Source organism: Paenibacillus nanchangensis, assembly GCF_046543445.1.
Taxonomy (GTDB): Bacteria; Bacillota; Bacilli; order Paenibacillales; family Paenibacillaceae; genus Paenibacillus_AQ; species Paenibacillus_AQ nanchangensis.
Genome location: NZ_JBHOFD010000006.1, coordinates 115,343 through 173,013, shown reverse-complemented (window position 1 = coordinate 173,013; position 57,671 = coordinate 115,343). Strand labels below are relative to the sequence as shown.

Annotated in this window: 47 protein-coding genes (2 of these 47 running past the window's edge); 8 read left to right on the top strand and 39 right to left on the bottom strand. The window is 56.4% G+C overall.

The window, feature by feature from the left end; translation table 11 throughout:
• The 17 genes from ACE6ED_RS06530 to ACE6ED_RS06450 form a co-directional block, all read right to left on the bottom strand.
• Nucleotides 1-1,226, bottom strand: the 5' portion of a protein-coding gene (locus ACE6ED_RS06530; RefSeq protein ID WP_410826295.1) for a phosphoribosyltransferase family protein. 244 nt of this gene lie to the left of the window's left edge; the window shows 1,226 of its 1,470 coding nt (coding positions 1-1,226); its start codon is at nucleotides 1,224-1,226; its stop codon lies off the left edge, out of view.
• On the bottom strand, nucleotides 1,171-2,379 hold the full coding sequence (locus ACE6ED_RS06525; protein ID WP_410826294.1) for an HpcH/HpaI aldolase/citrate lyase family protein: 1,209 nt from the start codon (nucleotides 2,377-2,379) through the stop codon (nucleotides 1,171-1,173). Before ACE6ED_RS06525 ends, ACE6ED_RS06530 begins: the two co-directional genes overlap by 56 nt.
• Before the next feature lie 289 nt (nucleotides 2,380-2,668).
• On the bottom strand, nucleotides 2,669-3,415 hold the full coding sequence (locus tag ACE6ED_RS06520; protein ID WP_410826293.1) for a TerC family protein: 747 nt from the start codon (nucleotides 3,413-3,415) through the stop codon (nucleotides 2,669-2,671).
• A 31-nt stretch (nucleotides 3,416-3,446) separates the two neighbouring features.
• The gene (locus ACE6ED_RS06515; RefSeq protein WP_410826292.1) at nucleotides 3,447-5,249 is read right to left on the bottom strand and encodes a TerD family protein; all 1,803 of its coding nucleotides are present in this window, start codon (nucleotides 5,247-5,249) and stop codon (nucleotides 3,447-3,449) included.
• Nucleotides 5,250-5,354: 105 nt separating this feature from the next.
• Nucleotides 5,355-5,930 carry a TerD family protein gene (locus ACE6ED_RS06510; RefSeq protein ID WP_410826291.1) on the bottom strand — a complete coding sequence of 192 codons (576 nt, stop codon included), beginning with the start codon at nucleotides 5,928-5,930 and terminating at the stop codon, nucleotides 5,355-5,357.
• 45 nt (nucleotides 5,931-5,975) lie between these two features.
• Nucleotides 5,976-6,572 (bottom strand): TerD family protein, encoded by a 597-nt coding sequence (locus ACE6ED_RS06505; protein WP_410826290.1) that lies wholly within the window; start codon nucleotides 6,570-6,572, stop codon nucleotides 5,976-5,978.
• Nucleotides 6,573-7,013: 441 nt separating this feature from the next.
• Nucleotides 7,014-7,664 carry an amino acid ABC transporter permease gene (locus ACE6ED_RS06500; RefSeq protein WP_410826289.1) on the bottom strand — a complete coding sequence of 217 codons (651 nt, stop codon included), beginning with the start codon at nucleotides 7,662-7,664 and terminating at the stop codon, nucleotides 7,014-7,016.
• An 88-nt stretch (nucleotides 7,665-7,752) separates the two neighbouring features.
• Entirely contained in the window at nucleotides 7,753-8,589 is an 837-nt protein-coding gene (locus tag ACE6ED_RS06495; RefSeq protein ID WP_410826333.1) for a basic amino acid ABC transporter substrate-binding protein, read from the bottom strand.
• 254 nt (nucleotides 8,590-8,843) lie between these two features.
• The gene (gene aguB / locus ACE6ED_RS06490; RefSeq protein ID WP_410826288.1) at nucleotides 8,844-9,719 is read right to left on the bottom strand and encodes an N-carbamoylputrescine amidase; all 876 of its coding nucleotides are present in this window, start codon (nucleotides 9,717-9,719) and stop codon (nucleotides 8,844-8,846) included.
• Nucleotides 9,720-9,761: 42 nt separating this feature from the next.
• A complete protein-coding gene (locus ACE6ED_RS06485; RefSeq protein ID WP_410826287.1) occupies nucleotides 9,762-10,799 on the bottom strand; it encodes an agmatine deiminase family protein in 1,038 nt (345 codons plus the stop codon).
• A gap of 422 nt (nucleotides 10,800-11,221) precedes the next feature.
• Nucleotides 11,222-11,770 carry a phosphodiesterase gene (gene yfcE, locus ACE6ED_RS06480; protein ID WP_410826286.1) on the bottom strand — a complete coding sequence of 183 codons (549 nt, stop codon included), beginning with the start codon at nucleotides 11,768-11,770 and terminating at the stop codon, nucleotides 11,222-11,224.
• A 269-nt stretch (nucleotides 11,771-12,039) separates the two neighbouring features.
• Complete coding sequence (locus ACE6ED_RS06475; RefSeq protein WP_410826285.1) at nucleotides 12,040-13,521, bottom strand: glutamate synthase subunit beta; 1,482 nt, start codon at nucleotides 13,519-13,521, stop codon at nucleotides 12,040-12,042.
• A gap of 537 nt (nucleotides 13,522-14,058) precedes the next feature.
• On the bottom strand, nucleotides 14,059-16,014 hold the full coding sequence (gene pulA, locus ACE6ED_RS06470; RefSeq protein ID WP_410826284.1) for a type I pullulanase: 1,956 nt from the start codon (nucleotides 16,012-16,014) through the stop codon (nucleotides 14,059-14,061).
• Between the two features lie 94 nt (nucleotides 16,015-16,108).
• Nucleotides 16,109-17,794 (bottom strand): glycoside hydrolase family 13 protein, encoded by a 1,686-nt coding sequence (locus tag ACE6ED_RS06465; RefSeq protein ID WP_410826283.1) that lies wholly within the window; start codon nucleotides 17,792-17,794, stop codon nucleotides 16,109-16,111.
• A gap of 316 nt (nucleotides 17,795-18,110) precedes the next feature.
• The gene (locus ACE6ED_RS06460) at nucleotides 18,111-18,704 is read right to left on the bottom strand and encodes a C39 family peptidase (protein WP_410826282.1); all 594 of its coding nucleotides are present in this window, start codon (nucleotides 18,702-18,704) and stop codon (nucleotides 18,111-18,113) included.
• Nucleotides 18,701-22,168, bottom strand: a complete 3,468-nt coding sequence (locus tag ACE6ED_RS06455) for a PAS domain S-box protein (protein WP_410826281.1) — start codon at nucleotides 22,166-22,168, stop codon at nucleotides 18,701-18,703. The genes ACE6ED_RS06460 and ACE6ED_RS06455 overlap by 4 nt, the downstream gene beginning before the upstream one ends.
• 385 nt (nucleotides 22,169-22,553) lie before the next feature.
• Nucleotides 22,554-23,348: a YheC/YheD family protein gene (locus ACE6ED_RS06450; RefSeq protein WP_410826280.1), complete on the bottom strand. Its 795-nt coding sequence runs from the start codon at nucleotides 23,346-23,348 to the stop codon at nucleotides 22,554-22,556.
• A gap of 191 nt (nucleotides 23,349-23,539) precedes the next feature.
• Here ACE6ED_RS06450 and ACE6ED_RS06445 point away from each other — a divergent pair, with 191 nt between their 5' ends.
• A complete protein-coding gene (locus tag ACE6ED_RS06445; protein WP_410826279.1) occupies nucleotides 23,540-24,721 on the top strand; it encodes a glycosyltransferase family 4 protein in 1,182 nt (393 codons plus the stop codon).
• A 181-nt stretch (nucleotides 24,722-24,902) separates the two neighbouring features.
• Here the strand turns inward: ACE6ED_RS06445 and ACE6ED_RS06440 are convergent, their stop codons facing one another.
• The 6 genes from ACE6ED_RS06440 to ACE6ED_RS06415 all read right to left on the bottom strand — a co-directional run bounded on the left by ACE6ED_RS06440 (nucleotide 24,903) and on the right by ACE6ED_RS06415 (nucleotide 30,820).
• The gene (locus ACE6ED_RS06440; RefSeq protein ID WP_410826278.1) at nucleotides 24,903-25,055 is read right to left on the bottom strand and encodes a hypothetical protein; all 153 of its coding nucleotides are present in this window, start codon (nucleotides 25,053-25,055) and stop codon (nucleotides 24,903-24,905) included.
• A 410-nt stretch (nucleotides 25,056-25,465) separates the two neighbouring features.
• Nucleotides 25,466-26,707 carry a DUF445 domain-containing protein gene (locus tag ACE6ED_RS06435; RefSeq protein ID WP_410826277.1) on the bottom strand — a complete coding sequence of 414 codons (1,242 nt, stop codon included), beginning with the start codon at nucleotides 26,705-26,707 and terminating at the stop codon, nucleotides 25,466-25,468.
• Nucleotides 26,708-26,849: 142 nt separating this feature from the next.
• On the bottom strand, nucleotides 26,850-28,226 hold the full coding sequence (locus ACE6ED_RS06430) for a sugar phosphate nucleotidyltransferase (protein ID WP_410826276.1): 1,377 nt from the start codon (nucleotides 28,224-28,226) through the stop codon (nucleotides 26,850-26,852).
• Nucleotides 28,223-29,047 carry a DUF6492 family protein gene (locus ACE6ED_RS06425; protein WP_410826275.1) on the bottom strand — a complete coding sequence of 275 codons (825 nt, stop codon included), beginning with the start codon at nucleotides 29,045-29,047 and terminating at the stop codon, nucleotides 28,223-28,225. The genes ACE6ED_RS06430 and ACE6ED_RS06425 overlap by 4 nt, the downstream gene beginning before the upstream one ends.
• 106 nt (nucleotides 29,048-29,153) lie before the next feature.
• Nucleotides 29,154-30,275, bottom strand: coding sequence for a DUF4850 domain-containing protein (locus tag ACE6ED_RS06420; RefSeq protein WP_410826274.1), 1,122 nt, complete (start codon nucleotides 30,273-30,275; stop codon nucleotides 29,154-29,156).
• Nucleotides 30,276-30,280: 5 nt separating this feature from the next.
• Entirely contained in the window at nucleotides 30,281-30,820 is a 540-nt protein-coding gene (locus tag ACE6ED_RS06415) for an RNA polymerase sigma factor (RefSeq protein ID WP_410826273.1), read from the bottom strand.
• Nucleotides 30,821-31,060: 240 nt separating this feature from the next.
• Here ACE6ED_RS06415 and ACE6ED_RS06410 point away from each other — a divergent pair, with 240 nt between their 5' ends.
• On the top strand, nucleotides 31,061-31,954 hold the full coding sequence (locus tag ACE6ED_RS06410) for an HAD family hydrolase (protein WP_410826272.1): 894 nt from the start codon (nucleotides 31,061-31,063) through the stop codon (nucleotides 31,952-31,954).
• Here ACE6ED_RS06410 and ACE6ED_RS06405 read toward each other — a convergent pair.
• The 4 genes from ACE6ED_RS06405 to ACE6ED_RS06390 all read right to left on the bottom strand — a co-directional run bounded on the left by ACE6ED_RS06405 (nucleotide 31,910) and on the right by ACE6ED_RS06390 (nucleotide 34,999).
• Complete coding sequence (locus tag ACE6ED_RS06405) at nucleotides 31,910-32,635, bottom strand: YhfC family glutamic-type intramembrane protease (protein ID WP_410826271.1); 726 nt, start codon at nucleotides 32,633-32,635, stop codon at nucleotides 31,910-31,912. The genes ACE6ED_RS06410 and ACE6ED_RS06405 overlap by 45 nt on opposite strands.
• Nucleotides 32,632-33,201: a helix-turn-helix domain-containing protein gene (locus ACE6ED_RS06400; RefSeq protein WP_410826270.1), complete on the bottom strand. Its 570-nt coding sequence runs from the start codon at nucleotides 33,199-33,201 to the stop codon at nucleotides 32,632-32,634. Before ACE6ED_RS06400 ends, ACE6ED_RS06405 begins: the two co-directional genes overlap by 4 nt.
• Before the next feature lie 237 nt (nucleotides 33,202-33,438).
• The gene (locus ACE6ED_RS06395) at nucleotides 33,439-34,407 is read right to left on the bottom strand and encodes an NAD-dependent epimerase/dehydratase family protein (protein WP_410826269.1); all 969 of its coding nucleotides are present in this window, start codon (nucleotides 34,405-34,407) and stop codon (nucleotides 33,439-33,441) included.
• Nucleotides 34,408-34,477: 70 nt separating this feature from the next.
• The gene (locus ACE6ED_RS06390) at nucleotides 34,478-34,999 is read right to left on the bottom strand and encodes a TetR/AcrR family transcriptional regulator (RefSeq protein ID WP_410826268.1); all 522 of its coding nucleotides are present in this window, start codon (nucleotides 34,997-34,999) and stop codon (nucleotides 34,478-34,480) included.
• 303 nt (nucleotides 35,000-35,302) lie between these two features.
• Between ACE6ED_RS06390 and ACE6ED_RS06385 the strand changes: the two genes are divergently transcribed.
• Entirely contained in the window at nucleotides 35,303-35,695 is a 393-nt protein-coding gene (locus ACE6ED_RS06385; RefSeq protein ID WP_410826267.1) for a hypothetical protein, read from the top strand.
• Nucleotides 35,696-35,818: 123 nt separating this feature from the next.
• Here the strand turns inward: ACE6ED_RS06385 and ACE6ED_RS06380 are convergent, their stop codons facing one another.
• Together ACE6ED_RS06380 and ACE6ED_RS06375 are read right to left on the bottom strand one after the other, a co-directional pair.
• Entirely contained in the window at nucleotides 35,819-36,868 is a 1,050-nt protein-coding gene (locus ACE6ED_RS06380) for an AI-2E family transporter (RefSeq protein WP_410826266.1), read from the bottom strand.
• 350 nt (nucleotides 36,869-37,218) lie between these two features.
• Nucleotides 37,219-37,662 (bottom strand): Hsp20/alpha crystallin family protein, encoded by a 444-nt coding sequence (locus ACE6ED_RS06375; RefSeq protein WP_410826265.1) that lies wholly within the window; start codon nucleotides 37,660-37,662, stop codon nucleotides 37,219-37,221.
• Between the two features lie 388 nt (nucleotides 37,663-38,050).
• Between ACE6ED_RS06375 and ACE6ED_RS06370 the strand changes: the two genes are divergently transcribed.
• Nucleotides 38,051-40,072, top strand: a complete 2,022-nt coding sequence (locus ACE6ED_RS06370) for a serine hydrolase domain-containing protein (RefSeq protein WP_410826264.1) — start codon at nucleotides 38,051-38,053, stop codon at nucleotides 40,070-40,072.
• Here the strand turns inward: ACE6ED_RS06370 and ACE6ED_RS06365 are convergent.
• The 9 genes from ACE6ED_RS06365 to ACE6ED_RS06325 form a co-directional block, all read right to left on the bottom strand.
• On the bottom strand, nucleotides 40,034-41,128 hold the full coding sequence (locus ACE6ED_RS06365) for a HAMP domain-containing sensor histidine kinase (protein ID WP_410826263.1): 1,095 nt from the start codon (nucleotides 41,126-41,128) through the stop codon (nucleotides 40,034-40,036). The genes ACE6ED_RS06370 and ACE6ED_RS06365 overlap by 39 nt on opposite strands.
• Nucleotides 41,125-41,841, bottom strand: coding sequence for a response regulator transcription factor (locus ACE6ED_RS06360; RefSeq protein WP_410826262.1), 717 nt, complete (start codon nucleotides 41,839-41,841; stop codon nucleotides 41,125-41,127). Before ACE6ED_RS06360 ends, ACE6ED_RS06365 begins: the two co-directional genes overlap by 4 nt.
• A gap of 193 nt (nucleotides 41,842-42,034) precedes the next feature.
• Complete coding sequence (locus ACE6ED_RS06355) at nucleotides 42,035-42,931, bottom strand: DNA-3-methyladenine glycosylase family protein (RefSeq protein ID WP_410826261.1); 897 nt, start codon at nucleotides 42,929-42,931, stop codon at nucleotides 42,035-42,037.
• Entirely contained in the window at nucleotides 42,912-43,574 is a 663-nt protein-coding gene (locus ACE6ED_RS06350; RefSeq protein WP_410826260.1) for a methylated-DNA--[protein]-cysteine S-methyltransferase, read from the bottom strand. Before ACE6ED_RS06350 ends, ACE6ED_RS06355 begins: the two co-directional genes overlap by 20 nt.
• Nucleotides 43,575-43,577: 3 nt before the next feature.
• Nucleotides 43,578-44,141, bottom strand: coding sequence for a bifunctional transcriptional activator/DNA repair enzyme AdaA (locus ACE6ED_RS06345; RefSeq protein ID WP_410826259.1), 564 nt, complete (start codon nucleotides 44,139-44,141; stop codon nucleotides 43,578-43,580).
• Nucleotides 44,142-44,333: 192 nt separating this feature from the next.
• Nucleotides 44,334-45,323, bottom strand: a complete 990-nt coding sequence (gene kdgT / locus ACE6ED_RS06340) for a 2-keto-3-deoxygluconate transporter (protein ID WP_410826258.1) — start codon at nucleotides 45,321-45,323, stop codon at nucleotides 44,334-44,336.
• 223 nt (nucleotides 45,324-45,546) lie between these two features.
• Nucleotides 45,547-46,563, bottom strand: a complete 1,017-nt coding sequence (locus ACE6ED_RS06335) for a tripartite tricarboxylate transporter substrate binding protein (RefSeq protein ID WP_410826257.1) — start codon at nucleotides 46,561-46,563, stop codon at nucleotides 45,547-45,549.
• Between the two features lie 185 nt (nucleotides 46,564-46,748).
• Nucleotides 46,749-49,064, bottom strand: a complete 2,316-nt coding sequence (locus tag ACE6ED_RS06330; protein WP_410826256.1) for a helix-turn-helix domain-containing protein — start codon at nucleotides 49,062-49,064, stop codon at nucleotides 46,749-46,751.
• A gap of 217 nt (nucleotides 49,065-49,281) precedes the next feature.
• The gene (locus ACE6ED_RS06325) at nucleotides 49,282-49,908 is read right to left on the bottom strand and encodes a nucleotidyltransferase family protein (protein ID WP_410826255.1); all 627 of its coding nucleotides are present in this window, start codon (nucleotides 49,906-49,908) and stop codon (nucleotides 49,282-49,284) included.
• A gap of 641 nt (nucleotides 49,909-50,549) precedes the next feature.
• Here ACE6ED_RS06325 and hflX point away from each other — a divergent pair.
• Nucleotides 50,550-51,812 (top strand): GTPase HflX, encoded by a 1,263-nt coding sequence (gene hflX, locus ACE6ED_RS06320; protein ID WP_410826254.1) that lies wholly within the window; start codon nucleotides 50,550-50,552, stop codon nucleotides 51,810-51,812.
• Nucleotides 51,813-52,043: 231 nt separating this feature from the next.
• On the top strand, nucleotides 52,044-52,841 hold the full coding sequence (locus tag ACE6ED_RS06315; protein ID WP_410826253.1) for an aminoglycoside adenylyltransferase domain-containing protein: 798 nt from the start codon (nucleotides 52,044-52,046) through the stop codon (nucleotides 52,839-52,841).
• Between the two features lie 170 nt (nucleotides 52,842-53,011).
• Here ACE6ED_RS06315 and ACE6ED_RS06310 read toward each other — a convergent pair whose 3' ends face one another.
• Complete coding sequence (locus ACE6ED_RS06310) at nucleotides 53,012-54,535, bottom strand: methyl-accepting chemotaxis protein (protein ID WP_410826252.1); 1,524 nt, start codon at nucleotides 54,533-54,535, stop codon at nucleotides 53,012-53,014.
• A gap of 342 nt (nucleotides 54,536-54,877) precedes the next feature.
• Between ACE6ED_RS06310 and ACE6ED_RS06305 the strand changes: the two genes are divergently transcribed.
• Together ACE6ED_RS06305 and ACE6ED_RS06300 are read left to right on the top strand one after the other, a co-directional pair.
• On the top strand, nucleotides 54,878-56,491 hold the full coding sequence (locus ACE6ED_RS06305; RefSeq protein ID WP_410826251.1) for an SWIM zinc finger family protein: 1,614 nt from the start codon (nucleotides 54,878-54,880) through the stop codon (nucleotides 56,489-56,491).
• Nucleotides 56,488-57,671: the 5' end (the start) of an SNF2-related protein gene (locus tag ACE6ED_RS06300; RefSeq protein WP_410826250.1), read on the top strand. Its footprint extends 2,191 nt past the window's final position; the window shows 1,184 of its 3,375 coding nt (coding positions 1-1,184); the start codon lies at nucleotides 56,488-56,490; its stop codon lies beyond the right edge, outside the window. Before ACE6ED_RS06305 ends, ACE6ED_RS06300 begins: the two co-directional genes overlap by 4 nt.

Here is a 57,671-nt window from a genome sequence, read left to right as displayed (position 1 = left end):
ATCGGACTGCGGGTAGTGGACTGGTAGTACACCTCCGGCCCAAGCTCCGCGGCGATGCGCATTGGCAGGTACATGAACTCGCCAACGCCCAGCACGAGCGCCGGTCCGCCTCCCCTTCGGGCACGCAGCTGACGGGCCAGAAACGCGGCGCATCGGTCCAGCTCCGCATTCTCCGCCGCGTTCAGACCAAAACGGCCGGTGTAACGCAGGTAAGGAGCGTGTTGGACGACGCCAAGCGTGTCCACCGATGGCACGCGTACCCGCTGCATCCCGTCCGCGACCGCCACCGGCTCTACCGGTGTTACCGGATGCCCCTCTGCTGCAGGCCCGGCTTCCGCCGGCTGCGGAGCGCCGGCAGACAGCGGAGCACCAGCAGGCAGCGGAGCACCAGCAGGCAGCGGAGCGCCGGCCGCTTCCATCACGCCTCTAAACAGGCATAGCGGCCGGATGGCGATACCGAGCTCCCGTTCCAGCTCCGCATACTGCACAGCGTCAGGCCCGGTGCGCCAGTCGAGAATCGAAGCGACGTAATAGACGGGACGTGGATACTTGGCGTGCATATCGCGGATGATATTAAGCACCGTCCTGCCGGTCGTAATTTCATCGTCAACCAGCACTACCGGTTCGCCTCCAGCGAACAGATCCGGATTCAGCGCATAACAGCGATGATCCACCGCGTGGGAGTGTTCCTCTTCAAAAGAGATCACGGATCTCAGTTCGGGAATATCCTCTCTTGTTGTATGGATATAGGACGCATTCCCGCCGAAAACGCCGTACATGCTGTGTCCAAGGGCGGTTGCCGTCTCGGCAAAGCCGATAAACAGCAGCGGCTCGGGCGGGACAAGGGCTGCTTCCGTCACACGCGTATAGGCCTGTTCCGCATATTCCGGATCGTCCAGCCCGCGCGCGGCTTCGCGCAGCAGCTCTTCCACCGCCGAACGGTCCGGCAGAGCAGCGCCGTACAGCTCCCGGTACAGCAGAAGGGCGAGTGCAGCGCCGCACAGCAGCGGTGTATGCGGCCGGACCGGGATGTGTTTGCCGAGCACTTTGCTCACAAAAAGAAACGAACGCTTGGGATTCATACGGGCGGCCATGGCGAACCAGCGGTCCATCGGAATCGAGAGAGGATTCGCCAGTTCTTCGACCTTAACCCGAAGGCTGCCGGCGATTTCAAACGTATGTGTAGCCGTGCTCAGGGAGTAGTCCGACAAAATGCTGTTCTTCATGCAACACCCCATATACTTGTGATCGCAGTAAAATGCGGTTAGCCCAATTTAAGTGCGGCTTGATTTCATTCATTTTGTTGTAATATTCACTCTTAAAAACACCGCGGCTGCCGTCGCTTGCGGCGACAATGCCCATCGCATCCATGTATTCTTCATGCATGACCGTATACATCGCCTGGACAGGTTTGATATGCGTAGGATGAATAATTGTTTTGCCGACAATTCCGTTCTCCTTGTCCAGCAGCACTTCGCGGATCAGCCCGTCCATAGCCCGGGAAATGTACTCCATACGCAAGCTGCGCCCAGACTTCCCGAAGGTTTCCTCGAACGGCGTTTCCCGAAGTTGGGGCCGCAGGATCCGGTGACTGCCGCTGTTGAAGTACTCCCAGACCGGTCCCGAAATCACGTAACCCGAATCGGCCCGCCCGAACACATTGATGATGTCCGCGATGCAGTCGCGGATCGGCGCCAAATCGTAAATGCTGATGTCGGGACTGCGCCGTAATCCGAACAAGCTGGAAAAATCGGTTGCGCCAATCCGGACATTCAGCACATAGTCCCGGTACCGGTCAATCAGTTCACGCAGCATCAGCAGCGATTCGATCCGGCTCTCCCGGTAAATGATCGGGGCGCTCTCCAAGATGGGCATGCCGTAGAGGACAGGGGCAGTGCTGCTTTTTGTCCGGTTATAGTCCGCGATCGCTTCCAGGTACATCGCCCCGTTATCCGGTGAAAACTTCGGCAGCGAAAATCCGGTCAGCAGACGAACCGCCGGACCGAGCCGGAGAATCAGCCGCTGCAGCTGCTCCGGGTGCCGGACCCGGATAAAAATCAGCGGAATGTCGTCCTGCGGCAGCATACCGGCATCCGCGAGACGCAGCAGATAAGACAGCTGGCTGACGACCGCTTGTTCGCCAGCGGACACTTCCAGATCTCCAATGGCGTCCTCCAAATCAATAATGGCGGATACCAGCCCTCTATCCCGCAGCTTCAGCAGGCTGTCAGCCAGCTTCGGCCGTGTCGCGGGGATATAGAGGACCGCGCCGACGGCGTACGCGAGCAGTTCTTTGTCGCTGGCATTGGTAAACGGGACCGGGGGCGAGTAAAACAGGGATGAGCGCTGATCCGCGGTCAAATCGCTGAAGTACTTCATGTGATTTCCTCCTAAAAAATGTACAATACCAATGGCCGGCCCGGAACGCCTTGGCCTGCTCCGGCTGCTGCGCCGCAAGTGGAAACGGGGAGCGGAATTTTCCCCCTGTTCGTTCATTCGGGAGAACAGAAGCAGAACAGCGATTTCTTTTTCGGTATATCTTCGGTACATCTTCGGTACATCTTCGCTTCGGTACATGCTTGGTACACCCTCGGTAAATCTTCGGTACATCCTAGGTACACTCTCGGTACATCTTCACTGCAACCTCAAGAGGACCGGCGGATAAGTGTCATGCCTTTTTGTTCATTCGCTCATGCTTGCGCCGGCGTGTAATGCTGAACGCAATCGTACCCGCGAACACTCCGATGATGACCGCAAAGAAAATCGTGTGGTCCATCTCATAGCCAAAAGCGCCAGCCAGCATTTTACCGGCAATAATGGCAATCAGCAGGAAAGCGGCCCGCTCAAGCTCGGGGAACTTGTCAATCAGCTTCAGGAACACCTGCGCGACGCCGCGCATCATCAGAACGCCCAGAATACCGCCCATAAACAGCACCCAAACCTCGTCGCTCACCCCAAAAGCAGCAACTACGCTGTCGATACTAAAGGCGATGTCCATCAGCTCGACCATCAGCACCGTACCCCAAAACGAGGTCTGGCGGGTTTTCGTTTCCTCATGCTCTTCTTTTTTGAACAAACCCTTAAATGCTATATAGAAGAGGTAAGCGGCCCCCAATATTTTGACAGCCGTAAATTTGATAATAAACGTCCCAAGGCCGATGGCCAGAAACCGGAAAATATAGGCGCCCACGATTCCGTAAAACAGCGCCTTTTTTTGCTGCTCTTTCGGCAGATGCTTGACCATGACGGCCAGCACCAGCGCGTTGTCTGCGGATAACAGGCCCTCCAGCAAGACGAGACTGGCAATAATCCCCCAGCTTACCGGGTCGCTAAGCGTCGCAACCACATCGCTCCATGAAAAAAAATGTCCGTAATTTTCGCTTATACTTTGAAAAAAGTCACTAAACCAGCTCATTCCTGCTTGCGCCTCCGGTTATTTCAAATAATCAGCGGTCGGCTACCCAACGCAGCCCCCACTGATAGGCCTGATCCATTTCCCGGTGGCCGGCGTAATACTGCACCAGCCGTTCCACCCGGAACGTCTCGGGACTTGTACTGCTAAGCATGGCGACGGCGCACATGCCTTTCCGGTCGTCATGCGTATCCAGACGGATTGCAGCTTCGGAACCGTCTCCCGCCCGAAGCGTGAGAACAGCGCCCGCACTCGACCACTGCGTCGCTCCTTCGTAAATGTAGGCGAACACAAGCACCCGGCGTACCCGCGCCGCTTGGCCGCCATTGATCCGGAGTTCTTCGCCCCCGTTACGCCCGCTGCGCTCCAGTTGAATATAGGGCGGGGAAGCGTAATTGCCAAAAGCGCTGCCGATCGCCTGCACGACGCTTTTGCTGCCGTCGCGCAGCTCATACAGGCAGCCCAGCTCAATCTCCAGCTTGCGGGATCTGCCGAACAGCCCCCCGCCCGCGTTGCGGTCATAGTCCAGCCCGATGCGGATTTCTCCGCCCGGGCCGTCGCTCACCTGGAGCTCCAGCGCGTCACCGCGTCTGAGCTCCATCCGGGCCGGACGGATGAATCCGCCGTCCGGCTCCCTGCCCGCCGGCGGCGCGGGCGGCGGCACAGGCGGCCCGCCCGCAAAGCGCGACGCCGCTTGGGGCTGGCCCCACGCCGAGCCCTGCGGCGGCGCGGACGGCTGGCCCCACGCCGGGCTCTGCGGCGGCGCGGGCGGTTGGCCCCACGCCGGGCTCTGCGGCGGTGCGGGCGGTTGGCCCCACGCCGGGCTCTGCGGCGGTGCGGGCGGCTGGCCCCACGCCGAGCTCTGCGGCGGCGCGGACGGCTGGCCCCACGCTGGCCCCTGCGGCGTGCCCCCTCTCCTCTCCGGCCGCTCATAGGCCGGATAAGCCTCCGGAATCTTCCACTTCGATTCCGGACGCTGCCGCCCTTCGGGCCGAGGCTCACGCACATCCGGCCGGTACGACTCCGCCGGACGCCATTTCGACTCAGCCTGCCGGGTTGGCTCCGGCGTGTATACCCGCCGGGACGGTGCCCCGTAATCCGCCGAGGCAGTCGACGGCGGTCCCGGGGCTGGTTCCGGCGGCCGTTCCCGCGCGGCGCGGGGCGGCGGTGAAGCCGGAGCAGACTGCGGCGCGGGGAACTCAGGCGCCCCGCCGTAAGAAGCCGGCGCAGGAGGTGCAGGAGGTACGGGAGGTGTGAATGATGCGGGAGGAGTCACCGGCTCGGGATCGCCGCCTACCTCCAGTCCATAATGCCGGCACATCCGTTCCAAGCCCCCGGAAAAACCCGCCCCGACAACGTGAAACTTCCACTCCCCGTTGTATCTATATAACTCTCCTAGAACAATTGCCGTTTCTATAGAGAACTGATTGTCCAGATCGCAGCGGAGAATCTCTCCGTTTGTCGCTCGGTCAAAAATGCGAAAATACACTTTACCCGCCTGCCCGAAGTTATGCCTCCGTTCCTCGCCTTCGTGAATCGTGAGCGTAAACGCGATTTTGTCGGCATGCGGGGGAATACGATGCAGATTAATTTCAAATGCTTTTTGATAATACGATGCCGTTAATTCGATGTACTTGATAAATTCGCTGGACGGATTGTTGTAGAAAATCAGATCTTCGTCACGCGCCGTCTTGCCGCTTGCGCCCAGTACAAATGCAGATGTATCCAGTTCCATGGCCGGCGGGGCGTTCCAGCCGATTTCAACAGTTATCTTCCCAAGCCCCGGGTGGGTTTTCGTCAGGTCGGCTTTTTGCCCTTTGACCGCCTCAATGCCCATACGCTCTCACCCTCGGTCCCCTCTGATAATATGGAAAAAACGGGGTCTTCCGACCCCGCTTGACGGACCCCGCCTGTAGCGGTCATCCGGATAAGATTCTGCGGCCTATTGCAGGCCGTAATCGCGCGTCAGCCCTTCCAGGCCGTCTCTGTAGCCGCTTCCGATTGCGTTGAACTTCCACTCGGAGCCATGGCGGTACAGTTCTCCGACTACAACGCCAGTCTCGATGGAGAAATCTTCGCCAAGGTCGAAACGGATCAGTTCTTCTTGGTTCGCGTCATTGATAATACGGACATACGAACGGGAGACTTGTCCAAAATTCTGGTTCCGGGAAGCCGCGTCATAAATGGTGATCGTAAAAGCGATTTTGTCCACGTCGCCCGGCACATTCTGAAGATCGACCTGGATTTGCTCGTCGTCCCCTTCGCCTTCGCCGGTACGGTTATCGCCCGTATGTACGACCGAGCCGTTTTCATTCTGACGGTTGTTGAAGAAAATAAAGTTCTTTTCGTTCGTCACTTTGCCGTTCGCATTGGCAAGAAACACCGATACGTCGAGGTCAAAGTCTTTCCCGCCGTCATATTTGTTTGTATCCCAGCCCAGACCTACCGTGATTTTGGACAGTCCCGGATTGGTTTTCGTCAAATCGATTTTTTGGCCTTTGGATAAGTTGATTGCCATAATAAAATCCCTCCCAAGTATATTGGATTCCAGATAGAAAGCAGATTACATATACCGTTCAGCCAGCTCGTTGATATGGGAAGCATGGCTGCCTTCACCAATCGCGGCGAACTTCCATTCCCCGCCTTGGCGGTACAGCTCTCCGCAGATCAGCGCCGTAAATCCGTTATAGTTGTCCGACAGGTTGAATTTTACAAGTTCATTATTATTGGATGCGTCCATCACCCGAATATAAGCCGACTGGATCATGCCGAAGTCCTGTTTCCGTCCCACAGCGTCATAAATGTTCACCACAACAAGCACCCGGTGTACGTCGGACGGAACGGCGTTCAGATTTACCGCAATTTGTTCATCGTCCCCAGCCCCGTCTCCGGTGAGATTATCACCCGAATGAAGCACGGAACCGCACTGGCTCTCTTTGTTATGAAAGCAAACCAGGTTGCCTTTCTTGACAAGTTTGCCGCTTTCGTTCAGCAGCAGGGCCGACGCGTCGCAGTCTATGTTTGCCGCCTTCTTGACGCCAAACAGGCCGCGCGATTGTTTGACCGGGTCCCAGCCCAGCCCGACCACCACTTTGGTTAAACCGGCGTTGCCCTTGGTTAAATCGATCTTCTGACCTTTGACGAGATTAATTCCTGCCAAGCTACGCAACCTCCAATTCTAAAAAAGGATATACCACTGATACGGCGCCAAAAGGAAGACGTTTCACCCGAAGTCCGCAATTTGTCCCGCGAAGAACACTGCAGCGCTTGGCGCGCACGGGCACAGTGCCCGAATTTAGACGGATTCTCTTAAATTACGGCCTTCTCTTCTACTATACTTGATAAAAAAACAAGATTCTACTTTGGCCCTTTCCGGCGTATACCCAGGGCATGCTGCGGCGGCTTACCCCGATAGCGGTCATTTGGAAACGCTGTGGAGACTCGCTGCAAAAAGCTCGCGGCCCGCACTGTACAGCTATACACTCAGGCGCTGCCAGGCGCTGCGAAAATTAGCTGCATACGCTCACACTTGAATTCGACGCAGCTGCGTTACAAGGGTGCAAAGATCCGAAATCCCCCCTCCGCGTTACGCTCCGCCGCTTTACTTCATTTTGCGCTCCAAGTAAACAAGAAGTTTGCTGAGTGAATACGTTAGGACAAAATAAATGAGTGCCGCCGTCAAATACGGCTCCCAAATCCGCAAATACTGCCCTTTCATAGTGTTGCTCCAGTACATAATTTCCGGCGCCGCAAGCAGCGCCATGAGCGAGGAATCCTTGATCAGCACGATAAACTCATTGCCAAAGGCGGGAAGCATCCGCTTGATTGCCTGCGGTAAAATCACGGACCGCATCGCCTGTCCGCCCGTCATCCCCAGTGACAGCGCGGCCTCGCGCTGCCCAATGTCAATCGACTGAATGCCTGCGCGAAAAATTTCCGCCGAATACGCCGCCGAATTGAGCGACATCGCCACAATCGCCGATACGATCGGATTTGTTCCGCCCATTACCAGCGGAACCAGGCCGAAGTGCACAATCAGAATTTGTACATAAAACGGCGTGCCGCGAAAAAAGTTAATGTAGCAGTGAAAGGGCCAGCGAAAATACCAGCGGGGAGCCATTTTCCCGAATCCGATCAGCAGTCCGAGCACCGATCCGGCCAAAATGGAGGCAATGGACAGCCCGATGGTCAGCAGCGTCCCTTTCATAAACATAGGCAAATAATCTATGATAATCTCATATTTGATATCCATTGGTCCTCTACCCTTCCCCCATAAGTCCGGTTAACAAAAAAGCATGCGCAACAGTTTCCATTACGCATGCTTCTTTGCGGGACGCGCTCTATTCCGCCTTGAGCAAGCTGTCCATGTCCGGTGCTTCTCCGAACCACTTTTTGTAGATCTCCTCGTACTTCCCGTTCTCCAGCACCGTCCGGATAGCCGGATCAAGCTTCGCTTTCAGCGCGCTCCCCTTCGGGTATAGGATACCGTAGTACTCCGCGCCAAAATTCTCCGTGTCCGTAATGCCAACCACTTTCTGATCCGGATTGTTTTTGATGTATTCGCCGACGATTGCGTTATCCGCGACCACGGCATCGGCCCCGCCTCCCTGCAGCTCCATCAGGGCCACCGCGTTGCTGTCGTAGCGCTTCAGCTTCGGATTATCGAGCCCCATAATTTCGCTCATCAGCGAATCCGCCGTCGTCGCCGTCTGAACAGCCACCGTTTTGTCTTTCAGATCAAGCGCGCTTTTAATCTCGCTTCCTTCCTTGACCATAATCATATTGGTGGATTCAAAATAGGGAATCGAATAATCGTAGGTCTGCTTGCGTTCCTCCGTTATCGATACCGAGGAGAGTCCCGCATGATATTCCGTTCCCTGCTGTACGCTGGTCAGCATGGTATCCCAGCCGGTGTTGACCACTTCATATTCCATTCCGGCCTCCTCCATTACCTCCGCAATAAAATCGATGTCAAAACCTACGATTTTGTCCTTGTCCATGTACTCCATTGGAGCGTAACTCGCATCGCTGGCAAACTTCACTTTCTCGGGCAGCCCTTCCCCGGACGCCGCCGGCGCACTGCTCGAAGCCGCGCCGCCCCCCGTTGCCGCATTCCCGCTCCCAGCCGAGTCCGTACCCGAATTTCCGTTTCCGCATGCCGCCAAAGACAACGCCATTAATGGTAGTAAAACTGACATAAAAATTCTGTTCTTCACCTTTCTCACTTCAAACACCCCCGATTTCAAAAAATACTTACAGCGATTTTAGCAGATTAGGTTGGTCATAACAATTAATATTATTGTTTTATGTAATGTTATTTAACATAAGGTTGGATTATGCAGTACAGCACAACAATTGCATAAAAAAAGAGCGCCTGCAGAGCCGCTCATCAAGCGGCTCCTAGGCACTCTTTTACTTGAAACAGTGTTATTTAGATTGTTACATCGCCATCGTAAGAGGCAATCATCCGGTACAGATCAGGTCTGCGGTCCCGGAAAATCCCCCATTCAATCCGTCCGACCTCCAGCGCGTCCAAATCAAATTCACTAACCAGCACAGCCTGCTCATCCCGGCCGGCTTCCGCAACCTTGTTGCCCTGCGGCCCGGCGATAAACGAAGATCCGTAGAAGTTGATGCTGGATTCTTCGTCTTCCTCCACGCCGATCCGGTTGGAGGCAACAACAGGGATAAGGTTCGCTGCCGCATGACCCAGCATGCACGCCTGCCAGTGATCTTTGGAATCAATCGTATGATCCTGAGGCTCCGAACCGATGGCTGTAGGATAAAACAGCACTTCCGCCCCCATCAGCGTCATGATGCGAGCCGCCTCGGGGTACCATTGATCCCAGCAAATTCCCACACCGATCTTGGCGTAGCGGGTGTTCCACACTTTGAATCCCGTGTCTCCAGGATTGAAGTAGAACTTCTCTTCATAACCCGGACCATCCGGGATATGGCTTTTGCGGTATTTGCCGAGAACCGAGCCGTCGGCGTCGATAACCGCTAGCGAATTGTAACGGGCGTAGTTCTTTTTCTCATAAAAGCTGATCGGCAGAACAACCTGCAGTTCCTTGGCGATCGATTTAAAATGGTTAACCGCCTTATTATGCTCCAGCTCCGTGGCATACGCATAATAATCGGACTTCTCTTTTTGGCAGAAATACGGAGTTTCAAACAGCTCCTGAAGCAAAATAATCTGCGCGCCGGAGGCCGCAGCCTGCCGGACGAGCGTCTCCGCTTTGCTGATGTTCTCGTCGATGTTGCAGGAGCAGCTCATTTGCGTGGCGGCTACTGTTACGTTTCTCAAACGTATCTTCCTCCTTCGATAATTGAATGTAAGCTCTAAAACTTAACGCAGCGCCGTACGTGCCGGCATCTGCTGTGTCGTACAATGCACATTGCCGCCTTCACGGATGACAGCCATGCCGTTAACAGGGCGGATGGTCCGGTCCGGGAACACTTCCTGCAGCACGCGCTGAGCAAGCTGATCCGTCTCGGCAGCCGTACCGCCAAATACCGGCAGAATAATGCCTCCGTTGACAAAATAAAAATTCAAATAGCTCAGCGTCAGCCGTCCGTCCTCATAATCCGTACGCGGCGGCTGCTGAATTGTGATCACCTCAAGCCGGCGTCCCTTGGCGTCAACCGCTTCTTCAAGAATACGCAGGTTCTCTTGCGTAATTTCGTAGTTCTCGTCATTTGGGTCGTCGCATACCTGAAGCAGCACCTTGCCCGGCGCCGCAAAACAAGCGATGTTGTCGACATGGCCGTCCGTCTCGTCGCCGCTGAGACCGCGTTTCAGCCAGATTACTTTCTCCGCTCCGGTGAACTGGTGCAGATAAGCTTCGATGTCTCCGCGGCCAAGTCCCGGATTCCGGTTCGGGTTCAGCAGGCATTCTTCCGTTGTGAGCAGCGTACCTTCACCGTCGGTGTGAATAGAACCGCCCTCCATGATTAGCGGAGCGTCAAATTGGCGGACGCCGAAGTGTTCCAGCACCTGCGGAGCAACCTTGTCATCCAGATCCCAGGGAGAATATTTGCCGCCCCAAGCGTTGAATTTCCAATTCACTCCCGCAAGTTGGCCTTGAGAATTCACCAAAAAGGTAGGACCATTATCCCGCAGCCAGGCATCGCTGTGCGGAATCGGCAGCAGCTCCACCCGCGGCCCGCCGACCAGCTCACGAACCGTCTCCAGTTCTTCAGGATTTACAACCACCGTGACCGGCTCAAACTCGGCGATGGCCTTTACTATATCAATATACCCGCGGCAGACCGATTCATGCTCATCCGGAAAACACATGGACGCCTGAACCGGCCACGAAATCAATGTGCGCTCATGCTCTGCCCATTCGGGCGGCATGCTATAGTTTAAATCTCTAGGATTCATTTATTTGGCTCGCTTTGCTCTAAATTTGAACAGGCCGAAAACAGCCTCCGCCCATCCTAACCCATCATACAATAAACTCGTTTCATACTCAATTGCGGAAGACGGATCACGGGAACAAATCATCCGGTACAATTTGGCATGCCAAAAACCGCCCCAGCCTGAATTGGAGCGGTTTAAATGCAGGATTATGCGATCCACAATTAACGACAATGCAGCAGGCTGGCGTGAAGGCAATGCAGCAGGCACGCATGAAGGCAATGCTTTATTGCCGAAGACAATAATTTAAGCCGCGCAGGCAATATTGCGGATTACGCGAATAGCCTCACGTATTACGCGAAGGCAAGACTGCATGTCATATAAAGGCAATACTACGTGTCACGAGAAGGCAATACTACGTGTCACGAGAAGGCAATACTACGTGGTCATGCGAAGGCAATACTGCGGATTACACCCCCGGCAAAGTCTTTGACGCTGAACACTCCGTTCTCAATCACGCCGTACGAATTCGGATGATTTTCCTTGGGGAGAGCGATTGATCCGGGATTCAGCACATAAATCCCTTCCCTTTCCTCCGCCACTGGAACATGCGTGTGTCCTTGAATAAACACATCACCCGGCGACAGCGGCGGCAGAGAGTCCATACTGAAAAGATGTCCATGCGTCGCATAAATACGTCTGCCTTCATGCACGATTAGCGCATAGTCCCCCATCATCGGGAATTCCAGCAGCATTTGATCCACTTCGGCGTCGCAATTACCGCGCACGGCGGCCCCAATCACCTGCTTCAGCGGATTAAGCGCTTGGGCCACCCCTTGGGGATCATACCCTTCGGGCAGCGGGTTTCGTGGACCGTGATACAAAAAATCTCCCAGCAGCACCAGCTGATCCGGGCGCTCCTCCTCGTATTTTTCCAGCGCCCGGTTCAACCAGGCCAGGGAACCATGAATATCGGATATAAACATCAGTTTCATCGTTTCTCACGCCTTTCTTTGATGGATACCAGCGGCAGCTTGACGGGTAGAACGCACGCATGAACAAGCGTCGTGTCCAGCTTGACGGGTAGAACCCGCGCATGAACATCTTCGTGCCTAGCATGAACATCTTCGTGCCTAACTTGACGGGCAGGACCCGCACATGAGCATCTTCGTGCCCAGCTTGACGGGTAGGACTGGGCGCAAGAGACAAGCTGCATGCCCAAATGTCAGCGCCCTGCTTCGATTGATGAAGACGCCAGGTCTATTCAGGGCAGATTGGAGGCCCCCATTAAATAGCGGTCGACTTCCCGTGCGGCTTGGCGGCCCTCGTTAATCGCCCATACAACCAGGCTTTGGCCGCGCCGCATATCGCCGGCAGTGAAAATCCCTTCAACATTGGTTGCCTGCAGGCCGAATTCGGCTTTGGCGTTGGACCGTTCGTCAAGTTCGACGCCCAGCTGCGCAAGTATAGTCTCCTCAGGTCCAGTAAAGCCCATCGCCAGCAGCACCAGCTGCGCCGGCAGCACTTCTTCACTGCCCGGCACTTCAACCGGTGTCATCCGGCCGTTTTCGCCGCGGACCCATTCAATTTGTACAGTAAGCAGTCCTGATACATGTCCTTCTTCGCCGATAAAGCGTTTGGTCGAGACCAGGTAACGGCGGGGGTCCTCCCCATACAGCGCGGCAGCCTCCTGCTGTCCGTAATCGACCTTCAGCACCTTGGGGTATTCCGGCCAAGGGTTGCCCGCCTGCCGGGTAAGCGGGGACGGCGGCATAATCTCAAGCTGGGTTACGCTCCGGCAGCCATGGCGAATAGCTGTAGCCACACAGTCCGTTCCCGTGTCACCTCCGCCGATTACAACGACGTCTTTGCCGGCGGCCGACAGGTAACGTCCGTCCTGGAGGCCGGAATCCAGCAGGCTTTTTGTATTCAGCGTCAGGAATTCCATCGCCTGGTGGATGCCCGCCAGCTCCCGGCCCTCTACGTTCAAATCGCGCGGCCGGGTTGCACCGCCGCACAGCACAACGGCGTCGAACTGCGCCTTCAGCTCCGCGGCCGGCAGATCGGTGCCGATTTCCGTGCCGGTCACAAACGTTACGCCTTCAGCGGCAAGCAGATCCACCCGGCGCTGCACGGTCTTTTTATCGAGTTTCATGTTAGGAATGCCGTAGGTCAGCAGCCCGCCGATCCGGTCCGCCCGCTCATAGACCGTCACATTGTGCCCGGCTTTGTTCAACTGCGCCGCGCAGGCCAGACCTGCTGGCCCGGAGCCGACGACCGCAACCTTCCGGTCCGTCCGCGACAGCGGCGGTTCCGGTGCAATCCAGCCTTCCGCAAATCCGCGGTCAACAATCGCCTTTTCAATCGACTTAATGGTTACGGGCTGGCCGTGCAGGCCCACAGTACAGGAACCCTCACAGGGAGCGGGACACACCCGGCCAGTGAACTCCGGAAAATTGTTGTTTTTGTGCAGACGTTTCAGCGCGACCCGCCAATTCCCGCGGTACACCAGATCGTTCCACTCGGGGATCAAATTGTGCACAGGGCAGCCCGAAGCCATACCCGACAACATCCGGCCGACATGGCAAAACGGCGTACCGCAATCCATACACCGGGCCGCCTGGTCCCGCAGCTTCTCTTCCTCCATCGTGACAGCGAATTCATCCCAATTGGCAATCCGGCGCAGCGGCTCGCATTCCGCCGGCGTTTCCCGTTTATATTCTAAAAATCCGGTTGTTTTCCCCATTCCCTGTTCTCTCCCTTATTGTGCCGATTCGCATCGTTCAAATCAAGATTATATGCCGCAGTAAAGCGAAAAAGCAGGCTGGTGCGAAGTGTCCGTTATTCCTTGCTTTTCGCCATCGTAGCATTCGTTTCCTCATCGGCGTAATGAAGTAAATCACCATGTAAACAAAATGACACATTCAAACTAACGATATTGTCCAAAATGTCCGCATGATTTGGCGATGGAAACAAGGTGCTGCCTGCGAAAACTGCCGGGTTGCTCCGAAAGCCGGGTTCGCTCCAGCAGCCGGGAAAAGATACTGGAGAGCAGGGGCTGACGGCTAACTGCGCTGCACAAAAAACCGCCGGGCGCAAAAAAGCCGCCCGGCGCAGTAACGGCCGGACGGCTAATGAATGAAGGATCAAGGCGATCCGAGCCGGGCCGTCTTCCGCAGCCTTGCCTTGCGGAGACAGCTTCCTTACGGACAGGCGGGAGTTCACCCGCCCGATTATCCGGTCGGCTCCCTCATTTTTTTAACTATATTGTCATTGTCGTAAATTAATCTTCGACGATCAGCACAATCATTCCCGGTCCGCCGGCTGTCAGCCGGTAACCTGAAAGCGAGCGCACATGATCCGCTCCGAAGCGGACCCGCCATTCCCCAAGCTCCGGCAACCGGACTTCGGTTTCCTTGCCGCTGTTGTACAGCACATAAACATGGCGCGCGGGGTCTCCCCCGGCATGATCCCGCAGCGTATAAGCGATACTGCCGGATGGAACCAGCTCAAACACAAGATGGCGGCGGATTTCATCGGCACTGCGGAGCCGGAAGGCCGGATGTGCCTTGCGGAGAGCGATCAGCTCTTTCATGAAGGCAACATCGTCCGTCCGCTGCGCGCAGCGTTCCCAATCCAGCCAATTTATTTCCACAGGCGATTTAAAGCTGTTCTCCACACCCTGCTTGGTCCGCATAAACTCCTGTCCGGCGTGCAGAAAAGCTATCCCCTGGCTGGTTAACACCATGGAGGACGCCAGCCGGTGCATGGCGGTAAGCTCCGCCTCGTCCGCATCCGGACAAGACAACACCAGCTTATCCCACAGCGTATGATTGTCATGACATTCGACAAAATTGACAACCTGCCCGGGCTCGCCGGCATAATGTCCGATACCGCCGCCGTACTGGATACCGCCCGCAATGCCTCCCTTGGTTTGAGTGTCCAGCTTCCTTCCGCCGCCCACGAAGCCGGGTAAGTCGAACAAAAACACATCGCCCTTGACGGCATCGCGGAACGAGTCGTTAAACTGAGCGATCCGGGGCATGCTCCGCGCATTTTTCTGATGGGCAAGCCGCTCTTCCGGCAGCGCCGTCTCCAGGATCCAGCCTTCCCCGATCATCAGCAGCGTGGGATCGATCTCATCGAGTCTGCGGCGAACCTCATTCATCGTCTCGATATCAATCAGGCCCATCAAATCAAAACGGAAGCCGTCAAAATGATATTCCCTGGCCCAATACAGCACCGAATCCACGATAAAACGGGTCATCATTTTCCGTTCGGTCGCACAGTCGTTCCCGCAGCCCGAACCGTTGGAAAGCTCGCCGTCCGGCTCATGGCGGAGATAGTAGCCCGGAACCAGCTTTGTGAAATTAACGCGGAACGCATCGTAGACATGATTGTAGACCACATCCATAACAACCCGGAGCCCGGTATCGTGCAGCTTCTGGATCAGTGTCTTGAGCTCGGTGATGCGCAGTCCCGGAACATAAGGATCCGTCGCATAGGAGCCTTCGGGCACGTTATAGTTTTTGGGATCATATCCCCAGTTATAATGCGGCTTATCCAGCTGTGTTTCATCCACGCTTTCAGTGGAATAGTCATAGACAGGCAGGAGCTGCACATGGGTTACGCCCAACCCGGCGATATGATCAAGCCCGGTCGGAATGCCGCCCGGTCCCCGCGTCCCTTCTTCCGCCAACCCCAGATACTTGCTTTTATGGAGAATGCCGCTTTTGGGATGAATGGATAAATCCCGCAAATGAAGTTCGTAGATAATGGCATCAAGCGCGTCTTCAAGCGGCGGTCTGTCGTCCGTCCAACGCTCCGGGTCGGTCGCACGCAGGTCGATAATCGCTCCGCGGTCGCCGTTTACGCCCACAGCTCTCGCGTACGGATCGCAGGCCTCTCCCACGCACTCCCCTACTTTTACCCGATATGTGTAAAAACGGCCCTGCAGATCGCCAGGAACGGTAAGCGTCCAGGTTCCCCTGACGTCCCGCTCCATCGGCAGCACCTCATCGGCCGGTCCGTCCCAGGAGCCGTACAACACCACATAAGCCTCCTGCGCTGTCGGCGCCCATAGCCGGAATGCCGAGCTGTCCGGACGGTAAGTCAAACCCAGGTCATCGCCTTCGTAGCTGAAGTAATCGTCGAACTCACGGTCAAATACAGATATTCCGCCAGTTACCGCCGGATCCCCATAATCGATGGGTTCCTCCCTCTCTCGCTGTACCGCCAAATTGTCATCTCCTCTATAGTCAGCAGAATTTGTGCAAACGTTTGATTGAGTACAGGCGGGATTATATCATTCCCTGTAAAACGCTGTCAAACCGTTATGTCATACGAAAGACAAGCGCTTCGTACGGCCGCAAATGACGAGGCAGCTCCGCACCTTCCGCCAGATCGGGATAGTTGCCGATCAGCAGCGTAAACGATCCCGTTTCTTCAGTTCCACCCATAGCCGGTAAGTCCAGTTCGCTCTCCTCTTTCGAAAAATTCAGAACAACCAGCAGACGCTCTGAACCCAGCGCCCGGAGGTAGGCAAAAATCCGTGGATGCGGCTCCAGCAGCGGCTCGTACGAGCCGTAGACCAATGCCGGTGTTTCCTTCCGCAAGCGAATCATTTTTTTGTAAAAAGCGAACACCGAATCCGGATCGGCCAGCGCGCGGCCAACGTTAATTTCGTCCGCATTCGGATTTTGTCCGATCCACGGGGTGCCTGTGGTAAATCCTGCACCTTCGCCGTCCTCCCACTGCATAGGCGTCCGGGCCTGGTCGCGTGAAGCGGGAAGGAGTTTGGCCAGCACTTCGTCTTCGGCAGCTCCATTTTCGGTCTCCAGCCGGTAATATTCCAGCGCCTGCTGCTCTTTGAAATCCTCAATCCGCGCAAAATGCCCGCTGTTGGTCATGCCGATTTCATCGCCCTGATAAATAAACGGCGTCCCGCGCAGCGACAGCGCCAGCACAGCCAGCATCGAAGCTGATTCCCTGCGCCATTTTCCGGCATCCCCAAGATAGGAGACAAGCCTCGGATGATCGTGGTTGCTGAAGTACAAGCCAATCCAGCCTTCTTCGAGCTCGGTCTGCCACTTCTTGATAATTCCCTTTAAGTCGGCTAAATTCCAAGGCTTCAAATACCACAAATCGTCGTCTCCTTCAGCCACCTTGGACGCTTCAATCATAAGGATCATATTCATTTCACGCCGGCCGGGCGCGGTATAGCGCTCCGCGTCTTCCGGCGATACTTTTGCTGTCTCACCGGCAGTAACAACCGGGTAGCGGGACAGCACCTCCCGGTGCATCTCCTGATAGTAATCGTGAATATGCACGCCGTTCCGGTAATACTCTTCACCCGCGCCCTGCTTCTTATCCGAATCGGTGTCGGAAAAAGACGGATCTTTGGACAAAATGTTTGCCGCGTCGATGCGGAAGGCGTCCACGCCTTTTTCCAGCCAAAATTCCATAACGGCATGCATCTCGGCGCGCACCTTGGGATTGTCCCAGTTCAGGTCGGGCTGTTTGCGCCCATAGATGTGCAGGTAATATTGTTTTGTCTCCGACTCCCATTCCCAGGCAGAACCTCCAAGATAGGAAGTCCAGTTATTCGGCGGGCCCCCGTCCTTCCCAGGATCGCGCCAAATGTAATAATCCCGGTACGGATTGTCTCTGGATTTCCGTGCTTCCCGGAACCACGGGTGCTCGTCCGAGGTGTGGTTAAGCACCAGATCCATCATCAGCTTCATCCCCCTGCGGTTCAGGCTGTCGCGAAGCTCCTCCCAGTCCTCCATCGTTCCGTACTCAGGTGCAATAGCGCAGTAATCGCTGATATCATATCCATAATCCGCGTTCGGGGACGGATAGACCGGTGTAATCCAGACAACATCCGCCCCGAGCTCCTGGATGTGGTCCAGCCTGGAGATCATCCCCGGGAGGTCTCCGATTCCGTCGCCGCCCGAATCCATAAAACTTCTGGGGTATACTTCATAAACAATGCTTTCCTTCCAGTTCCACAGGTTCATAGCAGCGCCTCCTTATGCCGTGAGCCTTTGAGCCGTGTGCGATTGCGGCCGATTGCTGTCTGTGCGGCAGAACCGTCTATTTTTATTACCCAATCAGCGTTACCAAACTACAATTACTAATATAAGGAAATAGGCTTACGTTTTTTAATTAACAACGGGCTGAAACGCCAAAAAAAGACAGCCGCTAAGGCTGCCTTACCTACATTATTTGTCGATCACACATTTGCCGATTACGACTAAGCGGATGGGCGCGGGTAATCCCAATAGAACTGCCGCCGGACTGTGAATAACGCTTGCGGCATCTGGAATATCCCGGTCACGCCCGGGCCGGCTTCACTCCAATCAGCGTGAGCACCGGCAGGTTCGCCTGATAATCGATCAGACACTCCCGGCTGCCGCGGTAGCCTCCGCCCCGGATACGGGTCCCGTTGTCCTGCACAAGCAGCCACTGCCCGCCCTCCGCCGATTCCCGGTAACCGACACCAACTGTCCAGTGATAATCAAATGCATAGTTCCCGCGCCAGCGGAAAGACGACCATTTATCAAACTTCACCGCGACGGGGCGCCCCGCCTCAATCTCTGCCTTGTAGTCCCCGAAACCGGAAAGCCTGCGAACTGCAGCCGGTCCCGCCTCTCCATTCTGCAGACAGTTCCGCAGGCCCCGCATCAGCTTCCATGCCGGCATTCCCCAAGGCGTTCCGCCACAGTAGCGGTATAAATAGTTCAGATACTCCGACTTGGAACCGAAACGGCTCATGCCGCCCGCAGTGTTCCAGCCCCTTTGGCTCCAGTATTCCGTAATGACGGCGATGGTCGCCGGGCCGCAGGCGGAGGCAGGGGATTTTACCCCTTCCTCCCACTGGGTGAACGGCTCCACCCCATCAATCCGCCGGGTCAGCATGGCAGTCATGTGGACACGGTGCTGCTCTGCTGGCGGAGAATCCGTTCAATTTCGGATGACAAAAACGGTTTGCTGACAAAGTCGCGCATTCCGGCAGCAAGGCATTTTTCGCGGTCCTCCCGTCTGGCATAGGCGGTTACCGCCACGATATACGGCTCCGGCTGTCCGGTTAACTGTTCACGGATCAGCGCCGCCGCGGTTAGCCCGCTCATCAAAGGCATCTGAATATCCATAAATATCACATCGTAATTGTTATTCAGCGCCAGTTCCACCGCCTGCTCACCGTTTGCCGCCAAATCAGCCCGGTATCCCCACTTGCGCAGCAGCGTCAGCAGCAGCTTCTGGTTGACCGGGTGATCTTCGGCTACCAGAATTTGCAGCGGACCAAAGTTTGGCTCAAGCGGGACATCCTCATCCAGCCGGACAACCGGGAGATATGCGCTCTCATCTTCCTCCGCCGGCCGGGTCTCGCCGGTCAGCACAAGCTCGGGCGCACAGGAATCGTCCAGCCGGTCGGCCTGCAGGCTGAAGTAGAAGTCCGAGCCGGCGTTCTCCGCACTTTCCACTCCGATTGCACCGCCCATCAGCTCGATCAGTTTTTTGCAGATCGCCAGCCCCAATCCGGTTCCGCCATATTTGCGGTTGATGGAAGGATGCAGCTGAGAAAATGACTGAAAGAGCAGCGCCTGCTTCTCATACGGAATGCCAATCCCCGTATCGCGCACGTGAAAGACCAGATGGTCGTTATCGCTTCGCGACACCTCAATGCAGACGGAACCCTGCTCGGTAAATTTGACCGCATTGCTGACCAGATTAACTAAAATCTGCCGCAGCCGGTTCCCGTCCCCGGCAATAACGGCGGGAACGCCTTCTCCGATCCGGCCCGTCAGGCTGAGCCGTTTATCAGCTGCCTTGGCGGAAAACAGCTCGAGCACTTGCTCCAGCAGCGACTGGAGATAGACGGGCTCCTGCACCAGCGTCATTTTTCCGGCTTCAATTTTGCTGAAATCCAGAATTTCATTCAAAATATGCAGCAGCGCCGCGCTGCTCTGGCCGATGATCTCAACATAGCCGCGCTGCTCCTCATCCAATACGGTTTCCGCCAGCAGATCGGTCATCCCCATAATCCCGTTCATCGGCGTCCGCAGCTCATGGCTCATTACCGCCAGGAACTCCGACTTGGCCTGATCCGCCTTCTCTGCCGATTCTTTTGCCCGGATAATCTCCTTTTCATCAGTTACATCCCGGAAGACGATAACCGAGCCCTTCAGCTCGCCTTTATCGAACAGCGGGTTGACCTGATACTCGGCCAAAAAGCTTGACCCGTCCTTACGCCACAACACCGCTTCTTTAGCGCGGTGGGACACCCCCTCCCGTGCTGCTTTCAGCATAGGCGCGATCTTGGAGGCGTACTGCTCGTCGTAGACAGCCGTTTGCTCCAGCGTCTGGATGTACGGATAACCCATGACATCCGCATGCTCGAATCCCAGCATGTGGCCGCCCGCAGGATTGATAAACTGGATACGGCCTTCCAGATCCAGGCCGAAAATCCCCTCGGAGACCGAGTTCAGAATGAGCGTATGCTCGCTGCTGAGCTTCTCGATCTGCTCAATGTAGCGTTTGCTGTCGGTAATATCGCGCGAGATGCCATACACGCCTACAACCTGATCGTCTACGATAATGGGCACATTAACCGTGTTGATCTCCACCAAATGTCCGTCCTTGTGGATGAGGGTCAGATCGTAGCTTTGCGGATAACCCTTACAGGCCAAGCCAAAATGGCGGTTCGTCAGCTCCACGTCTTTTTTCGCCACAATCGGGCCGTAATACATGCCGATCAGTTCTTCCAGCGTATAACCCGTCAGCTTCTCCAGCTTTGAATTGGCCGTTAGATATTCGCCCGCCAGATTCATGGAATAGACCGCGGAAGGATTATATTCGAACAACGACCGGTAACGCTGCTGGCTTTCTTTAAGCATGAATTCAAATTTCTTCCGGTCTGCGATGTCGCGCATGACGGCGATAATCTCCCGTCTGCCGTGTTCGTCCTCGACATACCGGCTGTTCGTTTCAAACCAGCTGTAGCTGCCGTCCTTATGGCGGTAGCGGAAGGCAATCGGCGGGATATGGCCTGTCCTCCTGCTTTCTTCCATGTAGCGGTAGACCCGTTCCACATCATCCGGATGCAGATAGTCATTGGCGCTTGTCCCGACCATCTCTTCCGGCTCATATCCCAGCAGCGTGCGGCTCGCCGGAGAACAGTACAGAAAGATGGAATCCTCCACGGCATGGCGCGAAATTAAGTCCAGCGAATTTTCGGAAATGATCCGGTAATTTCGCTCGCTTTCCCGAAGCTTCTCCTCCATCCGCATCCGCTCGGAGTTATCCTGCAGCATGCCCAGGACCCGCATGGGCTTGCCGAATGCGTCAAACAACCCCTCCCACTGAATCAGCAAATGCCGGACGTTTCCATCGGGCAAAACAAGCCGGTAAGTGATTTCACCGGGAATGCCGGCCCGCATCTGATGTTCGACCACTTCGCTCACCCGCCCGAAATCCTCCCGGTGAATGAGCTCCAGGTAATCGTAGATATTCATTACCGGTTCCGTTATAAATCCATGGAGCGTTAGATACGCTTCTTCGGAGAGGCTGAGCAAATCCGTTTCAAAATCCCAAACCCATGAACCGATTTTTGCCGCACGCTGGGCAATCGCCAGCGACTCCTCATACTGCTTACGGTCATGAACATTTCGGCCAATTGCAAGGATACGCTCTTCCTCGCCTTGTTCATTCCGGATGATTTGAAACGACGTCTCAAACCATATATAACTTCCGTTCTTGTGGCGGATCCGCCGGGTGAACGTATCGTTGTCCGAATACAGCTTGTCCGAATCCTGCATCTCTTCCGCATCGGCCGGGTGATAAAAAAATCTGCGGTCCTTTCCGACTAATTCCTCCGGCTCATAGCCCAGCAGCTTCTTCACGGACGGGGAAACAAAAGCCAGCGTACCATCGGGTCCGCTTAACGTGATGATGTTCTGGTCGTTTTTTATCACAAGGTTATACAGATCCCGGCTGTCAACCGCAAGCTGGTCATCCGCTTTTTGCGGCGTGATATCTGCAATGCAAAAAATGATAAACAAGCCGCCGCGCTCCGCCGCAGCTGAGCAGGTCAATGCCAGCCACAAGTTACGCCCGTCCTTATGAGGGAAACGGATCTCCATATTTATCGAGGAGGAAGGAGCGCCGGCCAACCGGGATACAATTTCGCGGCAGCCGCCTATCCCTTCATCCTTGTCCGGATCATATCGCAGCAGGACGCCCAATTCATCTGCGGTATAACCTAGCATACGGCATAATGCCGGGTTCACACGTTCTACAACTCCTGTGCTGGAGGATATTATAGCCATCCCTAGCGGATGCAACATAAAAGCCTGCTCAAATATGCCCATATCCCCCACCAAACGATCCATTAAACAAGGCCTCCTTCATCATCATCCGGTTCTGCCGACCCGGTTGGCACGCTATCTAAACTACTATATTCGCATCTTCACGCCCGAATCCTGTCGAAACAACACAAAAACGCCCTTTGCCAAGATGGAGGATCATTCCAACCCTAGAGAGCGAAAAACGCGGGGTTTGGGGCAGCAGTTGACCTTTGACCCGTCACTAATCACAACATTTTACCCAATCGTGCACAGCTTGAATCAGTACATTTGCCCCGGTATGCGCATATATGTAAAATCTTATCGGTTTTAGCCGGGATGGAGGCTGAGGTGCAGGACCGAAACGCCGAACAAGAGACACAAAACAGGGAACCGGTCTTTATCCCGATCCCCTTTTCCTTGGCGTCCGTGCTCAGGTTTTGCTCCGCGCCGCTTGTTTACGGGTCCGCTGTTCTTGGGCCCGCCGGTACGCCATAACACGCCGGTACATCGTTTTGTCCTTGAGCCGGTTAAAGATAAACGGGTCCGGATTGGTGTTAACCTCGATAATCCAAGGCGTCAGCGTGCGGTCTAATCCAACGTCGACACCCACTTTTTTGAAACCTGGATATTTAGCGTGATAGATGCGGCCGATGTCTTCCCCAAGCTTTTTCAGTTTGCGGATCGTCTCTCCCATAGCTGCGGCATCCATATGCGGAGACAGCAGCTTCTCAATTGCGGTTGGCCGGCCTCCGCTGTGGTAGTTGGTAACAATTTTGCCCCGGTCCGCCACCCTGCCGATAATTCCCGTTGTTTCCCAGCGTCCTTTGGGGCTGAGCTGGACCATAACGCGGATATCAAACCGCCGGCCATGATGCTTCAGCAGGACAATACCCTTTTGAATCAGGTAGCTTCGTCCGCCTGTCGCTTTGCGCAGGGATTGGTAAAACGCCTCGAACCTACCGAAGGATTTGATCTTCGTGCCGCTTTGGTACGTGTAGGCAGGCCCGCCGGATCCACCTCCCGCTTCGGCCCGCATTACCCCTTTGCCGTAGGTTCCCCGCTCCGGCTTCACATACACCATGCCGTATTTATTCAACATTGCTCTCAGATTGTCCCGTGTAAACCGGACGGTTTCCGGAACCAGATGCGATACGCCGGAGCTGCGCAGCAGCACCTTTGTTTTGATCCACTTGCTAGTCAGGTGAGTCAACCGTTTGCTTCCCAATGTCGCCTCTCTCCCATTCCCTGTAATCGTTCCGCTGGCCACCCAGGGTATTCCGTATAAAATATGCTGGCAACCGCCTTTCGGAGCGGGTATACGCCTTGCTTCCGGAGAAGGAGTGTCGTCTGCCTAACGGAACGCATACAGTAAATGGAGTGTGCTGGAGGGTTACCAAGGGAAAAGAGGTGCATCGCATGCGAATCGCGATGGTCGCTCCGGAACGTCTGCCCCTGCCGGGCAGCGGTTCGGTCGAGATCTGTATTCACGCGCTGGCCGTCCGGCTGGCGGAACGCCATGAGGTGACCGTGCTATGCCGCAGCGCCGAAGGACAGCCGAACCGGGAGCAGGAGGGACGCGTGGAATTCGTCCGGATTGCGGCGGACAGCTATGCGGTGTACAAGGCCGGCGTCCTGAGTTACCTCCGTCAACATAAAAGCCGCTTCGATCTGGTGCAGGTCGACAACCGGCCGGGGATGATGGCCGCGGTCAAATCCGCCTGTCCGGATCTGACCGTGGCGCTTTTTCTGCATTCCTTGACCTTTGTCCCGGCCTCCAGACAAGTTGCGGGCGCATTGGCACGTGCCGACCTGATTTTGGCAAACAGCCGCTCGCTTGGGCGGAGGCTGCGCCGCCGGTTCCCGCGCATCCCGCCCGCGGCCATCGTGCCGCTCGGCGTCGACACGGATCGCTTCCGGCCGGCGGCGGCCCGGCCCGCCGGGCGGCCGTTCACCGTGCTCTTCGCCGGTCGGCTCATCCCCCGCAAGGGCGTCCCGGTGCTGCTGCGGGCGCTGCACCGGATCCGCCGGCGGGTGCCGGTGCAGCTCATCGTCGCAGGCGGCGGTCCGCCGGCATACGTCCGGCGGCTGAAGCAGCTGGCCCGCCGGCTTCGCATCCCGGCGGTCTTCCTCGGCAGCGTGCCCCATGCGGACATCCACCGCCTCTACCCGCAGGCCGACTGCTTCGTCTGCCCCTCCCAGCGGCATGAAGCCTTTGGCCTCGTCAACGTGGAAGCGATGGCCTGCGGGCTACCGGTCGTCGCCTCCCGGATCGGGGGCATCGCCGAGATCGTTGATCCCGGCCGCAGCGGCTTCCTCGTCCGCCAGTACAAGGAACCGGCCGCGTTTGCCGCCTATCTGTTCCGGCTGGCGGCCCATCCAGGCGCGGCGGAGCAGATGGGGCGGGCGGCCCGCGCTGAGGCGGAGGCGCGATTTGACTGGCGGTACTCGGCCGTCGCTCTGGAGCGCCTCTATGCCGCAGCGCTTGGCGGACGGGCGCTTGGCGGGCAGGCGTTTGCAGGCGCAGGCGGGGGGGAATCTCGCGCGCCAACGCCGGCACCCGCACCGGCTCCGCCGCAAGCGCCTCTGGCCGCGCCATAACCGGGACGCGCCGGCGGCAAGTCGGGCGGCAGGTTCCGCCGGGAATGCAAACACGCCAGACGCAAACAGCCAGACGCAAACAGCCAGACGCAAACAGCCAGACGCAAACAGCCAGACGCAAACAGCCAGACGCAAACAGCCAGACGCAAACAGCCAGACGCAAACAGCCAGGGCTGGGAGCTTACCGCTCCGGCCCTGGCTGTCTTTTCATCGTCTGATCGTTTGCCTGCTTTGCCCACCTTGCGCCGGCCCCATGCTGATGGATTTGGACTATGGCGGTATCCATCATCTTCTGCCCAAAGTCGGGTTCAATGGTAACATACTTCAGGATCATCCAAGATTCCCACCTTTTGTAGCCGCCAGAGAAAGTATGGGTACAAGTTGACGGACTCAGGATGCGTTATTTGCTGATTATTCTGTGTTTTGGCAAAGTTACGGACTCAAATGCGCCTATTTACGCGAAGAATCCATAGTTTGTATGTTTTCAGTACGAATAACGGCCCTGGAGTCCGTCAGGCATATCAAAGCCCCAGAATTTCAGAAATAACGTCCTCTGGGTCCGGAAAGACATCTGTACCGTGTTCTGTGGTAATCCGTTGCGGGTGTGTCACAGGAGAGGATTCGCAGATCGATCTGACAATAAACAGCTGTAGCTCTAGGGTTGATAGCATTCCGTAACCCATTACGGAATCGTTTGACTGACCCTTATTTCCCTAATTTACAATTTGCGTACACACCCTAATATTACAGCAGCTGGATCGCCGTCAGCACAATGCCGACCAAAAAGCCGCACAGCGCGCCGTTCACCCGAATCCACTGCAAATCCTTGCCGATCTTCTCTTCCAGCATGCTGACCAGACTGGCATCGTCCATCTTGTCCAGATTTTCTTTGACCAGCTGGCCGATCCGGTAGTGGTTGGCCTCAACAAACCGGACAAGCGCAGTGCGGATCCGGCTCTCCGTCTCCTCCAGCCACACCGTCTCTTTACCGATCCGGCGGACAATCCACGCGTACAGCTTAAACAACGCCCGCCCGCCTGTTCTCGCGTCCTCCTCCAGATATTCGGCCGCGCGTTCCTGCAGCCGGACAAGCGCGGACGCGATCAGCCCGGCGGCTTCCTCGCCCTCCAGCTGCCGCAACCCCCACTCGCGCAGCGGTTCCAGCTGGCCTTCTTCGCCGGCGAACTGGAAGATGCGAATCCGGATTTCACGGAGCAAGTCCGCCCGGTATGTGCTGTCCTCTTCAAGAAAATCAGCGACAGCGGAACGAACCATGCCCTGCAGCAGCTCGCCCAGCTTGTCTTCCTCCATAAAGCCGACAAACGCCTGGAAGGCGACGCCTTTGAGCCCGCCGAGCTTGACCTCGCTCAGCTTCTCCGTGGCCAAGCGGCCCAGCATGCTTTTGGTTTCCGGACGATCCGCCCACTCCAGTGCTTGGCCGAGCACATAGTTCAGTGCGGCTTCGTCCTTGCCGTCCTCGATCAGCCGGGTAACCAGATTGTCCGCCATGCCTTTGATGTCCGCTTCACGGACGTAGCCGGCCAGCGCGGTCTGCACATAAGGCACCGCCGAATCGGCCGGAAGCTTGCGGACCAGCGCCGCCGCTTGGCCCAAAAGCTCGCGGCGGGTGGCTTTTTTGGCCGCCGCCCGGGTCAGCATGGACCCGGCCAGCGGCAGAAAGCTGATGCTCCGCAGACGGTTGCCGATGCTTTCTTTGTTGAGCAGCTCCGTCTCCATTGCCGTAATCAGGGAGCGGACGATTTTGTCACGGTTCTTCAGCAGCAGCGACGTATGCGGGATCGGAATCCCCATCGGATGCCGGAACAGGGCCGTCACCGCAAACCAGTCGGCCAAGCCGCCGACAAGGCCGGCCTCAAAACCGCCCAGCAGCAGCAGAACGACCGTAGATTCTGGAAGCAGAAGGGTAACGATAAAGCCGCACGCCATAAACGCCAGCGACAGCGCAGCCAAATATTTGGAATTCATCGGAATCAGACCTCCTAAACGGGTACAGGCTCCGGGTTTTGCCGCCCGGATAATCCGCCATTCATTGTACCACGAATACAGGCTAAGCGAAAAATCATGGCAAGACCGGCACTCGCCTCGCCTTTTCCCCCATTCCGATCCTCTACTCGCCCCAGCTCATCGTTATCCGTTCCGTATCCCCGCTTCCTTCCGCCGCCGGGAACCCCCAACGAATTTCGAGCCATTCCATCGGTTCCATCGCCCGGATGCCGTGTTTATATCCGGCGGGAATCGTGACCATGCTTCCGCATTCCAACGGATGCAGTTTCCCTTCGAGCATGTATTCTCCCCGCCCTGCAAGGATGACCCACAGCTCCCGGGAATGCGGATGCCGGTGATAACTCGTCTGTTCGCCCGCCCGCAGCCGGAGCTTCCGGGTCAGGCAGCTTCCCCCTCCCGGCATGGCGGTTATGTCGAGTACGCGGTACTCGCCCCAGCGTTTCTCCGAGATCATCGGCCGGCGGGAATGCCCGGCAGCATCAAGCACCTCCTTGATCCGGTCGGCCTGCCGCCTGTCCGCGACGAGGATGCCGTCCGGCGAAGCCGCCACAATCAGGCCGGGCGCGCCGATGACATGGGCCGGAATGGGCAGCTCGTTGACGAGGCAGGTCCCGGCGGAATCCGCCGAGACGCTGCCCGCCCCCGTGACCCGTTCCTCCAATTCACCGGCGAGAACATCCCAGCTGCCCAGATCGCTCCAGGCGCCCGGATAAGACAGAGTGACAACCCCCGGAGTCTTTTCCGTAACTTCCCGGTCAAAACTCTCGGCCGGCAGCTCGCCGTACGCATCAAGCAGCGGGCCGTATTCGGGCGGCAGCCCGCGTCTGCGCAAGTCGTCCAGCAGAAACCCAAGCCGAAACCCGAATATTCCGCAGTTCCACAGCGCTCCTTCGCTCATCAGCCGCCGGGCCTGCTCCGGAGCCGGCTTCTCCTCGAACCGGGCGACCGGCTGCCAGGCTTCCCCGCCCCCCTGCTTCTCCGGCACAATGTAGCCAAAAGCCGACGAAGGGGCGACCGGCACGGTCCCGATCAGCGCGAGACTCGCGCCCGATTGCTCCAGCACTTCCGGCAGACGGACAAGCAGGCGGTAAAACGCTTCGTCCGCATACGTGTCGACCGGAACAACCGCCACCGTCTCCTCCGGGTCCGCCTGAGCCGCCGAATACAGATAGGCGGCAGCCAGCGCGGCGGCCGCATAAGTCCCCCGTTTGAGCGGCTCGCCAAGTACAGGGACCTGCGGCTCCAGCGAAGCCCTCGTCATTTCCAGCTGGTCGGTCTGGGTAACGACGCAGCCGGAGGCCATGGGCACGCCCGCCGCTTTCAGCCCGCGCAGCACCCGCCGGAGCATCGACTCCCGTTCGCCGTCCGGGCCCGGCAGCAGTCTCAGGTATGCCTTCGTGCGCACGCCGTTTGACAGCGGCCACAGGCGCTGGCCCGAGCCGCCGGAGAGCAGCACAACCCGGGGAAGACGCCGGTTCAACGCGAACCCGCCTTAGTTTTAAGCGAATAATCTTTTCGCTTGTGGAGAGACACGGAACGGTACCGCGCCGCCAGCGCCCCCGTTCTGGATGCAGTAAGGGCCGACGCGCTGAGATTCAGGCTTTTGTTGCGGGCTTTGCGCATGATGATGCCGCCGCGGTCCGTCGAGTACAGGTAGTTGCCGTACGTCTCAAACTCGGAAAAAGCAAACGGCCGCGAACGGTTCATACTGCGCAGAATCGCCTTATACCAGCTTGTGCCGTGCCTTGCTTCCATTTCGCGTTTCATCTGCGCCAGCTTGCGGCGCTCGAACAGCATGTAGTGCGTAACGAACGAGGTCGGCGCTTTCTTCGGCGATCCCATCAGCTTCCGGTACGTGCGGAAGTATTCCTCCTGGCTCCAGTTCCGGCAGTACAGCACGGTCCGTCCGTTCCGGCGGAACGTATGCGGACGGATCAGCACCGTATCGGCGTCGATCACCAGAAAAAAGTCCGCCGTGCACAGCCGGTCCCCGCTCAGCTTCAGCAGCTGCTGAAACAGCCAGCCCGAGCGCTCCCAGGTGCGCGAGCGGTAATGGATATCTTTTTTGACGATAGGCAGAACCGTATTTTCATCGATAAAGCTGCAGTTGTGGGTTTTGCAAAAAGCAAGCATCTTTGGCCGGCGCGGAGCAATGATCAAAATGCGGCGGATCGGGTGTCTGACATGCCGGCGAAGCCCGGCTACCACATGGGGCAGTGTGGCCAGGTCCTTTTCAATTGCCGGGATCAGCACATCAATCGGCACCGCGCGGCCGGATAAAGCATTCGGGGACGATGGCATAAATTCATCTCCATTCACAGTATTCGCTGTTAGGATATGAACGTTCGCCCCGCCTGGAATGGGCCTTTTGCGCCCTAAAGCCGGAAAGAAGCGCCGATTGTGCCAATTAAGGCCGTCGTCCCGTCTCCACCGCGCCTCCCTGGGCCTTAAAAAATCCCAATATCGTCTCTGCTAACGGTTCGCCGCCGCCTGCATCTTCAAGTGAAAGCTCCTCTTTTTTGAACCGGTACAGCGGTTCTGTTTCGTCAATTTCCTTGCGCGCCATGCCTTCTGTAAGAACGCCGGTTTCCGGGTGCAGATAGGAATAACGGCTGTAATCCCCATCCTGCTCCTGGGTTACAAAATCCAGCTTTTCGTAGACCTCCATCCCTTTTTCGGCCGACCACCCGGCAAGCTCGGGAAAATACTGGCCGATGCTGTATATCGCGCACCCGCCGCAGCTGCCGGCCGTATCCATATAATCCAGCCGTTCGCGGGGGTTATCCGGATTCCGGAGGTGGAAACCGTAAGAAGCGTTGGCGCCTACACCGGAGTCGGTGGAACGCCATCCCCTTGGAGCGATCAGCAGGTACCCGTGTTTATCATCACCATCATTCATCCAGTAAGCCGCCAGCCCCTCCGCTTGATCCGGCATGATCGCAAAATCGACCGCTGACAGCGGGGTGACCGGGGTCACCGAAGGATCCGTCCCGTCACCCTTGATGTCGACACCATAAGAAGCTTCGATGGAATAAAGCGGCAGACTGATCTGCCCTCCCTCTCCTGAGGAAACAAAACTTACGGTCCCCTGCAAAATCATCCGCTGGTAGTCTGCTGTTGCGGGAAGCTCCACGCCCTTGTCTGCGGGCGATGTTTCGTCTGCGGGCCGGGCTTCGTCTGCAGACCGGGTTTCGTCCGCAGGCCGGGCTGCCGCCGTCGGTACAGCCGAAGCCCCGGGAGCCGTCCCGCCTTGTTCGGCTCCTCCTCCCTGCGTCATCGTCATCCCTTCAGGCGGCTTAACCGCCAAGTCCGGCCAGAACACCGTCAGCAGCAGCGCCGCGGCGAGCAGTCCGGCGGCCCCCAGCCCCCAGCCAAAAAATCTGCCGCGGGCACTCCGGGGGTTCCGGGCCCCTTTCTCCCCCGCTTCTCTCCGCACCTTTTCCTGCATCACGGAAGTAAACTGATTGTCCTGAAACGGCTTTTCCTTCAAATGCCGCAGCTTCTGTTCCAGTTCCGCATCGTCTTTCATCCGCCTCATCTCCCCTCTTCCCTTTCCTTCAGCAGCCGGGCCGCCCGCTGTTTCGCTCTGCGCAGCCGGGACTTCACCGCGGTGACCGATGCTCCAAGCATCTCCGCAATCTGTTCCAGCGTCAGGCCGTGATGCGCCTGCAGCAGCAAAATCTCCCGGTCTTTGGCGGGCAGCGCCAGCACCGCGCCCCAGACTTCATGCGTCAGCTGTTCGGCCAAAAAGCTGTCCTCCGCCGAGGGCATCGCCCCGTCCTCCGGAGCAAACCCGAACAGCGCCACTCTGCGGGCAAAAGCGGAGCGGCGCTGGCTGAACCAGCAGTTCCGGGCGATTTTGAACAGCCAGGTCTTCACCTGGGCTTCTCCTCTGAACGTATGCGCATTCCGGTAGGCTTTTATAAATGTCTCTTGGGCAATATCGTCCGCGGTTTCTCTGCGCCTGCATAGAAAATAAGCGTAATTCCACACATCTTCCCCGTACTGTTCCATCCATCCGGTCAGCACGGCTTCGCTTGACGAAGCACGCATTCCCGGTTCCCTGTTCTCCATAACCTTTTTTCCTCCCAGTCACTAAACAGACTAAGCGGAGCTGGTAAAGTTGCAGCTTTTGCGTCATTTTTTTTGGCCGCGGGGATGCCGGATTGCAGGATTAAGGGTATAACTGAGATAGCGATACTTACTTCTTTCCTCAGTTAAATCCGCCAGACGAGGAGCCGCACTACCAAATCGACACAGAGCCGGCGCAGGAACAGCCTAAGCCCGGCCATCAAAGGAGAAGAGAGACAACCTATGCTGATAGCCTTGGATATGGATGGAACACTGTTAAACGAAGACGGAATGATCAGTCCGGGAAACCGCGACGCAATCCGGCGGGCGCAAAGCCTGGGGCATATCGTAGCCATCGCTACGGGAAGATCATTTATGGACGCGGAAAAACAGCTCCGGCTGGCCGAGCTGGAATGCCCAGTCGTCAGCATGAACGGCGCGGGCGTAACGCTGCCCGATTTAACCCGGGTATCCAGCACTCCGCTTGAAAAAGAGACGATTATCCCGTTTTTGCGCTGGATGAGCGAGCTGCCGGAGCTGTATTACGAGGTGTACACCGGGGACAACGTTTATGTCGAGCTGAACAAACGCGTACGTCTGGAAAAGCTGGCCGCCGGCCAGCAGGCCGAGGTGCCGGAAGAACTGCGTTGGCTGATCCGGGCACTGGTGGACCAGCAGTTCCGGCAGGCAGCCGTAACGTATGTAGAGAGCATGGAGGAAGTGTGGAGTAAACCGGAGACGGTCATTTACAAAACGCTTGCTTTTTCGCTCAGTCCCGAGCTGCTCAAAGAAGCCGCCGGGCGGTTCGCCGGCGTTCCGGGTGTGATTGTGACGGCTTCACATGAAAACAACATTGAGGTGAACCACGAGCTGGCCACCAAAGGCGAAGGCATAAAAAAACTGGCCGCCCACTACGGCATCCCGATGGAGGAAGTAGCCGTAATGGGGGACAGCTATAACGATGTTCCCATGTTCGAGGCGGCCAGTTACCGCATCGCCATGGCGAATGCCGCGGACGTGCTTAAGGATATGAGCGACTTCATTACCCTCAGCAACCAGGAAGACGGGGTCGCCGCAGGCATTGAACATCTGTTAAACGGCACCCGCCAGCCAAAGTCCCGTTCCGAACAGCGCTAGACCTACCGCGGCTATAAAAAGGCTGGTCCCGACAAGCGATTTTTGGCCCAGTTTGACTGCCGTGAGATTAAAGGCGCTGTGCAGCGGAATAAGCAGGATGACCGTCCAGGGGTTATGTGCAACAATTAATGTAGCCCCGATATGAAAAGCGGACGCCCAAACGCGCTCCAGAATTCCCCACAGCGGACTGGCCTGAAGATTTCCCTGCTTCAGCAGGATTTCTTTGGCCTGCATCGCTTTCTCGTCCGTACGCGGTAGGAGCGAGACGATTACCGCGACATTGACCATCACAAACAGCACCTCGACCGCCGCCCAGCCTTGCCCGACCGAATGCGCCCAAGGCAGCGCGGCCGAGGTTAATGCGATCAGAAGCAGCCGGACGGACTCCTCAAAGACACCCGAGCTGGCTCCCACAATTGTTTTCGCGCGTTCTTCAGGCAGATTGCGGACCAGGGCGCTGAGGGGGCCCCGCAGAAACAAGGCGATCAACCATCCCAGCGCTCCAAGGCCAAAACCTTTCCAGTCCATCCCGTATCCCAGCGACTGCATCAAGGCCCAAAAACCAACAGGCACCAGCAGGTACAGCGGGAGAAAGGTCAGTGCCCGGCGGGATACACCGGCAAACGGATCGGTCTCCTGGCCCGCACCGCGCTTATTCAGATCATTGGTTGTCGTCATCATGTTTTGTCCTCCTCTTTTGGTAGGAATTTTTCCTGCCCGGCACCGGGGATAACGATGGTGGAAAGCATCCGTCTGCGCCGGTCCGCGCCGGGTGCGTTACCGGCGTATTTGGCCATAGCGCCGCGTATCTCCTGAAGCAGCGAGCGGTATTCCTCATCGCTGAGCTCAAGATGCACCTGCCGGAACGATACGCCATCCTGTACCAAATCGTATTCCGGCTGTCTGACGTACTCCCCGAAGTCGCCGATCAGCGAGGCCGCAAACCGCAAAAACAGCTGCATATGCTCGCCGGCGGAAGCCTGCGTCGTGCCGCTCGGCGTAACCGTTTGCCCGCCGGGGGAGAGAGTATACACTTTTTCAAGCGTGCCGCGCACCTTGTTTTCTTCCGCGACGCCGATGATGTTCGCCTTCAGCATTTTGTCCAGATGCCGGTACAGGGTTGCCTGCGGTACATCGCCCAGTTCATCCAGCAGCTGCTTGGCTGTCCGGTTGCCCCGCATCGCCAGAGATTGCAGAATTCGCATCCGGATGGGATGCAAAATCAAGTCCGCTTTGGGATCGGTCATCTTGCTTCACCTCATTATTATCATTATTGATAATGATAATATAACGTATTTTAGTGTCTGCCGCAATCCCTTTGGACAAAAAAAGAGAGCCGGCCAGCATCGCCGAATCTCTTCAAATTTTTGGTAGCAGCAGAACTCCAAAAATGTAGGCGCAGGCTTCGCTCCTGCAGCTCATAGCCGCCTCTGGTGCCATCGCTTCTGCACCATCGCCTCTTTCCTGTCATTCACTCGTTCGGCCTAAACAGATTGTTTTGACTGCCGCTTCTGCAGCTCGCGGATCGTATCGCCTATCGCCTGCTCGTGAGACGTCCAGCGGATCGGTCCAATCTCCCGCTCATATTTACTTCCGCTAAGCACAAACGGCTCCTCCGTCAAATACAGCATCTCCACCACTTCCTTCATGACGGGATTAAACAGCCCTGCTAGTGAAAGGCTGATCCGGCCCATGGGAATTACGGGTTTACGTGTACCAGCGGCCGCTTGAGCGATGCGGACGATCTCTTTTCCCGAAAGAAGCGAAGGTCCGGGAATATGCCAGTTCTGTCCGTATGAAGTCTCTTTTGACGCAACTTCCACAATCATCTTGGCAGCGTCGGGCAGATACACATATTCTCTGGGCACCGTCATGTTGCCGACAAATACGGCCGGTTTGCCCGCGGCGATGGCTCCCAAGGTAACATCCAGATAAGAGGCTTGGGCTGATGGGCCATAATAGTCGGGTAAACGGACAATAAGCGGCTCTGCTCCCTCCCACCTGTTACTGAAAATCAGGGACTCATAGGCAAGCCGGATTTTGCCTTTGCGGGTATGGGGCCGCTTGGGATGGTCCTCCGTGGCCTGGTCCACAGTTCTGCGTCCATAGGGATAAATTCCGTCGACAACAACAATCTTGGTCCGCAGCCGCTGTGCAGCAGTCATTACAGACTCACCCAAGTGAAGCAACCGGCTCTCCATCTCATGATAGGGAATATTGGCGCTGTGAAAAATCACATCCGCTCCCTCAGCCGCCCGTTCCACATCGTCAGGGTTAAAAGCATCCCCGGCCGCCAGATGCAGACGGGCCGGTGTGCCCAGCGATGCGCTTAAATTTTGCAGCTTGCCCATTGACCGCCCGAACGCTACGGTTTCGATTCCCCGTTTCAACAGCTCTGCCGTCAGCGGCTGTCCAACCCCGCCTGTTGCTCCCAGAACGATTGCTTTTTTCATTTTCGCTCGCCTCCACATTCGATTATGGTTATTGATTGACCAATTACTTATCCTCAAAAAAAATATCTCTCTAGTTTTTTGCCATTAAATCCGGCATATCAAGCGCCATCGCCACATTGCACAATATCCCGCGCGCCAGGAAATCGGACGTTCGTTTGGCGGCCTCCCCTATACCAGCCTTCTCAAACGCTTGGTGTACCGTTCGCTGGATCTGCTCCATTCCACGGCGCATCGCTTCCCGGACAGGCTCCTCGCGAATGGTGTAAGCCTGCATCTGCAGCAGGATTTCGTTCCGGTGAGCCTGCATAATCTGCTCATAAGCTCCAATCAGCCTTGATTCCAGCTCTGCCGCGGGCGCAGTCGTGATGATGTCTGCAAAAGCCTGCAAAATTCGCTCCATGGCGACGCCGAGCGCCTCGACGAGCAGCGATTCCTTGGTGAAAAAACGGTACACATAGGGCTGGGAAATCGAAGCCCGCTCCGCCACCTGAGCCGTAGTCGCACGGTAATAACCAATTTCGGCAAAAACCTCAATGGCGGCAGACACAATCTCCTTCTTGCGGTTTACGGATGTTGCGGTCTCTTTACTCATGTTTTACTGCTCCTCAGCTTCCAGCTTAGTTTAGTTATTGATTGGCCAATCACTAAATTTGAATTTATCTTAGCTTATTCCCCTCCGCTTTGCAAGCCCCCTTTTTTAATTCCGCTCCCTTTATTTTATACCCTCGCTATCACGCCTTCTGATATCACGTCTCCTCCAGCGATTTTAGGTTCCCTTAAAGTCATTTTAAGCTTTCTATAAGGTTCGGCGGGTACAATAAGGTCAGACACCGGCAGCCAGACAGTTGCACTAGACGTAATAATTCAACCATTTACACCCGGAAAGAGGGATGTTATGAATATCAAACGGGTGATTGTCGTAGGAACTTTGATGATTGTCATGACAGTAGGCGGTAACTCCTGGATGACCTTAAAAGCGTCAGCCAGTCCAGTCGCCCGGTTCTCCAATGAAACGGTTGCGGACAGGGATCCCCTGCTGGATGCGCTGAACCGTCCTTCCGAAGAAGAGTTATACGATGCCCTTTACGATGGGCGGACACTTGCCGATATCGCCTCCGTTCGAGGCGCCGATCCAGACGCTGTAATTGCGCTTCAGACGAAACAGTTGTCGGAACAGCTGCAGGAGCGGCTCGACTCCGGATCCATTACGCCAGAGCAGTACAAACTGCAGATGGAGGAAGTACGCGAGATGGTTACACGCAGCTTCTATCAGCCATACGGTACATAAATAACCTGCAGCAAACCAATCGCCCCTTGTGCGGCGCGTCAACTGGACGCGCCGGCAAGGGGCGATTTGCGTGCCGCCCGGCGGGCGGTGCACTGATTTTATATATAGTTACGGTCAAACGGCTCAGTCTGCAGGTTTCGTTCCAGGCTGCGGCCGTTTGGCCTTCCGTTCCTCTTCGTTCGTAACCTCCAGAATATCCAGCAGGAACACCAGGATCGGAATGCCGAGAATCAGACCCCATACGCCCAAATAATGTTCGCCGAACAAAAGCACAATAAGCGTATAGAACATCGGCAGATTCATTTTGGAGGACATCAGTTTCGGATTTAGGAAATAACCCTCGACGAAATGCAGGACGGCAATCATAGCGAGCACATAAATCACCATGATTAAACCGCCGATGTTATAGCCGATGATACACAGCGGAACCAGGGAAATGATAAACCCGGCCACCGGGATCAGGCTCAGCAGGAATATCATGATTGCCAGGGCAAACAGGTATGGAAATCCTAAGATCGCCAGGCCAATCACCGTAAACACGGTATTAAACACTGCAATCAAAATTTGCGCTTCAATCACTTTGCCAAAGGAAGAGACAAACTTGCCGCCGAAGTATTCCAGCTCTGTGTAGAACCAGGAGATTTTGCTGTGGCGGAGCCGCGAAGTGAAGGCTACAACCCGGTTTTTCTCCAAAATAAATACAAGACTCAGGATGAGCGACAAAACGAAAGTAGTACCCCAGTTACTGATGCGAAGCACATATTCCAGCCCCCGGTTAATATAGGACTGATAATTCATTTCTTTAAGCGTGGAGTATAAATGCTGGACGATTTCATTCTGCGGCAGATCTTCAGCTTTCAAATTCACGAGGAAATCGGTCAGCTGCTTGACCTGCACAAATAGCTTGGGCGTATAATTCACCAAGGCAAACACCACCATGGCGATTAAAGCCAGATACAGGGCGATAATAATAATCTTGCTGTTGATGGTGAAGAATCTGCTTAGCCTGCGGGACAGCATCTGCTGGAAGCTGTTCATGATATAAGCGATCAGGAAGGTAAGCAGAACGAGGTTCAGCATATCCCGGATGCTGTAAATCAGCAGGCAGATCAGCAGGATAATACTGAACCGCCGGATCGTCAAATTTGCAAAAAAACGCTTAAATACTTCCATTCTCCCTCTCCATTCACCCTGCAATTGCATCTCTCTTCCCTTAAGTCTAACGTAAGGCAATCCCCCGCCGCAACTCCAATTGTGTCCGCTTTAGAAACGCGCCTCCGCTCTTAGACGAAATTTGCTATCAAACGCCATCCCGGATAATCCGTTTAAGCGGTTACATCCTTTCATCAGACCAAGGAAACAACCGTCCAGCGCTGTCTAGCGTCTTCTTTACCTTGCGGGATACGGGCAGTTTCCTCCTTTGGGGCGGGTTTTCTGTTTGTATGTAAAACAGGCTCCGCCTTTGCTGCGAGGAGAAGCCTGTTAGCAATGAAAGCTACCCGGGCGGTTGTACGCCCTTATGTTTATTTATCCGAAATTTCGATCCGCTTGCCCTGCGGCTTGGAACGTTTCGGCACCTCAAGCGACAGCAGCCCATCCTTCAGCGAAGCCCGGATGCCGTCCTCTTCAATATCCTGTACATAGAAACGGCGGATATATTCGCCATAGCGGCGTTCACGCCGGACGACTTTTTCCTGCGAATTCTCCGCTTCGCTTTCTTCCTTGCGCACTGCGCGGATCGTCAAATAAGGATGGGCGTAATCGATGTCGATATCCTCCTTGCGGAAGCCCGGCAGCTCAGCTTCAATCCGGTAAGCCTGCTCGGTCTCACGCACATCCGTCCGGAACGACAGCGCTTCACTGCGCAGCGGAGCAAAAAAGTCGTCCTGGAACATCTCGTTAAACGATTTTGCCAGCTGACTGAACGCCTCTTCCCGGCGCTTGCCAAACGGAATCAGATCAAACATGATACCATTCTCCTCTCTTTGACTTTATTTGACCTTACGCTTCTATTATAGGCCTGCAGCCTGCGAAAGCCAAAGCCGAATAACAGCAATTAGCGGCGGTTACCGGAAATAATCAAGGAAAACTGCAATGCTGCGGGTATGTTTTTTGAATTTTGACCTTCATTGACCTTTATACGCCTGTTCTCTTAATTTGGGGCATGCCTTCTGCCCTCCGCTCCTCCGTGTCCGTGTCCGTGTGAGTTGCCGGGTTCTGCGTCCGATCCGCTCCCGCGGCATTGCCGTTAAGGTAAATGTAAGATTGGCGACATGCCCGCGAAAGATCAGCAGACTATACTGAAGCAGCTTGCACCAGGAAGCACAGCCAACTGAACAAAGGAGAAGAAAAGCAATGAAAAAATGGATACTGCTAGGTGCCGCGATGACGGCTCTCTTTACCGGGCTGTTTGCCCCGACCATCCAGGCTGCGCCGGCCGGCGGAACAGATACAGCCGCAGCGGTTAAGCAGCGGATCGACCGGCTGATGGACACCGAGCTGGAACGGCTGCATATTCCGGGGGCGGCGGTTGTCGTAACCGAAGGGGAACGGATTTTGTTCAGCGGAGGATACGGTTATGCAAATGTGGAGCAGAAAAAACCTATGAATCCCGCTTCCACAGCGGTACGTATTGGTTCACTAACGAAATTGCTGACCGCGGTGGCGGCCCTGCAGCTGACAGAAGACGGCCGATTGGAGCTGCACCGCGACATCAACGCTTATACTTCAGCGTACCAGGTTCCCAGCTTTCCCGGGCATCCTCTTACACTGCATCATCTGCTCACGCATACGTCGGGACTGGACCAGTCGCTCTACGGCGTGATGTTTGGCAGTGAAGGGGAACAAAAGGCGGGAGACAACGGGAACTCAAGCAGTCTAGGCGGGGATACCGCGGCGTCCGATTTATATTTGAAAAATTATTTTAAGACCCAGCCGCCTGTACGGCCTCCCGGAGAACGGTTCGAATACGCCAATATCAATTACGGCATTATCGCCAGTTTGATCGGGCAGACGGACGGGGGCGGGTATACGAAGTATATGGCCGAGCATCTGTTTCGTCCTTTGGAGATGAACAACGCCGCTCTGGATGTTAAGGACGAGAACCCGGATCAGCCAGTTTCGTATAGCTATACCGGCAAGGAATATGAAAAGAAGCCTTACGATCATTTCCGGCTGTTGGGAGCGGGAGAAATTAGTATGACGCCCGAACAGTTTTCACATGTTATGGTCGCGCTGCTGAACGAAGGACAATACAAAAACCGGCAAATTCTGAAGCCGGAAACCGTCAAGGCGATGCAGGCATTGCAATATACCCCCCATCCAGAGCTGGACGGGTTCGGCTACTCGCTATACCGTTCGGCGCTGCCGGATGGAACCCCCATGTTGCAGCATACGGGCGAGGTGGACGGTTTCTTGTCCGAAATGACACTCCTCCCCTCAGCGCGTATCGGGATTTATGTTGTCGTCAATGCGTTGGAGTCGGATCTAGCCCTGCATCGAGAGGTCGTATCCGAGGTACTTGCGGCGATCCCGGAAGTTCATCGCACCCAAGAAGGCAATGGCAGCGGAGCAGCTGCCGGAGGGAATAACAAGGACAGCGGCGCCGCGCAGCAGGAAAAACCACAGAAAGGAGAACAAGCAGCGGTATCCGATGCGGCAGATGAAAACCTGGAGCAGTATGCAGGATATTACAGCTATCGTATAAGCCCCGTGCACGGCTGGGGACGGTGGGTCCGTTTTTTTGAGGGAGCAAGCTTTAAGGTTGCCGCGGGGGAAAACGGCCTGAATGTAACCGGCAAATTTCCGAGCGGAGAAGGAGACGCCGAAACCAAAGCTTTTATCCCGGCGGGTAACGGCTTGTTTAAAGAGCAGGACGGGCCGCTAAAAATATGGATGCATCAAGTTCGCGGGGAATGGAAGCTGACCGGGATCGACGAAGTGACGATGGACCGGCTGTCTTTTGCAGAACATCCGAAGATTCTCCTGACAATTTACGTACTGTTGGCGGTTATATGGCCGGCTGTGCTGCTGTACCAACTGGTCCGGCAGGCGGTGCGGAAATTCCGGCGCCGTGCATCGGCTCCGCTATCGATTCCTCTGCTGGCGATCCCGGTCTTGTTCATTGTATATCTGCCGGTTCACTTCCTGTACGCCCTTGTCCGGATGACCTATGGCTTCCCCGCCTGGTATCGCATCGGCGTCTGTTCTCTGCCATTTGCCGCTTCGGCGGTTGCCTTGGTGCTGCTGGTCAAATATGGACGCCAGTTGGCACGGGGCGAACGGCCTCCGGTTCTTTCCTGCGCAGTTGCCGTCATGGCGCTGGTTCATACAGGTTTTTTATTGTATTGGAACATGCTGTCGATCCACCTGTTCTGAGGCTTTGCCGCCAATTCCGAGCGTGAACCGGAAAACAGTTTTGCCCTGGACAGGAACAAGTTCAAGCGTGCCTCCATGCAGCTCGGCCGTTTTCCGGGCGATGGACAACCCGAGGCCGGTGCCGCCGCGGCTTCCGCGCGCATCGTCTCCCCTGACAAACGGGTCAAATATCGTGCTCGCAAGCGGTTCGGCGATACCGCCGCCGTGATCCGCCACCGTCAGCTCAGCCAGCCCTCCGGTCTGCCGCAGACGGAGCACGACCTCCGTCCCTGGCGGGCCATAGTTAAGCGTATTGGACAGCAGGTTGGAGACGGCGCGCCGTACAAGCTTGGTGTCGAAAGCGAAGACGAAGCTGCTCCGGGGGAGATCTACCGTCAACGGCATCTTTTTGCCCGCAAACAGTTCGTAGTACTCCGCGGCAAGCTCACGAACAAGCTCTACCAAATCAGAAGGAGCAGGAGAAAGCGGATAATCGGGGCTATCCAGGCTGGAAAAACGGGTTAAATCCTCAATCAGTGCCGTTAAATGGGCAGACTTTTGGCTGATCAGCTCCAAATACCGTTCCCGCTTCGATTCGTTTTCCGCCATACCGAGCCGCAGCGCCTGGGCATATCCCTGAATGGTTGTTACGGGGGTTTTCAGGTCATGGGACAAGTCGGCGAGCAGCCGGCTGCGTGACTCTTCCAATCTGCGGTTCTTGGCCTGTGCCCGCTCAAGCGCTTCGGACATGGCATTCAGATGCTCCTGAATGACCGCAATTTCATAGCCCCCCTTATAGTCCAGGCGCTGTCCGTACCGCCCTTCCGCCATCTCCCGGATCCCCTCGGCGATTCCTTCCAGCGGCCGGGCAACCGTACGTGCGGTCCACAGCTTGTACAACCATGCATTCAGTCCATGGAGCGCCAGGAATGACAGCAGCCAGCCCAAACCGACCTCCAGATTGGCCGAGGTAAAACGGAGCACCAACAGCAGCATACCGATGCTGGTCACGCCCATAAGCAGCATAAAAAAAAGATAGGCTTTCATCATGCTGTGAGACAAACGGGCCGGCTTCATGGGAACTCCTCTCTCCGGGCGAACTTGTAGCCGATCCCCCGGACCGAACGAATGTATAAGGGCTGCTTGGGATGATCTTCGATTTTGCCGCGGAGCCGGGAAATATGGACCATCACGGTGTTCGCATCTTCGTGGTAATAATCAGCCCATACCCGCTCGAACAGCTGTTGTTTGGTGAAAATCCGTCCAGGCGAAGACATAAAAACTTCAAGCAGCTTATATTCCAGTGCGGTAAGCTCCACCGGCTCACCCTGCTTGGTTACTGCGCACTCCCGCCGGTCGAGCGCCAGGTCCCCGATGCGAACCGTTTCTTCCGTTCCCGCTGCGGCTGCTTCCCCGCCAAAATCATAGGCGCGCCGCAGCAGCGCCTGCACCCTGGCCACAACCTCCAGCGGATTAAACGGTTTGGCTATAAAATCGTCGGCGCCGAGATACAGCCCGAGAATTTTGTCGGTATCGGCATTTTTGGCAGAGAGCAGGATCACCGGGAGACGATGACGGGCCCGCAGCCGTTTAAGCAGCTCCGATCCATCCAGCCGCGGCATCATGATATCGACCACCGCAAGGTGCACCGGTCTCCCGCTCTCAATGAGGCTCCAGGCTTCCTCGCCATCATGGGCCTCAAGCACAGCAAGCCCCGCCTGTTCGAGAAACAAGCGGAGCAGCTCGGTTATTTCAGGTTCGTCGTCTACCAGCAATACAGTTCTTGTCATGGCCAGGCTCCTTTGCTGCAATACAGGGGCGCTGCGCGCCGCAGCTGTCTCTCCCCCGCGGAATGTAGAAGTTATGTTGTCTAACCTACTATACATTCGGAGTCTGACAATTGAAATCCTTGACTTCTTATCAAAATATTGAATGCGGCTTAAAGTCTTTTATTCATACCGCACCTTAGTACAGTCCGCACCTTTAATACAGCGCCCTCCACAAGTAAAAAACAGCGTAGCTCTCCCAGCCGGGCCAGCGGACGAACAGCTCGCGCAGCTCGGGCAGCGTCGGCTTGCGGTCCATGCCGGTCAGCGCTTTGACCGCGTTCTGCAGGCCGACGTCCCCATACGGCACCGCTGTCAGATCACGCAGGCAGCGCATTCGCACGTATTGGGCCGTCCATGGGCCAACGCCCCGGATCGCCGTCAGCTCCCGCTCTGCTTCCTCCCCGCTCAATCCCGCCAGCCGCTCCCGGCTGATCCGGCCGGATGCGAGCCATTCGGCTGTTTCCCGGATGGCTCTTGCTTTATTTCGCGTCAGCTGCAGACCGGTCAGTTCCTCCCCTTCGGCCGCAGCCATCCGTTCAGGGCCGGGAAACAGGCGGTATGTCCGGCCGTTCCACTGCAGGGATTCCCCGTAAGCTTCAGCTAGTCTTTTCTTAAGCGTATAGGCAAAAGTGAGGTTGACCTGCTGCCCGACAATGGCCCAGCACAGCGCTTCGAACAGATCGGGCACGCCAATCAGCCTCAGACCGTAGAAGCGCTCAGCAAGGGGACCAAGCAGGGCATCCTCCGCGGCCATCCGGTAAAACGGCCGCAGGTCGCGGTCCAGATCAAACCACTCCGCCGCATACCTCAGCAGCTCCGGACCATCCTCCTCAAGCAGGGAGTCTCCTGCCAGCCGCTCAATCCCCAGCCTTCCGGGAGCCGACCAGTCAAACCGGATGAGAACAAGCCTGCCGTCCAGCCGGAGCAGCCGGTTTACCCCCCGGGGATCCGCTTCATACAGGCATTCAAGCGGGGAGCGCTCCAGATAGTCCAGGCAGACTGCCGGATCAAATTCATCCGGCAGCATCCGTTCAAAACGCAAACCGGTCATGCCCCTTTACGGTAAAGCGGGTAATTCCCTCCAGCTCCAGCAGCTCCTGCTTCAGCACCAGCCCGCCCCGGTAACCGGTTAAGGTGCCGTTTGTGCCAATGACGCGGTGGCATGGCAGGATAATGGGCAGCGGGTTTTTGCCGTTAGCCGCACCAACCGCCCGCATGGCTTGGGGTCTGCCCACAAGGGCCGCCAGCTCCTTGTAACTGATCATTTCGCCATAGGGAATCCGGCCCAGCGCAAGCCACACCTCCCGCTGAAACGCCGTCCCCCGCACATCAAGCGGAATTCCCGCAAACGTCTCCGGCTGCCCGGCAAAATAACGCTCCATCCGTTCAACCGCTCCCCATTCGGCAAACGGCCCTTTGTCCTGCCGGATCTCGGCCCCCGGAACGGTTTTGGCAGCCCAGTCCCGAAGGGTCTCCTCTGTTTCATGCTGGAACGATATCCGGCAAATTCCCCGGCCGGTCGCGATCAGCGTCCAAGGTCTGCCGCCCAGGTCCAGCTTGTACAGATACAGTCTTGGCTCGGTTAAATCATGGGCTTGTTGGTTTACAGATTGGTTTACAGGTTGATTCAGCGATTGGTTTATAGATTGGTTCATAGACTGGTTCATCGTTTGACTCACAAAATGATTCATCATTCGTTATCCCTCCTTATGCTGCCTGCGATAGTCTCCAGGTGTAAATCCGGTCCGTTCCCGGAACCAGGCGCTAAAATGAGAGGCGCCCCGGAAGCCGGCCGACTCCGCTACGGCCCGCACCTCCATCTCCGACTGGGCTAAACACTGCTTGGCCCAACCCAGCCGCACTTCATCCAGCGCTGCTGCGGGTGAGCGCCCGGTTACACGGGTGTACGTCCGCTGCAGATGAAACGGGCTGACCGCCAGTGAACCGGCGAGCTCCTTCAGCGTGAGATGCTCGGCAAACCGCACGCGAATGATAGCATCCACTTGAGCCGCCAGCGCGGCGTCCGGGCTCAATCTGCCGTTTTCCTCCGGACGGCACCGCTTGCACGGACGAAAGCCATCCCGGACAGCAGCCTCCAAGGAGGGATAAAACGTCACGTTTTCCCGTTTGGGCGTTCTGGCCCGGCAGGAGGGCCGGCACACAATCCCAGTTGTCCGCACGCCGGTATAAAAGACGCCGTCATACGTCGCTTCCTTGGCGGCGACTGTCTCATAGATCCGGTCAAATAGTTGGGCGTCCATCCGCGATCCCTCCTTCTACGGAACAGTATAAACGATTTAGCGGAACGGCAGCAGTCCCGCCGGCTATGAGCGCAACATTTCGATAGTCCGGGCGGGCCGCCCACGAAGAGGTTGACTTCGCACAGAGCAAAGCAGGCCTGTACGAAGGAGTTGCCTTCGTACAGGCCTGCTGCAAACTGCTGTTAGTTCCCGTTACAATGCCTTTTGTGCCGGGGCATCCGGTACCTGCGGCATCTTTTTTTTCGCATAGTCAGAATAATAAGCGGTAATGATCGGAACCAGGATCGAGGTGACGATCACCGCGGCCGCCACCAGCGCAGTTGCCGCTTCGGCGGCCGGCAGGAATTCCGGCTTCAGGTTCGCCACCAGCATCGGGTTGGCTACAGCCGCACCTGCCGTACTGGAAGCTGCGATGCCCGCCGTTCCGTTGCCGCCGCCGATGAACCGGTCGGAGAGAATCAGCGGAATACCGGTGATGATGATAACGCCAACGCCAAGCAGGATGCCGAGCAGTCCGGTATCTACAATTACACGCAGGTCAATCGAATTGCCGAGCGCGAAGCCGAAAAACGGAATGAGCGTTTGGGTCGCCTTGCCAAAGTAAGCGCGTAGGTCGTGGTCCAGGTTGCCGAGCAAAAAACCGATCAGGAACGGCAGGACCGCGCCTACAAACACATGCGGTTCAAAAACGGCAACGCCCGTGCTGCCAAGAATCAGCATCGTAACGAGCGGGCCGGACTCAATGGACATCAGAACAAACGCGCCGGCCTCTTCTTTGGTACCATACTGCTGCATAATCGAAGCATACAAGCCGCCATTGGTCATATCCATCGCCGAAACAATCGCCAGAACGGAAAGGCCGGCGAAAAAGCCGGATTGAACGCCGCCTTCAGGCAGAAACTGTACCGCAATCATTGCAACTACCCAGGCAACCGCAATTTTGGTCAAAACCAGCGTACCCGATTTACGAAGCACGGTGCCTGTGGCGCGGACGTCGATGGAAGCTCCCATACAGAAAAACCATACTGCAAGGATCGGCACAGTGCCGGTCATGAGGCCTTTGGTGAACCCGCCAAAATAATCGCCTGCGCCAGGTGCAAACGTATGAATAATCGCGCCGAGGAACAGGGGAACCAGCATCATGCCGCCGGGGATTTTATCCAATGTCTTTTTAATTTTCATAAATAGTACCTTACCTTTCTTATCACAAGTTAAATACTATATAACTCTCAAATAGTTAATATTTACATTTTGTGTGTGCAGGGAGCCGTCTTCCGCTCCGTGGTCCTTTCCGGCATGCTTCGTTTAAGCCCTCATACAGACTCGAAACTGAGAAAAGAAAGCGTTTGCAGACTCCGCATGCCCGGTCAGCCGTCAACACGTACGGCATTCAGGCGTATTCACTTTACTTGTGCTCCAGTCCGAGCTCAGGAATCATTTTGGCGAACCGGTCATGGTTCTCTTTGAGCTGTCTGGTGAACTCCTTGCCGTCGCGGACCCGGATCCCCAGCCCGTTTTCTTTCATAAAATCCTTAAATTCCTTTTCTTCCGTCCCTTTAATGAACGCCTCCGCCAATTGATCCGCAATGGCGTCCGGCGTATCCTTCGGCACGGCCAATCCCCGGAACGTTCCGATGAATTCGGCGTCCACGCCAGTCTCTTCTTTCAGCGTAGGCACATCCGGAAGCGCCTCGGACCGTTCATCTCCGTCAATAGCCAGCGTCCGCAGCGTGCCGTTGTCCACATAAGCCTTCACTTCGGCCGGACTAACCGGTACGGCATCCACAAAACCGCTCACAAGCGCGGATACCGCAGGGCCAGCCCCCTCAAACGGGATGTGGGCGAACTGCACGCCCGTTCCACGCTCCAGCGTAATCGCCGCCAAGTGCCAAATGCTGCCTGTGCCGGCGTTGCCCATTTTAACTTCTCCTGGATGCGCTTTCGCGTAATCCAAAAACTCGCCAACCGTCTTCCATGGCGCTCCCGCCCGGACCGTGATGGCGGAGGGATCGTAATTCGTCTGCGCAATGGGCTTAAAATCTTCATAAGTAATCGGCAGCAGTCCCAAGTGGGGAAGCGTTGTCAATTCCGCCACCAGGTAGGTTACGGTGTATCCGTCTCCTTTTGCCTGGGCGCCTTCCATCAGTCCTACGGAACCTCCGCCTCCCGTCCGGTTTACCACCATAATGGGCTGGCTGAGGTGCTTTTCCGCCGCTTTCGCCAGCGCTCTTGCCGTCTTGTCCGTTCCGCCTCCTGCCGCATAAGGCACAACCAGCGTTACGGGCTTGTGTGGAAAATCGGCCGCTGTGTCCGCGCGCTCCGAATCTGCGGCTCTGTAAAAACCTATAATGACGGCGGTGAGAACGGCCACAGCAGCCGCTACCCGCATCCCCCGGTATTTACGATCCGTTTTCTTTTCCAAAGCGATCCCTCATTTCCTATTCAGTTATGTCCCCGCGGGTGCCTGCCGGACTATGTGTCATCCAATAGATTTTTCCGCGCCCGCCCGCCGCGATCACCTCCAAGTTGTACTTGTTTTCACCAGCTGTGAAAGTTTTCTCAACTGGAGTGTAACGCACGGCCGCGGACGCGCACAATCGTATAATCTTATTTTGGATCGTCAGAAACGCCGGAACGGCGCGGTTTTGGCCGATCTGCATATTCATCGGAATATTTGCTGGTTTCCCGGTATTTGCCCGGAGTAATCGATTTCACTTTGCGGAAAGCACGGATAAAGCTGTTTTCGTTCTGATACCCGACCTGCTGGGCGATATCGGCGATTTTGAGCGGGGTGTCCCGCAGAAGCTCGCTTGCTTTTTCAATCCGGAGGGCCGTTAAATATTCGTATACGGTTGTTCCGGTCTCTTCTTTAAAAATGGTGCTGACAGACGATACCCCCATTCCCACATGTGAGGCTACGTCCTGCAGACCGATATTCAAATGCATATGGCTGTTCATATATTCGATCATGGCCTGAACCAGCTGGTATTCTTTCGTCAGGCGCCGCTGTCCGGACTGTTCAGCAAGCCGATGCACAATCCGGATAAGCATCTCCTCAATCTCCGTCAAATCCATGCTAAGCAGCTGCTTCGACGTATAATCCGCCAATTCTTCCGGGAGCTCATAGCCCCCGGCGGCCGCATAACGTTCCATTTCTTCAAGCAGCTCGCCCGCCGAGCGGATCACTTGCTGCGGCGCGGCGGCTTTTTTGCGGCAGCCCGCCGCCCATTTGGCGATCCAATCCGCCGCCGTGCCGCCGTCCGACGCTTTGACCGCATGGACGACTTCAGCCCTCCAGGAATCCTCCGTCCCCGGCTGGACCGAAGCCGGACCCGGAGAGTCCAAACCCTCATGGTAAAATCTAAGATGCCCATAACCTGCGTAAACCCGCTCCGAGAGCGCAGCTTGCGCTTCGGCATAAGAACGGGGCAGTTCCTGCAGCCCGTCCGCTTCGCCGCCGACTCCGGCGGATACCGAGACATGAAGCAGTTCCTTCAGCATCCCCTGCAGGGCCGATAGTTCATCTCTGAGAGAGACATTTGCCTCTTTCGGCTGCAGCAGCACAGCGAGACCCGGCAGCTCGGCCGTAGCGGTCACAACGCGGAAGGACTGGCCCAGCTTTTCCATAATGATATTGTTTAAGGCATACTTCAGCAGCATCTGATCTTCTTCCCGGTAGGCGGCCGACCACTGGGCGTACCGGTCGATTGACAGCACCGCAACCCGAAACGGCCCTTCCTTCCAATCCTGAAAATAATGCTCCCACTTGGTGCGCATGTCGAGCGCGCCAAGGCTCCGGGCAAGAAGGTCCTGCACAAATTTGGAGCGAAGCTCGGGCAGACTCCATTCCGCCACCCGCGCTTTGCTCTGAAAGTCACCCACCAGCTTGCCGATCACCGGCTCCAGCTCATGCAGGTTGCCGCCACCGGCCTGTTCAGGATTCAGCAGCCGGTTGATCCGCTTCAACGGCCGGAACGCCGCGTAGTTATAGTAATAAATCGCCGCACAGCCGGCTGCAATGGAGATTAAAGAGATCAGCAGCATCATGTTGCGCGCCATTTTTACATTCTTAAGCAGCTCCTCCATTGGAACAAGCGAGACCAGCCTCCAGCCGGTTACATCCGAAAACGTCTGGTTGGCCATGTATTCCTGCCCACCAAGCGTCACGTAGGCGAACGGCCGCACATCGATTTCGGCCAACACGCCTTCCATCTCAGAGGGAGGGACGGGAGCATTCAGCTTCGGATAAATCAGCGCTCCTTCCAGATCGTACACATATTGATAGCTGGATAAATGCGTATACATTTTGGAGAACAGCCGGTCATAATCCATATCGACCATTACGGCCCCGCTGACCTTCCCGTTCGTCAAAATAGGCCGGACCAGAGACAGCAGCTCCGTGCCGCCCGCGGGCGTCCGCCCGTCTTCAAGCGTTCTTCGTTTGAGCAGCAGCGGCTTGTCCTGGATTTGCCCGATCCATTCCGTCCAGCCGGTATCGCGGGCTTCACGCCAATCGGCGGTAAACCCGTCCGCACTGGACAGCAGGGAACGGTCCGCGAACTTCATTACGCTGATAGCGTGAAGATCCGGTCCGGTTGTAAGCGTCCGCAAATAAGACAGCGGTTCTTCCGCCTCCCCTGCGCTTACCGGCGTATCAGCGTTTATATATTTCAATACAGCGCTATGAAAGGTCAGATCCACCGCCTTGGCGTCGGATTCCCGGATCGCCCGGTTCATCACATCCAGATTAATTTGCAGCAGCTCCACATTCGGCGTGTTAAGCTCCGTGTCGAGCACTTCTCTGTATTTGGAATAGGAATACAGCCCAATGGCCAGGATCAGTAACGAAACGCCAAGCGTCAGCGTCAGGATCAGGCGGGTCTGTTTGTTTTTCAGTACGGTTTTGATGATAAAACGGAGCATATCGGCTGATTCATCCTTCCTCTTGTCGAGCCCCCAAAGGCGTAGCGCCTCCGAAACTTATCCTATTTCAACGCCTGTTTTGCCAATTCCTGCGATACATGTGAACGTTTTCGTGAATTTTAATTATATCAGTGCATCCCAGCTCCGCCGGATGTTCTTTTATTGTAACAGGCATGAAATGGAAAGGGCACCCTGAAGCGGGTGCCCTGCAGCGGTTCTAAACCGGCTGATTCAACGTAATCGCGCCATATAAAGGATGCGGATCTCCTGCATCGTTCCAGCCGACCGCCGTTAATTCCGGCCATTTTCCCAGCCACTTGGACACTTTGGCGAGATACGCCGGCTCGCCGATCAGTTTTTTGTTGGGGCGGACCATCAAATGGAACAAATCCTCCAGTCCGAATGGCGCGTAAAGCGTCCACGTTTCCTCTGAATTGCGGCGTAATCCAAGAGAAGAGGCCGTAGTGGGCCATGAGTTGATTGCATCCTCCACACTGATGTAAGGAGCCAGGGGGATACCGTACTTCTCCGTGTACCATACATGAACCCGGGCCTGATTTTTGATATCAAGGCGGACAGGAAGATCTTCGAATAGCAGACGACCGGCCTGAATTACGCAATCTTCCGCTTCATAAGATAAATCGCGTCCGTCATAATACACAATATCTACGTCTTCGATCCCATAAGCCAGGGGCCGGCCGGTCAGCCGGTTCCATACTGTCTGCACGATGCAGCCTGCCCCGATATAATAATTGCCGAGTCCAAGCGCCCCCGCCCGGTTCATTACTTCCATCAGCATGCCGTGTTCCTGAACGGCGGCCAACAATTCCTTGGTGTAACGCATGGGTCTCCTCCTTATTGCCGCGTAACCAGGCACTCGAACGCAGCCGGTATACTTTAATTATACTTGTTTGTTCCCAACTTCCCGATCAGTTCACATGTTATACTAACCGTACATTTTTAGGAACGGAGGGGCTGCAATCGTGATTGATTTTATCCGGGTTCGCTCAATGCGCGGCTAGCGAATTGAATAGCGCCAATGCTCTGCTCTGTGCAGAGGACTCAGGATAGGTCTGTCCGTTGTACCCTATACCCTGTCCCTACCGGCGATTCTTCGCCAGGGACTTTCCCCCTTATGCATTTACTGTGCTGGCTGTGGATTGCATGGTTCCTCATCATTCTAGGGAACATTGTTCCGCAGTGCATCCGCCACAGTTCTGCAGTTCTGCGGAATGTTACCTAAGACACGACGCAGGAATTAACAGGGGGGAAACTGTGTATGACGACCGCGAACGGCTGGAAAGCGCCGCGCGTTTCCTCCCTTCGCCGTCCCTACAAGGACTGATCCGCACAGGCAGCGGGATGCCTGTGTTTTTTTGCATGCATCCCGCCGCCTTACGCGGGACATAAGGACAGCACTTCATCCGTGTCTTCCGGCGCTGAGATTTTTCTCAGACCAAAATAAGAAACGGAGATGAAGGATAGATGAGAAAAACAACACCTTTAGTGATTATGGCCGGTGTACGGCTGCAGCAGGATATTCATTTTGAAGACGCTATGGAGGAGCTCCGCCAGCTGGCCGAGGCGTGCGAACTGCAAGTGGGAGGCAGCTTGACCCAACAGGCGGACAAAATAAATACCTCTCATTACCTCGGGAGCGGTAAACTGCAGGAGCTGAAAGCGATGCGGGAGGCTGCCAATGCTGACGCCGTCATCATCAATGACGAACTGACGCCTTCGCAGCTCCGCAACCTGGAGACAGCCCTCGGGATCGAGGTGCTGGACCGGACGATGCTCATCCTGAATATATTCGCCCGGCGGGCCCGGACCCGGGAAGCTCAGCTCCAGGTGGAAACCGCCCGGCTGCGGTATATGCTGCCCCGGCTTACGGGAATGAGCGAATCGCTTGGACGCCAGGGCGGAGGCTCGGGACTCGTGAACCGCGGCTCTGGTGAAACGAAGCTGGAGCTGGACCGCAGACGTGTTGAGGAGCGTATCGCCGCGCTGCAGACGGAGCTGGACAGACAGGTGGCCCGCCGCCAGCTGCAGCGCCGCCGCAGACACAAAAACGAATGGCCCGTCGTCTGCCTTGTCGGCTACACCAATGCCGGCAAATCAACGCTGATGAATGCGATTGTGGAGCATTATCACCCGGACCCGGACAAAAAAGTACTGGCCAAAAATATGCTGTTCGCCACGCTCGACACTTCCGTGCGGCGCATCGATCTTCCGGACCGGAAGTCGTTCCTGCTGACGGATACCGTCGGCTTCGTCAGCCGTTTACCCCATCATCTGGTCAAAGCCTTCCGCTCCACGCTGGAAGAAGTGACAGAAGCCGACCTGCTGATTCACGTCGCCGACCTGTCGAGTCCGCACATGGAGCGGCAGATCGAGGTGACCCGGCAGACGTTGAAGGAGCTTGGAGCAGACCGCATCCCCGTCGTTTATGCCTATAACAAAGCCGATCTTGCGGGAGTGAAGCATCCCGCTGCCGCCCAGGACTCGGTAACGCTGTCAGCATTCCGGCAGCAGGGGATCGGGGAATTGATCGGGCAGATCCGGGAACGGGTGTTTACGGATTACGTCCGCTGCGAGCTGCTGATTCCGTTCGACCGCGGCGATATCGTCTCTTACTTCAACGAGCACGCCGATGTGCGTGAGGTGGAATATGAGGAGTCGGGAACTCGGCTGAAGCTGGAATGCCGGGCGGCCGACTACGCCAAATACCGGGAACTGCTGCAGGGCTGAGCGTCCCGCGGTCCGGCGCCTGCCGGCAAAAACCAAAGTTCACTGAAACTGCCGCCCAGGTTGCGGGTCAGAGCCAGGCCGCCAAATTTAAACATGTCCGGATCGATCCGGCTATTCCCGGTCACCGGGAATTTACTGTACACTTGTAAAAAAGGGAACTCCGTCAGCGGAATTCCCTTTCTTTTTTACCATATTCTTATTAAACAGACTGGCAAATTGGAGGTGTATCATTTGAGCAAACGGCTCGATGCGCTGCTGGACAGATACAAAAACGAGATAGCCGGTATATTTGGCGAAAACTTAACCGGTATTTATTTGACGGGGTCAATCGTTTTAGATGGATTTCATGAAGGCAAAAGTGATGTGGACTGTACAGTGTTGCTAACAAGCCAGCCAAATGAAGTTCAAGCCGGGAAGATCAGAGAGACTCACCGCGTCCTATCGGCGCAATACAAAGATATGCCATTGGAAAGCCAATACATCGTGATAGACAGCATTCAAAAAAACGAGGCTGATACAGAACCCTTTTACAGCTACCATGACGGCAATTTGACGCTTGCAAAGTTTAACGCCAATCCCGTTACGTGGTTCACCTTAAAAAAGTATGGCCATACCCTTACCGGGACGCCCGCGGCAGATATAAACATCCCCATTACGATTGATGACGTCAAAAACTATGTAAAGGACAATGTGAATTCCTACTGGGCAAGCAAATTGCAGAAATTGCAAAAGCCGTTTTCCGTTGCCCGTATCTTTGCTTTGTCAGATCAAGCAGTGGAATGGTGCACGTGCGGGATTAGCCGGATGTATTATACGTTGCGTGAAAATGATATTGCTTCAAAAGACAGGGCAGCCGAATATAGCTTAATGCAGCTCCCTTCACCGTTTCACAGGATCTTAAAGGAAGCGCTGCATATCCGGACCGGCAAAGAAAGCCGGCAGTACCGCTCCCGTTTAAAACGCAGGGAAGACATGATTCAACACATGAAATATATGATAAAGACGATTAATGAAAAATCTACATCATGAGCGGATTGTGCTCAGCCCGTCAAGTGTGCTTCAAGGTTCTTCCGGCAGCCTGCCTGTTGCAGCTATGGTCAGGCACTTCAAACTGGGCATAAAAAGCGGCTCAAGGATCAACCTTGAGCCGCTTGGAGACATTTGGACTTCAATAATCGGCAAGGACATAAAACGTAAGCCTAGAGCTTGCGGGCAAATTCGATCAAGTCTTCCGACATCGTCCGGATTTCCGCCGATGTGGCATCAACCTGCTGCGTCAAAGCCGCCTGCGACTGAGTCAGCATCGACATGTTGGAGATATATTCCAGAATTTGAGTGATCATCGACTTCATATCGTTCAGACTGTGTTCGATATTTTCGGTAGCATTGGCGCTGTGCACAGCCAGCTTGCGGACCTCGTCGGCTACAACGCCGAAGCCCCGGCCTTGTTCGCCCGCACGAGCCGCTTCGATAGCGGCGTTCAGCCCGAGCAGGTTGGTCTGATTCGCAATTTCCTTGATAAAACCGGAGATGTCCCGTGTTTCCTCCGCACTTTTTTGCACCCGGAGGGCAGCTTCGCTTGACTGTTCCTGCGCCGCCGCGATTTCCTGCGCCTGGGAGCTGACCGATTTCACGCCTTCAACCAGGTCGCCGATCGCCTCGGACAAATCCTGCATCTGCTGCGTCATCTTCTGAACCATGGCGTCTTTGTTTTTTTCCAGCGTAATGTCACGGATGGTTCCCGCAACCCGCAGCGGAACGCCGTTTTCATCCCGGATCGTCTCGCCTGTAGCATGGTACCAGCGGTATTCGCCGGTTTTTCGTTTGAGCCGGTATTCATCATTAAAGGTCGTGGTGCACGTATAGTCGTTCAGGTAAGCGCCAAACTCCGCTACGGCGTCTTCCGCATCATCGGGATGCAGCCGGTCGCTCCAGCTGCTCAGCTGGCTCGGGAAGTCCTCCTCGTCCGTAAAACCAAGCGTACTGCGGAACTGCGGCGACCACCAGATTTTATTGTTCATATTCACAACATCCCCGGCAACAACCGTCATGTCCCACGGTGCTTCAATCAGCGCCCGGTTGATCAGTTCGTAACGCTCAATATAGGCGTTGTACTTTTCGTCGGCGGTCTGTTCTTCGTGAATGTCATACAGCACGCCAACAAACTTCAGCGGCCGTCCTTCCGCATCACGAAGCGCTGTTGCGACCGCACGTACCCAGCGGAATTGTCCATCCTTATGGCGCATGCGGTATTTCAGGTCAAATGCCGTCTGTCCGGTCCGGTCCAGCATGTGGGCGGCGAAGGCATCAAGCACCTGGCCGCTTTCTTCAGGGTGCAGACTGCCGACCAGGCTGTCAAAAGTGTTGGGGTATTCCGCTTCACTGCTGTAGCCGAGCAGGGAGCGGAACTCGTCCGTCCAGATATAGAGGTTGTCCGGATGCTGGTAGTCGCCCTCCATGACAATCATTTCCCACAGTCCAAACCGCACTGCTTTGGTCACGAGATCCATCCGGTCTTCAGCGGCCTTTTTTCTGCCGTTAACCGCGTTTAGAATCCGGTTGATATACCCTGCAAGCTCCCTTCCCTCCGGCGCAGAAACTTCGAGTTCATAATCCCCTTTAAAATCCGGCCGCTCCGCCTTCTCCGCCAAATTCCGCGCCGCTTCAGTCAACTCTGCCAGCACGCCGTTTGTTTCCGGAGCTGTCGTCCGCATAAATCGCATTTTGATTCCCACTCCTTTTATCTTGTTCATGCCTATTTATCTAATTCATAGTTCTTCTCTGTTTATCGGAATATTTAAAATTTTTCATGACGAAAAAACGCAAAAAAACAAGGTTCCTGACGCCTAATTTCCAGGTCGCTTCCAGCATGTTCCTTTTTTTCCGGCCTAAAGCAGATTAATGGGGTTTCGCGCCTTTCCGTCTGCTCCGCTTTCTTCAGCAGGCGGACAATATAAACAGCTGCGCAGGGCCGTGTCTCCGGTAAAAAGAGAACATGCGTACGGCTCCGCCATATCGTGGTATAATGGGGGATATGTCCGATAGATCCGACAGGAGAGGTTGTTATGCCCTTTCAATTCGACCTGGACGATGCCGGCTGGGACCGGCTGCTCCGGGATACCGCTTATTATTTTGACGACCTTACCCTCAAAAAAGGGTTCCAATATTTCAAGCAGGGCCGCGTCCGTTCACTCACATCGGCCGGTGCGGCCGGATTAACCGCGCTTGTGCAAGGCAAAGCGGACTACGCTTTGGAGCTGAATCCCGCGGATTTGTCCGCCGGGCGCTGCGACTGCCCGGACGATCCGCCCTGCAAGCATATGGCCGCCGCGCTGCTTGCGCTGGCGGACCGGCTCGGGCGGCCCGTGCTTGCCTTGGCCAACGCCAGGGCGGCTGTTCACCGGCGCACGCTCGCCCCGCCTGCGGCACAGACCGGCCGCCCCGCTCCCAAACGGGCGGAATCCGGTCCGCCGCCTGCGGCCATGAACGTCGCCGAATGGCACGCGCTGTTTGCGCGAAGTACGTCATCGCTTGCGCAGACGCCGCGCAACCAGGAATACGCCCGCCAGGCGGCGCTGCTGATTTACCGCAGCAAGCCGCCGATGACACCGGCCGCAAGCCGCCTGTTTGAGCTGCATGCTTCGCTGTACATTCTGGAGTCGCTAACGCGGCCGGCCGTGCAGGTTCCCGGAAGATACGTCTCCCGTTCGCTTGGTTACCATACGCATCTGGCGGCAACTGATCTGCAGAACGGGATCGAACGTTACCTGGAGTCCAAGCTGCCCTCCGGCGCGGAGGCAGACGAATGGCCGCGGATTTTGGACACACTCGCCTATCTGCGCCGTCTGATGCTGACGGAGGCGGACGGCGGCGCTTATTTTTATAACTGCTATGAGCTGCTTTGGAGCAACTGGCTGGACCCCCTTCGCCGGGGCGAACCGCTGTACCGGGACGAGCTGGACCGGCTGGATGCGGCTGAGATGGAGCTGGGCGCCGCCTTGTCCCGGCCGTCCTGGCTCATGGCCCGCGTTGCCATGCTGCTGCGTCTGTCCGAAGACGGGGAGGCCTGGACACTGCTCCGGCAGGCGGCTGCACTGCCCGGCTTTGAGCCCGCCCGTCTGTCCCCGCAGCTTCAGTCGCTTGCCGAAGCCGGGGACTGGCCCCGTCTTACGCGCTGGCTGGGCGAGATGGCGCAGCTTGCGCAAGGCCACCGTTTTTACGATTACCGGGCCTATGCCGCCTATTGGAGGGAAGCGATCCAGCACCTGCCGGAGAAAGAGCCGCAGATGTGGGGCTCCCTGGCGGCACTGCTCCCCCACTCGCGTGAAGTATACGCGGAGCTGCTGCTGTCCAGCGGCAAATGGCGGGAATGGATGGATTTTCAGCTCAGTTCGGGGGCAGAGCCGGCGCATTTTCGGGTGGCCGATCTGGAACCGCTGGAGAAAAACGCGCCGGAGACGCTGCTGCCCTTCTATCACCAGGCTGTTGAACGGCTGGTGGCGGAGAAGAACCGGAGCAGCTATAAAGCGGCCGTCCGCCTGCTTAAGCGGCTGGCCAAGCTCTATCACAAAATGAAGCGGGAAGATCGCTGGGACGACTTCTTCCAATCCTTTCTGCAGCAGCACAGCCGGCTTCGGGCGCTGCAGGAAGAGCTTCGGAAAGGAAAACTGATCGCATGAACGCTTACTTCCGCAGTGCGGCCGTAGGGCTCGGATTCAGCGAGCACGGCGACGCGCTGCTGTACGGGCAGAGCCAGCAGGGCCATGAACTGGACGGCTTGACGCTGAAGCGGCTGCTTTTTGCCTGGCATGAACCTTCCTTTTATGGAACAAGCCTTGAAATCCAGGATGCCGGAAGAATGGAGCTGGTCGTCCTGCCGGCAGAGCTGGTTGTGCCTTTCCTTGCTTCCAGACCGTGGCTGTCCCACGTCCAGTGGAGCTGGAAAGGGCTCGCCGCGCCGCTGGTGAAGCTTGCCCCCCGGCTCGCCGAGCAGATCGAGGAAGCGCGCTACAAGCCCAGCTTGTCCGCTTACCGCCGGGGCCGGCTGGAGTGGACTTGGGACGAGCGCTTTTGGGCGGATGACGAAAGCGCGCAGGAGGCCCTTGGGCAGATCGGTGAAGATGCCGATGTGCTGCTTGGCCTGCGCGCCGCCTTCTCCGCCGCCGTGTATGCCCGGCACTACGGCACGGAAGCCGCGGCGGCCGACCTGCGCCGGGAGCATCCGCTGCTGTTCGACCGGAGCGGCGCGGCCGCAGCGGGGATGGACGAGGAGGCGTGGCTGGTGGCGGTCGGCTGGAAGGCCGACGTCGCGCCGTTCCGCCCGGCCGTGCAGCTGCTCGAGCCGGAGGAAGACCGGCCGGAGTGGCGGCTGAACCTTGTCCTGCAGGACAAGTGGGACGCCTCCCGGCTCGCCCCGCTCCGGCTGGACGGCTACGGCGACCCGCACGGAGACTGGCCGGACGCGTGGGAGCCGTTCGTCAGGGAGCGGGCGGCCGGCTGGGCGGAACGCCTGCGCGCGCTGCTGCCGGGCGCTTCGGCCGGGCGGACCGGCGACGTGCTTGGGCGGCCGCTCACCAGCGAGGCCGCCTGGCGCTTCCTGACGGCGGACAGCCGCCGTCTGCTGGAGGCCGGCTGGGTCGTGCTGCTGCCGGCCTGGTGGGAGACGGCAAGCCGCCGCAAACCGCGCCTGCGGGCCAAGGTCCGCCCGGAAGAGGGCGAGTCGCGCGGCGGCGGCGAGTCCCGCTTCGGTCTAAACGCGCTGGTCGAATTCGACTGGCGCGTCTCCATTGGCGAAGCCGACCTCAGCGAAGCCGAGTTCGCCGAGCTGGTCGCGCGCGGCGAACGGCTGGTCCGCTTCCG

What these genes read in the sequence shown, in the direction of transcription:
- kdgT (WP_410826258.1), bottom strand. Translation starts at nt 45,323, where the DNA reads ATGAAAATTAAAAAGACATTGGATAAAATCCCCGGCGGCATGATGCTG.
- ACE6ED_RS06445 (WP_410826279.1), top strand. Translation starts at nt 23,540, where the DNA reads ATGCGAATCGCGATGGTCGCTCCGGAACGTCTGCCCCTGCCGGGCAGC.
- ACE6ED_RS06420 (WP_410826274.1), bottom strand. Translation starts at nt 30,275, where the DNA reads ATGAAAGACGATGCGGAACTGGAACAGAAGCTGCGGCATTTGAAGGAA.
- ACE6ED_RS06515 (WP_410826292.1), bottom strand. Translation starts at nt 5,249, where the DNA reads ATGGGCATTGAGGCGGTCAAAGGGCAAAAAGCCGACCTGACGAAAACC.
- ACE6ED_RS06435 (WP_410826277.1), bottom strand. Translation starts at nt 26,707, where the DNA reads ATGAATTCCAAATATTTGGCTGCGCTGTCGCTGGCGTTTATGGCGTGC.
- ACE6ED_RS06475 (WP_410826285.1), bottom strand. Translation starts at nt 13,521, where the DNA reads ATGGGGAAAACAACCGGATTTTTAGAATATAAACGGGAAACGCCGGCG.
- ACE6ED_RS06370 (WP_410826264.1), top strand. Translation starts at nt 38,051, where the DNA reads ATGAAAAAATGGATACTGCTAGGTGCCGCGATGACGGCTCTCTTTACC.
- ACE6ED_RS06310 (WP_410826252.1), bottom strand. Translation starts at nt 54,535, where the DNA reads ATGCGATTTATGCGGACGACAGCTCCGGAAACAAACGGCGTGCTGGCA.
- ACE6ED_RS06500 (WP_410826289.1), bottom strand. Translation starts at nt 7,664, where the DNA reads ATGGATATCAAATATGAGATTATCATAGATTATTTGCCTATGTTTATG.
- ACE6ED_RS06350 (WP_410826260.1), bottom strand. Translation starts at nt 43,574, where the DNA reads ATGATGAATCATTTTGTGAGTCAAACGATGAACCAGTCTATGAACCAA.
- yfcE (WP_410826286.1), bottom strand. Translation starts at nt 11,770, where the DNA reads ATGAAACTGATGTTTATATCCGATATTCATGGTTCCCTGGCCTGGTTG.
- ACE6ED_RS06305 (WP_410826251.1), top strand. Translation starts at nt 54,878, where the DNA reads ATGCCCTTTCAATTCGACCTGGACGATGCCGGCTGGGACCGGCTGCTC.
- ACE6ED_RS06360 (WP_410826262.1), bottom strand. Translation starts at nt 41,841, where the DNA reads ATGACAAGAACTGTATTGCTGGTAGACGACGAACCTGAAATAACCGAG.
- hflX (WP_410826254.1), top strand. Translation starts at nt 50,550, where the DNA reads ATGAGAAAAACAACACCTTTAGTGATTATGGCCGGTGTACGGCTGCAG.
- ACE6ED_RS06375 (WP_410826265.1), bottom strand. Translation starts at nt 37,662, where the DNA reads ATGTTTGATCTGATTCCGTTTGGCAAGCGCCGGGAAGAGGCGTTCAGT.
- ACE6ED_RS06495 (WP_410826333.1), bottom strand. Translation starts at nt 8,589, where the DNA reads ATGGCGTTGTCTTTGGCGGCATGCGGAAACGGAAATTCGGGTACGGAC.
- ACE6ED_RS06485 (WP_410826287.1), bottom strand. Translation starts at nt 10,799, where the DNA reads ATGAATCCTAGAGATTTAAACTATAGCATGCCGCCCGAATGGGCAGAG.
- ACE6ED_RS06330 (WP_410826256.1), bottom strand. Translation starts at nt 49,064, where the DNA reads ATGCTCCGTTTTATCATCAAAACCGTACTGAAAAACAAACAGACCCGC.
- ACE6ED_RS06425 (WP_410826275.1), bottom strand. Translation starts at nt 29,047, where the DNA reads ATGCCATCGTCCCCGAATGCTTTATCCGGCCGCGCGGTGCCGATTGAT.
- ACE6ED_RS06440 (WP_410826278.1), bottom strand. Translation starts at nt 25,055, where the DNA reads ATGATCCTGAAGTATGTTACCATTGAACCCGACTTTGGGCAGAAGATG.
- ACE6ED_RS06405 (WP_410826271.1), bottom strand. Translation starts at nt 32,635, where the DNA reads ATGATGACGACAACCAATGATCTGAATAAGCGCGGTGCGGGCCAGGAG.
- ACE6ED_RS06410 (WP_410826272.1), top strand. Translation starts at nt 31,061, where the DNA reads ATGCTGATAGCCTTGGATATGGATGGAACACTGTTAAACGAAGACGGA.
- ACE6ED_RS06415 (WP_410826273.1), bottom strand. Translation starts at nt 30,820, where the DNA reads ATGGAGAACAGGGAACCGGGAATGCGTGCTTCGTCAAGCGAAGCCGTG.
- ACE6ED_RS06510 (WP_410826291.1), bottom strand. Translation starts at nt 5,930, where the DNA reads ATGGCAATCAACTTATCCAAAGGCCAAAAAATCGATTTGACGAAAACC.
- ACE6ED_RS06520 (WP_410826293.1), bottom strand. Translation starts at nt 3,415, where the DNA reads ATGAGCTGGTTTAGTGACTTTTTTCAAAGTATAAGCGAAAATTACGGA.
- ACE6ED_RS06355 (WP_410826261.1), bottom strand. Translation starts at nt 42,931, where the DNA reads ATGACCGGTTTGCGTTTTGAACGGATGCTGCCGGATGAATTTGATCCG.
- ACE6ED_RS06455 (WP_410826281.1), bottom strand. Translation starts at nt 22,168, where the DNA reads ATGGATCGTTTGGTGGGGGATATGGGCATATTTGAGCAGGCTTTTATG.
- ACE6ED_RS06325 (WP_410826255.1), bottom strand. Translation starts at nt 49,908, where the DNA reads ATGCGTTACACCAAGGAATTGTTGGCCGCCGTTCAGGAACACGGCATG.
- ACE6ED_RS06365 (WP_410826263.1), bottom strand. Translation starts at nt 41,128, where the DNA reads ATGAAGCCGGCCCGTTTGTCTCACAGCATGATGAAAGCCTATCTTTTT.
- ACE6ED_RS06400 (WP_410826270.1), bottom strand. Translation starts at nt 33,201, where the DNA reads ATGACCGATCCCAAAGCGGACTTGATTTTGCATCCCATCCGGATGCGA.
- ACE6ED_RS06525 (WP_410826294.1), bottom strand. Translation starts at nt 2,379, where the DNA reads ATGAAGTACTTCAGCGATTTGACCGCGGATCAGCGCTCATCCCTGTTT.
- ACE6ED_RS06385 (WP_410826267.1), top strand. Translation starts at nt 35,303, where the DNA reads ATGAATATCAAACGGGTGATTGTCGTAGGAACTTTGATGATTGTCATG.
- ACE6ED_RS06345 (WP_410826259.1), bottom strand. Translation starts at nt 44,141, where the DNA reads ATGGACGCCCAACTATTTGACCGGATCTATGAGACAGTCGCCGCCAAG.
- ACE6ED_RS06395 (WP_410826269.1), bottom strand. Translation starts at nt 34,407, where the DNA reads ATGAAAAAAGCAATCGTTCTGGGAGCAACAGGCGGGGTTGGACAGCCG.
- ACE6ED_RS06460 (WP_410826282.1), bottom strand. Translation starts at nt 18,704, where the DNA reads ATGACTGCCATGCTGACCCGGCGGATTGATGGGGTGGAGCCGTTCACC.
- ACE6ED_RS06380 (WP_410826266.1), bottom strand. Translation starts at nt 36,868, where the DNA reads ATGGAAGTATTTAAGCGTTTTTTTGCAAATTTGACGATCCGGCGGTTC.
- ACE6ED_RS06390 (WP_410826268.1), bottom strand. Translation starts at nt 34,999, where the DNA reads ATGAGTAAAGAGACCGCAACATCCGTAAACCGCAAGAAGGAGATTGTG.
- ACE6ED_RS06465 (WP_410826283.1), bottom strand. Translation starts at nt 17,794, where the DNA reads ATGAACCTGTGGAACTGGAAGGAAAGCATTGTTTATGAAGTATACCCC.